Here is a 56,592-nt window from a genome sequence, read left to right on the forward strand (position 1 = left end):
TGCCGCCAGCTGGTTGGCCTGGCGAGCGTTGTCCGCGTTCTGCTTCACCGTGCTCGTGAGTTCCTCCATCGACGCCGCCGTCTGCTCCAGCGAACTGGCCTGCTCCTCGGTACGCGACGACAGGTCCTGGTTGCCGGCGGCGATCTCCTTCGACGCCACCACGATCGAATGGGTGGCGGTCCTGATGCGGCTCACGAGGTCGGTGAGCGTGTCTTCCATTTCGCCCATGCCGCGCAGCAGCCGGCCGAAGTCGCCGCCGCGTTGGGTCTCGAACTCCTGGCTGAGGTCGCCCGAGGCGACGGTCTCGGCGATCAGCAGTGCCTCGTCGATCGGCTCGACGATGCTGCGCGTCAGCCGCCATGCGAGCAGCGCGCCGAGTGCGATCGCCAGCAGGGACAGGACAACCACGTTGGTACGGCCCGAGCGATAGAGCGCGTCGATCGCCGTGGCCGATTTGTCGATCTGCGCCTGCTGGTGGCTCAGCATGGCGCGGATGCTCGCGTCGTAGTTCTCGAGCGTGGACAGGAGCTTCTCGCCGCTGAGCCGTGTGGCCTCCGCGAGATTGCCTTCGGCCTTGAGCTTGAGGATCGCGCTGCGAAGGTCGACGTACTCGGCGCGCTTCTTCTTGATGTCGGCGCTCAGCGCGAGTTCTTCGGGCGATGCCAGTACATCCTCGAGCTTCTTCTGCGTCTCCGAGATGATGGCGCTGGTCTTGCTCATGTTCTTCTGCAGGAACTCCTGCACCTCGGGGTCATTGCTCTTGAGCAAGGCGAAGGTGCGCACGCTGTTTGTGCTGGTGGCAAGCAGCCAGCTCGCGGCCAGGCGTTCCTTCTCCAGCGAACCCCTCGCCAGCTCGTGCGTGGCTTCGCCCACGCTCTGCAGCCGCATCACGCCGACGCCCGCGATGACGGCCACCAGGGCGAGCACCAACGCAAAACCGCCACCCAGGCGGGTACCAATCTTCCAATCCTTCATCGCTTCTCCAAATACGTCTGTTGTGTCCGTTATTTCGTCTGCCTGCCGGCGAAGCCCCCTCAGGCCGCCATCTTCTCGATGAGGCCCATGTCCTCGCTGGACATGAGCCGGTCGATGTCCACCAGGATCAGCATCCGCTCGTCCAGCGTGCCCAGGCCGATCAGGTAGTCCGTGTCCAGCACCGAGCCCATCTCCGGCGCCGGCTTGATCTGTTCGGCCGACAGCGTGATCACGTCCGACACGCTGTCCACCACCATCCCCACCACCCGACCGCCGATGTTCAGCACGATCACCACCGTGAACTGGTCGTAGCTCGGCGTGCCCAGCGCAAACTTGATGCGCATGTCGATGATCGGAACGATGATCCCGCGCAGGTTCACCACCCCCTTGATGTAGTCCGGCGCATTCGCGATCCGCGTCACCGCGTCGTACCCCCGAAGCTCCTGCACCTTCTGGATGTCGATGCCGTATTCCTCCTCGCCCAGCGTGAAGGTGACCACCTCCAGCCGGTTTGCGTTCGCGAGGGCCGCGGAGGCAGCGCCGCCCGCGTGTTGATGAAGGCTCTTGATCTCTGCCATGGAAGTCCTTTGCGTGGGCTGGGAGGGTTGTTCAGGAAGCGGGGCGGCCGGCTGCGCGCCGATCAGCCGAATTTCTGCATGATGCGAACGAGCTTCTGCCCGTACTGCGGATCGGTCGCGTAGCCGGCACGCTGCAGTCCGTGCGCGGCTTCGGTGGGGTTGTCGGTGGCCAGCACGTTGGCGTAGCGCGGATTGCGCGTCATGAAGCGCGCGTAGTCGGTGAAGGCCTCGTCGTAGGAGGCATAGGCCCTGAACTTCGCGCGAATGCGCTGGGGCTCGCCGTCGACGTATTCGGTGGTGGTGGTCTCGACCACCGGGCCCTGCCAGCTCCGGTCGGCCTTGATGCCGAACAGGTTGAAGCTCTGCGTGCCGTCGTCCGCGCGGATCTCGCGCTTGCCCCAGCCGGATTCGAGCGCGGCCTGCGCCAGGATCAGCGGCGCTGGAACACCGCTCGCATTGCTTGCGGCCTGCGCCGATGCACCCATGCGGTTGACGAACTGGTCGACATGACTCTGAAGGTTCGCGGCGGCATTCGATCCGTTGCCCGAGCGGTCGTTGTTGACCTGGTAGAGGCTCAGGTCGACCCGCGCCGACGAGGGCTGGGCGACTTGCGTGGGTTGTGACGGCGAGGACCCGAGCGGAATGCCCGATTGCGCATGCAGCGGCAAGCCGCCGCGTGGCAGCAGCGACATGGCGGCCGGTTCCGCCCCGTCGTCGGAAACGCCCGTGGCGATGCTGCGCTGGAGCTGGGCGAGCATCGCCTCGGCCAGGCCCACGCCACGCCCCGACAGGCTCTGCGTGAGCTGCTGGTCGAGCATCGACGTGTAGATCTTCTCGCTCTGGCTGTCGAGCAGGCCGCTGGAGGGCGAGGCCTCCCGCATGCTCTTGAGCACCATGCTCATGAACAGTGCCTCGAACTGCCGCGAGACCTGCTTCAGGCCTTCCTCGGGCGAATTACGGACGGTGCGCCGCAGCGCATCGACCCCCTGCACGTCGAGGGCAAACCGCTGGTCGAGCGCGCCGGTGCGGCTCGCCGCATCGGCGCCGGTCCTTGGAGTGGCTGCGGAGATCGCCATGACGGCCTCAGATGATCTCGAGCTCGGCGCGCAGGGCGCCGGCCGACTTCATGGCTTGCAGGATGGACACCAGGTCCTGCGGATTGGCGCCCAGCGCGTTCAGCCCCTTGATCACGTCCGCGAGCGAAGCCCCGCCACGCACCATCTGCAGCGCGCCGCCGCCCTGATTGACCGAGACCTGCGAGGTTTGCGCGACGACCGTGCTGCCATTCGAGAACGGACCCGGCTGGCTGATCACCGGCTCGGTGTTGATGACCACCGACAGGTTGCCGTGCGCGACCGCGCAGTCGCCCACGCGCACGGCCTGGTTCATCACGACGGAACCGGTGCGCGCGTTGACGACCACCCTGGCCGCGGCCTGGGTCGGCGTGACTTCCAGGCTTTCGAGGCGCGCAAGGAAGCCGACGCGCGCCTGCGGCGATTCGGGCGCGCGCACGCGGATCACTCGGGCGTCCACTGCGTCGGCGATGCCTTCGCCGAACTGGCGGTTGATGGCCTCGACCGTCCTCTGGGCCGTGCCGAAGTCCGAGCGCATGAGTTCCAGCGTGAACATGCCTTCGCCACCGACGGAGGCCTCGACCGTGCGCTCGACGATGGCGCCGGCCGGAATCCGGCCCGAGCTGAGCTGGTTGATCTGCACCTTGGTGCCGTTGGCCGATGCGCCCGCACCGCCGACGACCATGTTCCCCTGCGCGATGGCATACACCGCGCCGTCCACGCCCTTGAGCGGCGTCATCAGCAGCGTGCCGCCGCGCAGGCTCTTGGCATTGCCCATGGACGACACCGTCACGTCGATGCTCTGCCCCGGCCTCGCGAACGAAGGCAGCGTGGCCGTGACCATCACCGCCGCCACGTTCTTGAGTTGCATGTTCACGCCCTGCGGGATCGTGATGCCGAGCTGCTGCAGCATGTTGTTCAGGCTCTGTGTCGTGAACGGCGTCTGCATCGTCTGGTCGCCGGTGCCGTCCAGTCCCACCATCAGCCCGTAGCCGATCAGCGGGTTGTCACGCATGCCCTGGATGCTGGCGAGTTCCTTGAGCCGCTCCGCATGCGCGGGCGACAACAAGGCAGCGGAGCAGGTGGCGACAAGTCCCCAACGAACCAGGACGTTGAAAGGCCGCTTCCAGAAATGCCGCGGAGCCGGCTTTGCCGGGCCGCCGGCATTGCCCTGTGCAAGGGGGTTGGCGCAGCGACACGAAGTGCGCGAAGACTGGGGGTGTTTCATATCTAGAACGGCATGACATTGAGGAAGAAGCGCTGCATCCAGCCCATGTGCTGTGCCTCGTCGATGTAGCCCTTGGCCGTGTATTCGATGCGTGCGTCGGCCACCTGCGTCGACAGCACCGTGTTGTTGCCGGTGACGGTGCGCGGGTTCACCACGCCGGAGAAGCGAATGAATTCGGTCCCCTGGTTGATGCCCATCTGCTTCTCGCCGCTCACCTGCAGGTTGCCGTTGGCGAGCACGTCGGTCACCGTGACGGTGATCACGCCGTTGAAGTTGTTGGCCGCGTTGGCGCCGCCCTTCGCGATGAGGGCGTTGGTGCCGGACATCTTGGCGTCCTGGTCCCGCAGCAGTCCGCCGAGCACCTTGGGCACGGACTCGAAGGTCGCGCCCATGCTGCCGTTGCGGCTCGCGTTGGCGCCGGAGTTCTTGCTGGCGTTGAGCTTCTCGCTGATGACGATGGTCAGGATGTCGCCGACGTTGCGCGGCCGGCGGTCCTCGAACAACGCGACGTCGCGCCCGGCGGCCTGGAAGATCGCGCCCGTCCCGGGCCGTAGCTGCAATGCATCCATCGAATCAGCGCGCGCCGTCATCGGCTGGTGCACCAGTGGATCGCGCGGAAGCTGCGCACAGCCCGTCGCCAGCACGACGATAAAAAGGAGCATCAAGTGCCGGATGCCACAAACGCCGCGGAACCGGCTCTGCCGGCCCGCTGGTGTTGCCCCCTGCAAGGGGGCTGGCGAAGCGACACGCAGTGCGCGAAGCCTGGGGGTCATCACAACTGGGTCAGACGTTGCAGCATCTGGTCGGACGTCTGGACCGCCTTGCTGTTGATCTCGTACGCGCGCTGCGTCGCGATCATGTTGACCAGCTCTTCCACCACGTTGACGTTCGAAGCCTCGGTGTAGCCCTGGCTCAGGATGCCGGCGCCGTCGACGCCGGGGTTCACCAGGTTCGGTGCGCCGGACGAATCGGTCTCGGTGTAGAGGTTCTCGCCCATGCTCTGGAGGCCGGTCGGATTGAGGAAGGTCGCGAGCTGGAGCTGACCGACCTGCACGGTGGCAGTGCTGCCCGCCTGCGTGACCGACACGATGCCGTCGCGACCCACCGTGAGGCTGGTGGCGTTCTGCGGGATGGTGATTGCCGGCTGGATGGGAAAGCCGCTCGCGGTGACGAGCTGGCCGTCGCGGTCGGTCTGGAAGGAACCGTCGCGCGAGTACGAGGTCGTGCCGTCCGGCATCAGCACCTGGAAGAAGCCGGCGCCGTTGATGGCGACGTCCTTCGGGTTGTCCGTCTTGGTCATGTTGCCCTGCGAATGCATGCGCTCGGTGGCGACCACACGCACGCCGGTGCCCACTTGCAGGCCCGAAGGCAGGCGCGTCTGGTCGGAGGTCTGGCCACCGACCTGACGCAGGTTCTGGTACATCAGGTCCTCGAACACGGCGCGGCTCTTCTTGAAGCCCGTGGTGCCGACGTTGGCGAGGTTGTTGGACACGACGTCGAGTTGCGTCTGCTGGGCCTCGAGGCCCGTCTTGGCGACGTAAAGGGAACGAATCATTGAATTACTCCTGCGGGGGATTGCGGGCGGGGTCCGGCTCAGCCGTAGGCCAGCAGCTTGTTGGCCGACTGCGCGTTGGTGTCGGCGGTCGAGATCGCCTTCATCTGCATTTCGAAGCTGCGTCCGTTGGCGATCATGGCGACCATGGTTTCGACCGGATTGACGTTGCTGCCTTCGACGACGCCGGGCGCGACGGTCACGGCCGGGTCGGCTTCCGCCGGCGGCAGGCCTTCGCGCATGCGGAAGAGGCCGTCATCACCGCGGACGAGATCGGCGGTCGGCGGATTGACGAGCTTCAGGCGGCCGACCTGGGCTACGCCGGTCGCCGGATCGCCGGCGCCGCGCGCGGCGATCGAGCCGTCGGATGCGATGGTCACGGTGGACCCGGGCGGGATCACCAGCGCGCCGGCATCGCCGACGACCGGACGGGAGCCCATGGTCATCACCTGCCCGTCCGCACCCACCTGGAGGTTGCCCACGCGGGTGTAGGCCTCGCCGCCGCCGGGCACCTGCACCACGAACCAGCCTTCGCCGCGCACCGCGACGTCGAGTTCGCGGCCCGTTTCGGTCAGCGGACCGTGAGTGAAGTCGGCGCCGGGCGTGGTCGCGGCGACGAAGGCGCGCGTCGGCGATTCCTCGCCTACCACGGGCACGGCGCGGAAGCTGTTGATCTGCGCACGGAAGCCCGGCGTCGAGACGTTCGCCATGTTGTGGGCGACCGAGGCCTGCTGCTCCATGGCCTGCTTGGCGCCGCTCAAGGCGACATACAACATTCGATCCACTGCTTGCTCCTGGAAATGGGGGACTGCGTGTGTTCAGCCGCGAAGGTCAGCGGATGTTCATCAGCGTCTGCATGACCTGGTCCTGCGTCTTCACGGTCTGCGCATTGGCCTGGTAGTTGCGCTGCGCGACGATGAGGTTCACCAGCTCGGAGGTCAGGTCGACGTTGGAGGATTCGAGCGCGCCGGATTCGAGCGAGCCCAGCTTGGTGCCCTCGCCCGGCGTGCCGGTGAGTGCCTGGCCGGAGGCCAGCGTCTCGGCCCACATGTTCTCGCCCTTGGGCTCCAGGCCATTGGGATTGGCGAAGGACGACAGCACGACCTGACCGAGCAACTGGGTCTGCTCGTTGGAGAACTTGCCGGTGATGGTGCCGTCGGGGTTGATCGAGTAGGAGGTCAGTTCGCCGGAGGTGTAGCCGTCCTGCGCGAGGGCCCGCATGCCATTGGTGGCGCCGCGCTGGGTCGTGCCCGAAAGGTCGACGGTCATGGTGGCCGGGGCCGCACCGGTCGTGTAGGTCTGCACCGGCAGCGTCAGCGTGCCGCCCGCCGGCGCCGTGAGGTTGCCGTTGGTGTCGAAGGTGGCCGTCGTCAGCGCGGCACCGCCGTTCATGGTGGCGCCGTCCATCGTGCCGTAGACGTTCCAGGTGTTGGCCGGGGTGGCGGACTTCACGAAGTACACCGCGAGGTCGTGCGGATTGCCCAGCGAGTCATAGACCGGGCCGATCGCGTTCGAGTAGTTGAAGGTGTCGGAGTCGTTGGCGTTGAAAGGTGTCTTGGTCGGCACGGCTTCACGCGAGTCGAGGTTGAACTCGGCCTGGACGCTGGTGGTCGCCTTCGGTGCCATGCCGCCCGTCGGGATCTGGATCGCCGTCGGCGTGCCGCCACTGATGCCGCCGCTGGCATTGACACCATAGCCCGTGAGGCGGAGGCCCGAGGCGTTGACGATGTAGCCGTCCTTGTCCTTGGTGAACTGGCCGTTGCGCGAGTACATGACTTCACCGCTGGCGCTGGCGAGTCGGTAGAAGCCATCGCCGTTGAGGATGGCGACGTCGAGCGGGCGGCTGCTGGTCTGCGTCACGCCCTGCGTGAAGTTCTGCACCACGCCCGACACCGATGCGCCGAGGCCGACGCGCGAGCCGGCGTACACGTCCTGGAAGGTTGCGGCGGCAGACTTGTAGCCCACGGTGCCCGAGTTGGCGATGTTGTTGCCGATGACGTCGAGGTTCGCGGCGGCCACGCCGAGCCCGCTGATGCCTTGGGAGAAACTCATGAGGGATTCCTTGTTTCAGTGCGATGAAAGAGCGGCCGCAGCACCTGGGCTGCCGCCGAGGGGGAAGAAGGATGGGATGTCAGAGGAACATGCGCACGTCGGAGAGGGCGATGCTCTTGCCCGATGCGAGTTCGAGCGTGACGCCGCTCGCGCCCTGCTTGACCGCGGCCACCTGCGCGAAGGTGAGCGAGGTCGCCGCCACGGTGGCGCCATCGTTGGTGGCGGCCACCTTGAACTGGTAGGCGCCGGCCGGCACCACGTTGCCGGAATCGTCCTTGCCGTCCCAGGTCACGGCGTTGACGCCTTCGGTCATGGCGCCTGCGTCGATGGTGCGCACGGTCTTGCCGGCGGCGTCGACGATCTTGATTTCGACGTCGCCGGCCGTCCCGGGCAACTGAACCGCGAAGGCCTGGACCGCCGGGTCCTTGCCGTCCTCCGGCGCGCTTGTCTGGAGCGTGTCGCCGGGCGACAGCACGTTGTAGCCGATGAGCGATGCCGCCTGCAGCACCTGGTTGGAGCCGGTCTGGCTCACCAGGCCCGACAGCGTGGCGTTGAGCTTCTCGATGCCGCTCACCGTGCTCATCTGCGCGAGCTGCGAGGTGAGCTCGGCGTTCTCCATCGGATTGAGCGGGTCCTGGTTGTTGAGCTGCGTCACCAGCAGCTTGAGGAAGCGCTGCTCGCTGTCCGAGTTCGAGACGCTGGCGGTGCTCGCCGCTGCGCTGGCCGCGTTGGAGCCGGTGATGGAGGAGGTGTCTGCGATGGCCATGAAGGGCTTTCTGTGAGGGTTTACTGGCCGACGGTGAGCGTCTTGAGCATCAGCGTCTTGGCGGTGTTGAGCACCTCGACGTTGGCCTGGTAGCTGCGCGAGGCGGAGATCATGTTGGTCATCTCTTCGACCACGTTGACGTTGGGCATCGCCACGTAGCCATCGGCATTGGCGTGCGGGCTCTTGGGGTCGAAGACCAGCTTGGCGGGCGAGGAGTCCTCGATCACGCTCGCGACCTTGACGCCGCCGATGTCCTGCTGGCCCGAGGCGGCCACTTCGAAGACGACCTGCTTGGCTCGGTAGGGCTGGCCATCGGGGCCGGCGACGCTCTCGGCGTTGGCGAGGTTGCTCGCGGTCACGTTCATGCGCTGCGATTGCGCCGCCATGGCGGAGCCCGCCACGCTGAAGATGTTCATGGAGGAGCTGGGGTACGGCATGCGGGTCTCCGGGCGCTTACTGCTGGACCGCCGACAACAGCGTCTTGATCTTGGCGCCGAGCACGGTGAGGTTCGACTCGTAGCGCAGCGCGTTGTCGGCGAAATTGATGCGCTCGGCATCCATCTCGACGGTGTTTCCGTCAATGCTGGATTGGCTCGGCACGCGATAGAGCAGGTCCTGGTCGGGCATCGCCTTGGCGACGCCTTCCAGGTGGCGCGACGAAGTGGTCGCCATCGCCACGGACTGCGACTGCCGGCCCTGCTCCACGGCCTGCGCGAGCCGGCTGTTGAAATCGAAGTCGCGCGCCTTGTAGTTCGGCGTGTCGGCGTGGGCGATGTTGGAGGCCAGCACTTCCTGGCGCTGCGCCCTGAGATTGAGTGCTTCGCGGTTGAAGCGAAGCGCTGCATCCAGCTTGTCGATCATGTGGTTCCATCAGTTGAGGCATCGCTTCCGCACGAGGGCATGGCGACTGATGGAAAGCGAGTCTATGCACGCCTCTCTTTTGCAATGGGCCGAACAAAGGGGGTTTTCTCCAGCACTTCGCACCTTCGGCGGGAGGGGTGTCTTCCTAGAATCGACCGCGATGGAACTACGCAAGCCCTGGAGCCGCCTTCTGCGCACCGCCCTGCCGACGGTCATGGCCGGCATGGGCGCGGCGAGCGCATTCGCCGCGGCGCCGCTGCCGGATGCGGCCCGTTCCGCGATCGACAAGTTCCTGCAGGTGCAGACGGCCGGCCTGCCAGGCAAGGTGACGTTCATCGTCAAGGCGTCCGCATCGACCGTCTTTCCGCCTTGCAATGACTTCGAGGCTTTCATGCCGGCCGGGGCCGCGCCGTGGGGACGCGTGTCGGTCGGCCTGCGTTGCCGCGGCGACAAGCCCTGGATGCGATTCGTGCCGGTCCACGTGGCCGTGGAAGGCCGCTACTACGTCGCCGCGCGCGCGATCGAGGCCGGCGAGGCGGTCGGCGCCGGGGATGTCGTCGAGCGCACGGGCGATCTCAGCGCCCTGCCGCGCTCCGTCATCACGGACGCCGCCGCGCTTCAAGGGGTCGTGACGGCCAATCGCGTCGCCGCCGGCGCACCGCTGCGCAAGGAGCTGATGCGCGGCGCGGTGGTGATCCAGCAAGGCCAGACCGTGCACCTGGTCGCGCAGGGGCAGGGATTTGTCGTCAGCACCGAAGGCAAGGCCATGACCCGGGCGGAGATCGGCGCCACCGTGCAGGCCAAGACGCGCGATGGCCGCCTGCTGACGGGCATTGCCGGCGAAGATGGGCAGATCCGGCTGTCGCAGTAGCCTGAACCCGCAATTTGTGACATAGAGAGCCTAAAGATCCCGCCCCGCCGGCCGATATACGGGTCAGCCCTTTGAGGAACCATCTTGAAAATTGATCAATCCGCCCCCTCGGCAACGCCTCTCCCCCGCACTTCCAAGGCGGTCACCGCCCCTGCGTCCGGCGCCGAAGCCGCGGAGCGCGCCAAGGAGGCAGCACAAGTGTCGGGTCAGATTCACGCCCTGCCTGCCGCCCCGGGCGGCAGCGATTTCGACGCGGCGCGCGTCGCGGCGATCCGCGAGGACATCCGCGCGGGTCGCTACCAGGTCAACCCCGAGCGCATCGCCAGCGGTCTGCTGGACAGCGTCCGCGATCTGCTCGATTCCAAGAAGAATCCATGAACACCATGCTGCTTTACCTCCACGCGGAGAAATCCTGCGTCGAGGAGTTCCTCACGGTCCTGGACGCTGAAGAGCAAGCCATGTCGAACGGCCGCTTCGGCGACCTGGAGGCGATCTCGGAACAGAAGACGCAGCTGCTGGATCGCATCGCCGAACTTGACCGCCAGCGCGAAACCGCACAGGCCGCGCTGGGATTCGAACCTGGTGCCGCCGGCGCCGACGCCGCGGCGGCTGCCGGAGGCGAAGCGACCCGCCAGGCCTGGACCGCCCTGCTCGAACTCGCCGAACGTGCCCGCGCCCACAACCTGCGCAACGGCTCGATCGTCTACACGCACCTCGACTTCACGCAGAAGGCGCTGCACTTCCTGCAGTCCAGCGTGCAGCTCTTCTATGGTCCGGACGGCGTGCGCAAGACCTCCAGCAACGGCACGCGGCTCGCCCTCGGCTGATCGGGTCGACCGGCGGGCGCCCCGAGGCGCGGCGCTCGCCTACTTGTTCGGATTGAGCAGGTACTTCTCGCCTGTCGCGTGCTTCGAGTACACCGCGATCTCGTCCAGCCCCAGCGCTTCGACCAGCGACACCTCCTTGGTGTAGCGGCTCGCAAAGGTCGTCTTGAGTTCCGCCGCCACGCGCGCCTTCAGCTTCTGCGCCCCTTCGACGCCGATTTTCTGGAGGAAGGGGAACAGCAGCCAGCCCCCCATGCCCCATGTCATGCCGAATCCGCGCGTGAACTCGGTGGGACCGCGATCCAGCCCGCCGTAGATGTAGACCTGCTTGTGGACCGTGGAGCCATAGCGGCTGTATTCCTTGGCCGTCCTGTTGATGGCCGCTTCCATGCACGTGAGGATCTGGCCGGCCAGCTTGCCGCCGCCGATGGCGTCGAACGCCAGCGTCGCGCCGGTGGCCGCCAGCGCGTCCGTCAGTTCCTGCATGAAGTCGGGCGAGGTGGCGTTGCACACGTACTTGGCGCCGATGCCGCGCAGGATGTCCTCCTGCTCCTTCTTGCGGACGATGTTGACCAGGCCGACGCCGTCCTGGATGCAGATGCGATTGAGCATCTGGCCGAGGTTGGAGGCCGCCGCGGTGTGGACCAGCGCCTTGTGGCCTTCGCGGCGCATCGTCTCGACCATGCCAAGCGCCGTGAGCGGGTTGACGAAGGAGGATGCGCCGTCGGCCGGCGTCGCACCCTCGGGCAGCCGCATGCACTGGGCGGCGTCGATGCAACGGTACTGGGTGTACATCGCGCCGCCGATCATCGCGACCGTCTTGCCCAGGAGCGCTTGTGCCTCGGGCGAGGCACCCGCAGCCACCACCACGCCGGCGCCTTCGTTGCCGACCGGCATGGACTGGTCCAAGCGCGCGGCCATGCTCTTCATGGCGAGTTCGGGGATGCTGGCGGTCACGACCGGCCGGGCTGCGGTGCCGGAGGCCTTGGCGGTCCGCAAGTCCGCGGCGCCGAAGAGCAGGCCGAGGTCCGACGGGTTCATCGGCGCTGCCTCGACGCGGACGACGACTTCGTTCGCGGCGGGTTGCGGGATCGCCTCCTCCTGCAGTGACAGTTCGAGTTCGCCGTTGTTGCGGACGAGGGTGCGGATCTGGAGCGTGGTGGCGGGCTGGGTCATGAGGGTCTCCGGGGCTGGGGGCGGCCAGTATAGGAGTGGGGGGTCAGACCTGCTCGGAGCGCTCCTGCAGCAGCCGGGCATTCGCGGCAGCGAGGGTCCTGAAGGCCTCGCTGATGCGCCTGTCGCTGGAAACACGGGTCCAGAAGAGGTGAGCGGCTTCGCACGCCGCAGCCCACACTTCGCGCTGGGAGGGCAATGGCAACGGTGGCTCGAAAATGCGCGGGGGAACCTCGCCACCGGGCAACGGCGCGTAGAACATCGGCACCATGTCATAGACGGGCGCCAACACCAGCACGTCCTGCGGCCTGAAGCTGAGGTTGCCCAGATGCATGTCCGTGTTGGCGATCAGCCGGCCGAACCACCAGAGATGCTGGATGCGGCTCTCGTCTTGTGCCGACAGCAGCGCTGCGCGGACGAGCCGGCCGGCAATCCGGGTCCAGTCCATCGAACCATCACCGATCAACGCGGCGTTGACCGTTTCGAGGCTGCAGAGACGACTCCTGCCGAACATGCCGAGGCGGTCGAAGCGCTCCACCTCGAGGAAAGTCCGGCCCGCATGCGTGACGACGCGGCTTCTTGCACTCGCAACGCCGGGCATTGTGGCGGCGCACTGCAGAGCCAGGTGTTCAGCTACCAGCAGGTCGGCCCAACGCCGGACCGCCGGCGAACCATCGGCACCGGAGAACTTCACCAGCACATGCGGTGTCGATTGCCCTTCCAGGGTGCGCAGCGCCGTGAATTTCGGAAACTCGCCGCCGGCACTCGATCCCGGCACGCCTGCCGCGATGGCGTGCTCAGCCAACTGCGCGTAGGCGGCGCCTGCCTTCGAACCGTCGAGCGGTTCGGGAGGTGCGACCTTGCCTTGAAGCCAGCGCTCGCAGGCCAAATCGCCGAGGATGAGATTGCCGCTGACGTCCCAGCCCCTTCGGCTGAGCACATAGAGGACGTCGTCGTCCGACCACTCGCCCGGATCGGCAGGAACCGCCAGTTGACGGTGCTCCGCACGCGCGAACTGGCGCCCCATGTAGCCCTGCGGACGCATGTCGTAGAGCGGGTACGGCAGGCCGTCCCACCAACCATCGCGCGATTCATCGTCAACAGGCCAGCCCGTATCCGCGATGTTCATCAGGGTGCCTCGCGGCGAGACGGACGTGAGGTGACTGACGAGTTCGGCTCGGCCGTCGGAATCCACCTCGTACAAGGGCAGATCGGCGATGTCGCCCCGCACCGGTCGTCGCAGTGCGTAGCGCGCACGACGTGCCTTGCCACTCCTCACGAGTTGGTCCCCCAACTCCGCCAGCAGGCGATGGAGCGTCGGAACACTGACGCCGATCGCTTCGGCAAGCTCGGCAGCACTCATCATCGACCGCCGGGCGAGCTGCGCGGCCAATTGGTCGCGCACAGCTTGATTGCGGGCTCGCATGCTCTTTATGAGAAGATTCTTGAGAAGATACTTCTCATTCTCTCATAGAGAAATGTATGATTTTTTCGCTTATTTTGAGATGATTTTGTGGACGATCAGACGACTCAGGGCGCCAGATCCTCCGCACCCGCATCCGGATAGGCCAGCACCCTGTCGATGCGCTTGCCGTCCAGCTCGGCCACCTCGAAGCACCAGCCCGCGCAGTCGATGCGCTCGCCGACCTCCGGCAGCTGGCCGGACACGAACATCAGCAGGCCCGCGACCGTGTTGTAGCGCCCGCGGTCCTCGTCCGGCAGCTCGCGGATGCCGAGCCGTGCGCGCAGTTCGGACACGGGCATCAGGCCATCGAGCTCCCACACGCCATCCGGACGCTCGCGCGCCCAGGCCTCGGCGTGGGTGGCGACTTGCAGCTCGCCAGTGATGGCTTCGAGCAAGTCGCGAGGTGTCATCAGGCCCTGAACCACGCCGTATTCGTCGACCACGAACACGAGCCGGCCGGCGCGCGAGCGGAACTGCTCGAGCAGTTCCATGCCGGTCAGCGTCTCGGGCACGAACACGGCCGGCTGGACGACCGGCTCGACCGTTCCCTCATGGTCGGGACCGAGCCGCAGCAGCTGCGCCACGCTCACCACGCCGACGACGTCGTCCAGCGAGTTGCGGCAGACGGGATACCACGAATGCACCAGGTTGAGCGCACCGGCCGCCGACACCTTCTGCAGGCACTGGGCAATGGTGAAGGAGGCCTCGAGCCACTCGATGTCAGCGCGCGGAACCATCAGCGATGTGAGCCTGCGATCGTCGAGGTGGAACACATTGCGCACCATCTGGTGCTCGTGCATCTCGATCACGCCCGCATCGACACCCTCTTCCAGGCTGGCGGAGATTTCTTCCTCGGTCACCACCCTCGCGGCGTTCGAGTCGATGCGCAGGAGCTTGAGCACGGCGGCCGTCGCCCCCGAAAGCAGCAGCACGAAGGGCTTGGCCGCAGTGGCGAGGCCACGCATCGGCCGTGCCACGTAGCGCGCAACGGGCTCGGGGTAGAGCTGGCCGATGCGCTTGGGCACCAGTTCGCCGAAGATGATCGTGAAGAAGGTGATGCAGGTCACCACCACCGCCGTGGAGGCAATGCTGGCGGTGCCGGTGCCCATGCCGACCGTGCGCATCCACGCAGCCAGGGGCTCCGCGAACGCGGCCTCACCCACGATGCCGCTCAGCATGCCGATGGAGGTGATCCCGATCTGAACGCTCGACAGGAACTGCGTCGGATCCTGCATGAGCTTGAGCGCCGCGGCAGCGCCCGCATCCCCCGTTTCGGCCAGGGCAGCGAGGCGCGCGCGGCGGCTGGTGGAAAGGGCCATTTCGGACATTGCGAACAACGCATTGAGCGTGGTCAGCAAAGCCAGGAGGAAAACATCCATGAACGCGGGAGAGAATGGGGAACATGGCACTTTACTTGATCGGTGACGTGCAGGGCTGCGACGAGCCCCTGCAGCGCCTCCTCGACGACATCGCCTTCTCCCCGAGCCGCGACACACTGGTCGTGCTGGGCGACCTGGTCAATCGCGGCCCCGCTTCGGCAGACGTGCTGCGCCGCATGCAACGCCTGGGCGCTTCGGCGCGCAGCCTGCTCGGCAACCACGACCTGCACCTGCTCGGCGTAGTCCACGGCGCGCGCAAGGCCGGCCGCAAGGACACGCTCGCCGGCGTGCTCGGGGCGCCCGACCGCGACGCGATGCTCGATTGGCTGCGCCATCAGCACATGGCTCTTCACCAGAAGGTCGGCGGCGGCGATCTGCTGATGGTGCACGCGGGCGTGCTGCCGCAGTGGAGCATCGACGATGTCCTGTCGCTCGCCGCCGAGGTCGAATCGGTGCTGCGCGGACCGGCGCTGCACGAGTTCCTGCAGACGATGTATGGCAACGAGCCGGCGCAATGGGACGACGCGCTGACCGGAAGCGCGCGGCTGCGGGTCATCGTCAACGCGCTGACGCGGCTGCGCTTCTGCACCGCCGAAGGCGTGATGGAGTTCGAGAGCAAGGATGGCGCGGGCGCGGCACCCGAGGGCTACATGCCCTGGTTCGACGTGCCCGGTCGTCGGACGGCCGACGCCACGGTGGCATGCGGCCACTGGTCGACGTTGGGGTGGGTGTCTCGCCCCGACCTGCTGTCGACCGACACCGGCTGTGTGTGGGGCGGCTGCCTGAGCGCCGTGCGCATCGGCAGAACGCCGCAGGAGCGAGAACTGATTCAGGTCAAGTGCCCGCAGGCACAGAAGCCGGGCTGAGGCGCCCCTTGATCAACCCGGTTCGACGCTCTTGAAAAGAGCGGGAACCTTGCGCTTGGTCTTGATGTTGCTGGAGATGCCCCGCGCAGGCGTGGTCTTCGCGGCGGCTTCCCAGGCGGGGGCGGCCTCGCGATCCGGCGTCTCATAGGGCTGTTCGAAGAAGGGATCGCGCGGCGCCGCAGGGGTGCGGTGCGGACGACCACCACGCACGGGACGAACTTCGCTGCGTTCGCGGGGGCGGTCCAGCGTGTCGAGCACGTCGCGCGCATCGCCGGCCTCGCCCTCTTCGCGCCAATGGCGGCGCCCGTCGTTGATGCGGCCGCGCGGGCGATCTTCCTCGAACTCGATCGCCTCGAGCTCGATCTTCTTCTTGATCAGCTTCTCGATGTCGGCGACCAGGCGCACGTCGTTGCCGCCGCTCGCAAAGCTCACGGCAAGACCCGAAGCGCCGGCACGACCGGTGCGCCCGATACGGTGCACGTAGTCCTCGGCGTTGAACGGAATGTCGAAGTTGAAGACGGCCGGCACGTCCTTGATGTCGAGGCCGCGCGCGGCGACGTCGGTCGCCACCAGCAGGTCGACTTCGCCAGCCTTGAAGGCTGCGAGCGCCTTGAGGCGCTCGTCCTGGCTCTTGTCGCCGTGCAGCGCGGTGGTCTTGAGGCCCTCGCGTTCGAGCGAACGCGCAAGGCGCGCGCAGCCCAGCTTGCTGTTGACGAAGACGAAGGCCTGGGTGATGCCGCGCTGGCGAATGATCTGCTTGAGCGCGCGGCGCTTGTCGTCGTCGCCCACGCTGTAGAAGCGCTGTTCCACCGTGGAGGCCGTTTCGTTCGGCCGGGCCACTTCGATCGTGACCGGGTTCTGCAGGTAGCTGCCGGCCAGTCGCTTGATTTCGGGCGAGAAGGTGGCCGAGAACAGCAGCGTGGTGCGCTGCTTGGGCAGGTAGGAAAGAATGCGCTGCAGGTCGGGCAGGAAGCCGATGTCGAGCATGCGGTCCGCCTCGTCGAGTACGACGTACTCGACCTGATTGAGCACCGCGTTCTTGGCCTCGATGTGATCGAGCAGCCGCCCGGGAGTGGCGACCAGCACTTCGACGCCCTTCTTGAGCTCCAGCGTCTGCGGCTTCATGTCGATGCCGCCGAACACCACCGCGCTACGCAGGTTGGTGTACTTGGCGTAGAGCTTCACCTGCTGGGCGACCTGATCGGCCAGCTCGCGCGTGGGCAGCAGCACCAGGGCGCGCACCGGATGGCGCGCGGGCGAGGTGGAGCTGTTCTCGTGCTTGAGCATGCGCTGCAGCAACGGCAGCGAGAACGCGGCGGTCTTGCCGGTGCCGGTTTGCGCCGCACCCATCACGTCCTGGCCCGCCAGAACCACCGGAATGGCCTGTTCCTGGATGGGCGTCATGGTCTCGTAGCCCATTTCGGCTACGGCACGCGCCAGCGGTTCGGCCAGGGAGAGATTGGAGAAAGAGCTTGTCATTAAGCCCTCTATTGTCGCATTTATGCTCGCCCCGAGCTTTTTTTGCTCGCCCCTGGCTTTCCGCACTGCGTGTCGCTTCGCCAACTCCCTGGCGGCTGCAACACCTGCGGCCCGGTAGCGCCGGTTCCGCGATGCTCCGGAAATGGGGCGCCCAGACCCCTTCTCGCTAGAGGTTTTTGGCGGCGAAGGTGTCGCAGTCCTGGAGATTTCCCGACTTGAAGCCGACGCCGAACCAGCGTTGGCGCTGGGCGCTGGTGCCGTGGGTGAAGCTGTCGGGCACGACGGCGCGTCCGGCGGAGCGCTGGAGGGCGTCGTCGCCGATTTTCTGGGCCGCATTCATGGCGGCTTCGATGTCGCCGGGGTCCAGCCATTGCTTGGACTGCTGGGAGTGGTGGGCCCACACGCCGGCCAGGCAATCGGCCTGCAACTCGACGCGGACGCTGATCGCGTTGTTCTGCGCCTGGCTCAAGCGGCCGCGCATCTGGTCGACCTTGTCCGTGATGCCAAGTTCGTCCTGCACGTGGTGGCCGATTTCATGCGCGATGACATAGGCCTGCGCGAAGACGCCAGGCGCGCCGAGCTGGTTCTTGAGGGTGTCGAAGAAGCCGAGGTCGATGTAGACCTTCTTGTCGCCAGGGCAATAGAACGGGCCCATGGCCGACTGGCCAGTGCCGCAGGCGGTCGGCGTCGCGCCGCGGAAGAGCACCAGCTTCGGGGTCGCGTACGAGCCGCCATGCTGGCGGAAGATGTCGCTCCAGACGACTTCGGTGTTTTTCAGAACCGTGGAGACGAAAGCAGCTTCGCGGTCGTTGGGCGGCGGCTTTTGTGCCGGCCCCTGTTGCACTTGCGGCGCGGGTTCGCCACCGCTCAACAGCCCCAGAACCGTGAGCGGGTTGATGCCAAAGATCCAGCCGGCGATGAGCGCCACGGCCACGGTGCCGATGCCGACGCTGCGCCCTCCGATCGGGAAACCGCCCCCTCCACCGCCACCGCTGCGCCGGTCCTCGACGTTGTCGGACTGCTCGTTGCCTTCCCATCTCATGTCGCTCTCCTTGCCGCTATTCCGGGCGGCGGTCGCAGGATGGTACGCGCTCAGCGGGAGACCACGTACCCAACATTCATGACGCCATCACGGGCGCTGGGGCGGGCCATGGCCGCAGTTTTCTCGGCGCTTCCTTCGGCGCTTTTTTCGGCTGCCGCCGCAGCGAAGGCGGCACGCTCCAGCGCATAGTGCGCTTCGGCCTTCTGAACCTGGGACCGCGTCACCACCACCATTGCCACGACCTGCACCAGTGCAATCGCGACCAAAGTCCCGAGCAGCAGAAGGCGATACGGGGGCATCTCACGCACGCTCTGGAAAATCGACATGTTCTCGCTCCTGTAGCCACGCCTCCTGCGTGGGATGGAACAAGATGCTGCCGATGCGCCGGGCGCCACACCCGACGCGCTGGCCCCGAGACGCTGTAGGACCGCGCCGGAGCCCCGCCTAGGGCTTTGGGAAGTGCCTCAGGCCTTCGGGAGGGTCACGCCGCGCTGACCCTGGTACTTGCCGCCACGGTCCTTGTAGCTGGTTTCGCAGACCTCGTCGCTCTCGAAGAACAGCACCTGGGCGCAACCCTCGCCCGCGTAGATCTTGGCGGGAAGCGGAGTCGTGTTGCTGAATTCCAGCGTGACGTAGCCTTCCCATTCGGGCTCGAAAGGCGTGACGTTGACGATGATGCCGCAGCGCGCATAGGTGCTCTTGCCGAGGCAAATGGTCAGCACGTTGCGCGGGATGCGGAAGTATTCGACCGTGCGCGCCAGCGCGAAGCTGTTGGGCGGGATGATGCAACTGTCGCCATGGAAGTCGACGAAGCTCTTCTCGTCGAAGTTCTTGGGGTCGACCACGGTGCTGTGGATGTTCGTGAAGACCTTGAACTCGGGCGCGCAGCGGATGTCGTAGCCATAGCTGGAGGTGCCGTAGCTGATGATCCGGTGGCCGTCCTGCTCGCGGATCTGGCCGGGCTCGAAGGGCTCGATCATCCCGTTCTTCTCGGCCATGCGCCGGATCCACTTGTCGCTCTTGATGCTCATATCAGGGTCCTTCCTCGGGGGCGCTATTCTAGGCAGCGCGCCGCCCTGCTCCCGGCGCTCAGTCGGCCAGGGCCTGCGAGATCACCGTGCGCTCGATCAACCGGTCGTCGCCCAGCACGATCATCGCGAAGAGCAGTTCTTCCAGATTGTTCGCCAGCGCGGTCTTGCGGGCCAGCAGCGGGGTGGCCTTCGGATCGATCACCACGAAGTCCGCCTCGCAGCCGGGCTGCAGGTTGCCGATGACCCCGTCGAGCCCCAGTGCGCGCGCCGCGCCGCCCGTGTGGCGCCACCAGAGCTGCGATGGCGGAATGCTCACGCCGGGCTTGGTCTGGCCTTCGCGGCCCGCGTAGTAGGCAGCCAGCATGGTCGCGAACGGGCTGAAGCTGGTGCCGCCGCCGACGTCGCTGGCCAGCCCGTAGCGGTAGCCGATGCGGTCCGCGCCCTCGAAGTCGAAGAATCCGCTGCCGAGGAAGAGGTTGCTGGTCGGGCTCACCGCGGTGGCGGTCTTCGTCTCGCGCATCAGGCGGCGATCGTCGTCGTCGAAGTGGATGCAGTGCGCGTAGACGGCGCGCTCGCGCATCAGGCCGAAACCGGCATAGACGTCGAGGTACGAGCGCGCCTGCGGGAACAGCTCGCGCGCCCACTTCACCTCGTCCTTGTTCTCGGCGACGTGCGAGTGAATCCAGGTGTCCGGGTACTTGGCGGCCAGTTCGCCTGCACCGCGCAGTTGCGCATCGGTGCTGGTGGGCGCAAAGCGAGGGGTGATGGCGTAGCCCAGGCGGTCCACGTTGTGCCACTGGCGGATGAGGGATTCGGTGTCGATCAGGCTTTGTTCAGTCTGGTCGCGTACACCGTCGGGCGAATGACGATCCTGCAACACCTTGCCCGTGATCATGCGGAGCTGCCGGCGCCGGGCGGCCTCGAAGAAGGCCTGTACCGATTGCGGATGCGAGGTCGCGAAAGTCAGCGAGGTCGTGACGCCGTTGCGCAGCAACTCGTCGAAGAACACTTCCGCCACTTCCGCCGAATGGGCGGGATCGGCGAACTGGCTCTCGGCGGGGAAGGTGTAGTTCTCCAGCCAGGGCAGGAGGCCATCGGCGGGCGCGCCGATGATGTCCGTCTGCGGGAAATGGATGTGCATGTCGACGAAGCCCGGCGACAGAATCCGCCCCGGCCAGTGCGTGACGGCAACCCCCGGATGGCGGGCCGCGACGGTCGCGAAGTCGCCGGCGTCCTGCACCCTTTGCCGCCCGTCGGCGTCGGGGCCAACGACCAGCAGGCCGTCTTCATCGAAAACCGGCTGGCCGGCGGCATCGAATCGCAAAAGGGAGGCACGGTACGCTTGCATGGGCATGGAGGGTACGGCAGCAACGCCGGTATGCAATGTGCTAGCTCATATGGACGCTATATGCCGGCAGCGCTGCCGGCACGTGCAACCGCACGATCGTACTTCCGGCCGCTGCCGGCCGCCCCCTCGCGGTCGAACATAATCCGGCCAACTCATTCCAGGAAAAGCAATGCCATCACGTGACGCCGCCAAGAGCGCCCAGTGCAGATGAAGGTGCTTCTGATCGCGAACTATGAGCCCGACGGCCAGACCAGCATGCTCGCCTTCAAACGCGTCCTGGAACGCGAGCTTCCCCGAATCGGCTGCGAACTGCGGGTGATCTCGCCGCCGAGCCGCGTGCTCAGGGGGGGCTATACCTCCCGCCGGAAGAAGTGGCTGGGCTACATCGACAAGTTCATCCTCTTTCTTCCATACCTCGCGCGGCATGTGCGCTGGGCCGACGTGGTGCATGTCGCCGACCACTCCAACGGCATGTACATCCCTCGAGTGAAAGCCAAGCCCAACGTCATCACTTGCCACGACGTGATCGCCGTGCAGGCTGCCAAGGGCCTGGTGGACGGCTGGAACGTCGGCTGGACCGGCAGGCTTTTCCAACGGCTGATCGTCAAGGGCATGGCCAGCGCCGACCTCATCGCCTGCGTTTCCGAACTGACCCGCCGCGAAGTGCTGGCCATGGGCTTCGCGGACGAGCGCAAGGTCACGACCGTGCTCAACGGCCTGAACGACGACTTCTCGCCGGTCCCGCCCGACGAGGCACAACGCCTGGTGGCTCACATGGGGATCTCGGTGCAGGACAAGTTCCTGCTCCACGTCGGCTGGGACATGGACCGCAAGAACCGGCGAGGCGTGCTCGAGGCATTCATAGCGCTGCAGGAGCGCGCGGCAGCGGCCGGCGTCGCGCCGGTGTTGAACCGGTTGCTCTTCGTGGGGCCGGAGCTGTCTGCCGAATCGGCCAGGCTGGCCCAGGAGCATGGCGTCGCGGACAAGATCCGGACAGTGCAGAACATCTCACACGAAGAGCTGCGCGCGATCTACTCCAGCGCGACGGCCCTCCTCTTCCCGTCGCTCCAGGAAGGCTTCGGCTGGCCGATCATCGAGGCGCAGGCCTGCGGTTGCCCGGTCTTCACGTCGAATTTCGCACCGATGAGCGAAATCGGCGGCGACGGCGCGGTGTACGTCGACCCCGCCGACGCGACAGCCATGGCCGCAGCCATCGAGCAGGCCGCGCCCCGGCTGGGCGAGATGCGCCGCCTTGGGCTCGAAAACGCCGCGCACTACACCTCGACGCAAATGGCAGCGAACTACGTGGCCGCCTACCAGCGCGCGATCGGGGAGCGAGCGACCCAGCCCCGGTCCAAGCCTCTGCCATGAAGAAGCTGCTGGCGCTGGGGGTGGTGTTCCTTCCGTGGAAGCTCAAGCGCTGGGTCCTGCGGCGCTTCTGGGGCTACCGGATCGCGGACGGGGCGCGCATCGGCCTGTCGTACGTCTTTCCTGGCGAGTTGGTGATGGGCGAGGGCGCCTACATCGGGCATTTCAATGTCGCGATCCACCTCGGCAGGCTGGAATGCGGCGCGCATTCGGTGATCGACCGCTCCAACTGGATCACCGGCCATCCGCCGAAGGGCGCGCATTTCACGCACCGGACACAGCGCGAGCCGGTACTCATCGTCGGCGAGCATGCGGCCATCACCAAGTCGCACATCATCGACTGCACGGACAAGATCGAAGTCGGACCCTTCGCGACCATCGCGGGCTATCACTCGCAGTTCATCACTCACGGCATCAACGTGGTCGAGGGTCGGCAGGACTGCAAACCGATCCGCATTGGCGCCTACTGCCTCGTCGGAACGCGCGTCACGGTGCTGGGCGGCGCGGTGCTGCCGGACCGGTCGGTGCTCGGCGCGGGCTCCGTGCTCAACAAGGCCCACACCGAGGAATGCGCGGTGTACGCGGGGCAGCCGGCCGTCAAGGTCAAGAGCCTCGATGCCGATGCCGCGTACTTCAACCGGACACGCGGCTTCGTTCACTGAAGCCGGGGCTGGCCCCGGTCATCCGCGGCGGGCGACCCTTCCCTGCACGCCTTCGACGAGCCAGTTCATGTTGAGGATCTGCTCGTCGCTGAGGTTCTGCCCCTTGGGGATGACGACGTGGCCCTCGTTGTCGCGCACCTCGGCCGCTGCCTGGAAGGGCTTCACCTTGCCTGCGGCGATGTCCTGCTGCCGGGCCAGCACTTCGTCCTGCACGGCCTTCGGCACCTTGGGGCCGAAATCGCCGACGCGGATCAAGCCTTCCTTGACGCCGCCCCAGACGTTGCCGCTCTTCCAGGTGCCGTCGATCACGGCGCGCGCGCGCTCCGTGTAGTAGCCGCCCCATTGATGGGTGACCGCGACGATCTGCGCGTCGGGCGCGACCTTGCGCATGTCCGAGTGATAGGCCACTGCCATCTTGCCGCGCTCCTGGGCCGCGGCCATCACGGCGGTCGAACCGGTGTGGAAGGCGATCACGTCGGCGTCCTGGTTGAACAGGGCCATGGCCGCGTCGCGCTCCTTCGGTGGGTCGAACCACACGTCGAGCCAAACCACCTTGACCTGCGCCTTGGGATTGACCGAGCGCATGCCCAGCGTGAAGGCGTTGATGCCTTGCAGCACTTCGGGAATCGGGAAGCCCGCGACGTAGCCCGCGACGTTCGTCTTCGTCATGCGGCCGGCCGCGACGCCGGCCAGGTAGCGCCCTTCGTAGTAGCGCGCGTTCGCGGTCGCGACATTGGGCGCCGTCTTGTAGCCGGTGATCGACTCGAACTTCACGTCCGGAAAGTCGCGCGCGACCTTCATCGTGGGTTCCATGTAGCCGAAGCTGGGGGTGAAGATGAGCTTGTTGCCCTGCTGCGCCAGATCGCGAATGACGCGCTCGGCGTCGGCGCCCTCGGCGACGTTCTCGACGTAGGTGGTCTTCACCTTGCCGGCCAGCGCGGCCTCGACGGCCTTGCGGCCACTTTCATGCTGGCGAACCCATCCGGCATCGGTGATGGGCGCGACGTAGACAAAGCCGATCTTCAGCGGATCGGCCTTCGGCGCGGTTTGGGAAAAAGCTGGAAGAAAAAAGCAGGCGGCCGCGAGCGCGGCTGCGAGGTTTTTATACATGGTAGTCCTCTACATGGCCCCGGAATGAAGAATGGCGCTGTGGGGCGGCAGCGCCGGGCGGGTATTTTACCCGGGCGGCAGCATGCCCACCGCATGTCACTTCCAGTTGCGCAACAACGCTCACCGCTTCACGGCGCTGTCACGTTGGCTGCCTAGCCTCGGCGGCTTCCGAAACGATCCCCTGACAACTGGAGGAGATACCCATGCATGAAGCGGTTGCACACCTGCGCGCGAGTTGCGCATTGACCCTGGTCCTGGCCCTCGCCGCATGCGGCGGCAGCGGCGGCGGGACGCCGACGAGCCTTTCCGCATCGTCGACGTCGCCTTCGGCTGCCGCCGGCAGCCCGAAAGCCGATGCCGCGGCGCCGGCCGACGCCAGCGCCTCGAGCGACAAGCCCGACGTCCGCTACGCCCCCTGAACGACCGACACGAGGACCGGAACCATGAACTCGCGCCGCAGATTCATCCAGGGCACCGCCACCACCGGCATCGCCGCCGCCACGCTCGCAGCGTTTCCACCCAGCATCCGCCGGGCGCTCGCCATCCCCGCGCACAACGAGACAGGCACCATCAAGGACGTCAAGCACGTGGTGATCCTGATGCAGGAGAACCGCTCCTTCGACCACTACTTCGGCACGCTGCGCGGCGTGCGCGGCTTCGGCGACCGCTTCACCATTCCACTGCCGCAAGGCCGCAACGTGTGGCAGCAGGCCGACGCCAACGGGCAGCCGGTGCTCCCCTTCCACCTCGACAGCAGCAAGGGCAACGCGCAGCGCTTCAGCGGCACGCCGCACAGTTGGTCCGATGGGCAGAGCGCATGGGACGGCGGGCGCATCGACCAGTGGGCCCGCTACAAGACCGTCGCGTCGATGGGCTACTTCAAGGAGCCCGAACTGCCCTTTCAGTTCGCACTGGCCAATGCCTTCACGCTCTGCGACGCGTACCACTGCTCGATGCACACCGGCACCAACTCCAACCGCATGTTCATGTGGACCGGCACCAACGGCCCGACCGGCGCGGGCGTGGCCTCGCTCAACAACGAGTGGGATTCGATCGACGCATCGACGCTCGGCTACGAATGGAAGACCTACCCCGAACGCCTGCAGGAAGCCAAGGTGAGCTGGATCGTCTATCAGAACATGCCCGACAACTTCGGCGACAACCCGCTGGCCGGCTTCAAGCAGTATCGGAAGGCAAATGAAGCCTCGGGCAAGCCGGTGAGCAACGACGCGCTGTCGCCGGCGTACGACCCCGCGAGCGACGACGTCGGCAATCCGCTCTACAAGGGCATCGCCAACACCATGCCGGGCGACTTCAACAACGCACAGACCTACTTCGAACGCTTCCGCCAGGACGTGAAGAACGGCAAGCTGCCGCAGGTGTCGTGGATCATCGCGCCGGCGACCTACTCGGAGCATCCCGGGCCGTCCAGCCCGGTGCAGGGCGCGTGGTACATCCAGGAGACGCTGGACGCACTCACCGCCGTGCCCGCGGTGTGGAGCAAGACCGTGCTGCTCGTCAACTTCGACGAGAACGACGGCTACTTCGACCACCACCCTTCGCCCTCCGCGCCCTCGCTCAACCCCGACGGAACGCCTGCCGGCAAGACGACGCTGCCCGAATCCGACGTCGCCTTCGAGCGGTTCACCCATCCGAACCCGCCCGGCACCACCGGCCAGCCGCAGCCCGACGGCCGTGTCTATGGGCCCGGCGTGCGCGTGCCGATGTATGTGATCTCCCCCTGGAGCCGCGGCGGCTGGGTCAATTCGGAGGTCTTCGACCACACCTCCGTCATTCGCTTCCTGGAAAAGCGATTCGGCGTGAAGGAGCCAAACATCGGCCGCTTCCGCCGTTCCGTATGCGGCGACCTGACCACGGCCTTCAACTTCGCGCGCCCCAACGACGAGGTGCTCCCCACGCTGGCCGGACGAAAGACCCGCGACCAGGCCGACCTGCTGCGTGCCGACCAGGAAAAGCTCGCGCCCATCACGCCACCGGCGAATCCGCTGCTGCCGCGACAGGCCACCGGCACGCGGCCATCGCGCGCCCTGCCATACGAACTGCACGTGAGCGCGCGCACCGATTCGCTGCACGGCAGGGTCCGCCTCGTGTTCGCGAACACCGGCGAGGCCGGCGCCGTCCTCCATGTCTACGACAAGCTGCATCTGGACCGTCTGCCGCGCCGCTACATGGTGGGACACGGAGAGAAACTGGAGGACAACTGGGCCGCGATGGCCGACAACGCCGGCCTCTACGACCTGTGGGTGCTCGGCCCCAACGGCTTCCACCGCCACTTCAAGGGCGACCTGAATCGGCTGCGCGCCGGCGATGCACCCCAGCCGGAAGTGCGCGTGGGTTACGACGCGCGGCGCGGCGACTTGTACCTGAAGCTGCGCAACGACGGCGACCGTGCGTGCCGGTTCACGATCCAGGCCAAGGCCTATCGCGACGACGGCCCATGGGCGGTCCGCGTCAAGGGCGGCGGCGACGAAGAGAAGCATTGGGACCTGGATGCGAGCGGCCAGTGGTACGACTTCGCAGTCACCTGCGACTCGGACCCGGCCTACTACCGGCGCTTTGCCGGACGCGTGGAGACCGGCAGGCACTCGGTGAGCGATCCGGCTTTCGGCAAGCCGGATCTCTGATCCCGACCGGAACGCAGGCGGCCAGTTCAGCGGCCGCGCATGCTCGCGCGGACCGCTTCTCGCAACAACTCGGCCAGTCGCACCACCGGCGCTTCGGGCGCCACCTGCGCCCTGTACATGGCCAGCGCCATGTGCGGTAGCGCCGGCAAGCCGGCGTCGATGCGATCCATCACGCGCACATGCGGCGGCAGGCCGAAAGGCGTGCGCGCCGACAGACCCAGTCCTGCAGACGTGGCCGACCACAGGGCTGCAAGGCTCGCGCTGGTGAAGCTATGCCGCCATGGAATCCCCGCGCGGTCGAGCACGGCCGTGACCATGTCGCGCAACGGGCACGGCGCATCGAGCAGGACCAGCGGCAAGGGCTCTCGTGACTTGCGAGCGCCGCGGCGCTCGGTCCACCACGGTGCATCGAGCGCATCCGGCGCGGCAGGACCGACCCACTCGATGGGAAGCCGAATGAGTCGTTCGCCATGGGCCGGCGAGGCGCCCTCGCCGGCTTCCCAGATCAGCGCGAGATCGAGTTGTCCCAGCTCGAGCCGCTCCCGCAACTCGGCGCTGCGCGCCACGCAAGCTTCGATGCGCACCTTGGGATGCGCCCGCGCAAAACGTCCGAGCACGCCCGGCAACAACGACTCGCCCACGTCCTCCTGCAAGCCCAGGCGCACCCATCCTTGCAAGTCGACGCCCCGCATCGCTGCCGCCGCCTCGTCGTTGATTTCCAGCAAGCGGTGCGCGTAGGCCAGCATGGTTTCGCCCGCGTCCGTCAATTCAAGGCCGCGGCCTGCCTTGCGGAACAACGAGGTGCCGGCTTGTGCTTCGAGTTTCTTGAGCTGGGCGCTCACGGCCGAGGTGGAGCGCCCGAGCCTGTCGGCCGCGCGGGCATAGCTGCCAAGTGCCACGCCGGTAGAAAAACTGCGGAGCACATCGAGATCGAACATCACCTGGCTCATATTCAATCGTCCTGTTTTTTTGAACTGTCAGCCGATTATTTTCTGATTTTCAAAACCATTGCAACGACGGAAACTTCGCCGCACGATGCAACACGATCACGCCTCCCGCCCGGCACACCGCTGGAAGGTCCTTGCCGCCGGCGTCGCCGCCAACGCCGCTTTCTCCGTCGCGTTCAGCGGCATTCCCATGACCGCCGTCCTTATGCGCTCCGGCTATGGGCTCGACAACGCCACGCTGGGTCTCGTGCTCGGGTTGATGGGATTGGGCATCGCGGTCAGCGAATTGCCATGGGGGCTGCTGACCGACCGCTGGGGCGACAGGCCGGTGCTGCTCACGGGGCTCGGCGCCACGGCGCTGGCGCTCATCGCGATGGCGCTGTTTGCGGCGCCCTCGCCCCGGCACGTCCCCGGCCTGGGCTGGCTGTGCGGGGGGCTTCTGCTGGTCGGCTTGCTGGGCGGCAGTGTCAACGGTGCGAGCGGACGCGCCGTGATGAGTTGGTTCGCGGAAGGTGAACGCGGGCTCGCCATGAGCATTCGCCAGACCGCCGTGCCACTCGGCGGCGGCATCGGCGCATTGGTCCTGCCTGCGGTCGCGCTGCACTTCGGCTTTGCGGCGATCTACGGTCTGCTGGCAGCGCTGTGCGCGATCAGCGCCCTTCTGGCGTGGGCCTGGATCTGCGAACCGCCTGCGGCGCCGTTGCCATCCGGGGCGAAGGGTGGCGCCGACGAGCAGCGAGATGAACCGTTGCGGGATGCGCGCATCTGGCGCATCGTCGCGGGAATCGGCATCCTGTGTGCGCCGCAGTTCGCGGTACTTTCCTTCGGAACCGTCTTCCTGCACGACTTCGGCCATGCAGGCCTTGCAGCCATCTCGACCACGATGGTCGCCGTGCAGATCGGTGCCATGGCGATGCGCGTATGGAGCGGCCGGTGGACGGATCGCCGCAGAAACCGCCCGACCTACCTTCGCGCATGCAGCGCCCTGAGCGTGCTGCTCTTTGCACTGCTCGGCGGCGTGGCACTGGCCAGCGAAGGGTCTGTCGGCGACTCAGCCGCGCTGCGCTTCGCGCTGATCCTGCTGCTGGCGGCCTGTGGCGTGTGCGTGTCGGCCTGGCACGGCGTGGCCTACACCGAACTCGCCACGCTTTCGGGCGCCGCGCGCGCCGGCACTGCGCTGGGCATGGCCAACACCAGCGTGTTCGCGGTGTGCTTCCTTACGCCACTCGCGATTCCCCATCTGCTCACGCTGCAGGGGTGGCCGCTGGTCTGGTTCGCGGCCGCCGCCTGCGCGTTGGTGGCCCTGCCGCTCCTCGTGCCTCCCGTGCCGCGACGCCAGGCTCAGGCAAAAGCGTCGAACGCCGCGTTGAGCCGATCGACGTAGGCCCGCTTCGCCGCAGCGTCGACGAAGCTGCCCTCGAAGCTGTTGGCCGCAAGCTGCCACGCGTGCTGCGCCGTCAACCCGGTGGCCGCGAAGGTCTCGATGAAGTTCTGGTTCATGTAGCCGCCGAAGTAGGCCGGGTCGTCCGAGTTGACGGTGGCGACCAGGCCCGCGTCGAGCAGTTCGCGCAGGTTGTGCTGCCCCAGGTCGGGGAACACGCAGAGCTTGAGGTTCGACAGCGGGCACACGGTCAGCGGAATGCGATCCTGCGCGAGGCGCTTCATCAGCGCGGGGTCCTTGGTGCTCTGCACGCCGTGGTCGACGCGCTCGACCTTGAGCACGTCGAGCGCGCTCCACACGTAGGCGGGCGGCCCCTCTTCGCCCGCATGCGCAACGAGATGAAATCCCAGTTCGCGGCAGCGTGCGAACACGCGCGCAAACTTCTCGGGCGGATGGCCGAGCTCGCTCGAATCGAGGCCCACGCCGATGAAGCGGTCGCGGTACGGCAGCGCCTGCTCCAGCGTGGCGAAGGCATCCTCCTCGCTCAGGTGGCGCAGGAAGCACAGGATGAGCGCGGCATCGACGCCGAGCTTGTCCCTGGCATCGACACAGGCACGATGAAGGCCATCGATCACGGTCTGCATGGACACGCCGCGCTCGGTGTGCGTCTGCGGGTCGAAGAACATCTCTGTGCGGATGACGTTGTCCGCCGCCGCACGTTCGAGGTAGGCCCAGGCCATGTCGTAAAAGTCCTGCTCCTTGAGCAGCACGCTGGCGCCGGCATAGTAGATGTCCAGGAAGCTCTGCAGGTTGGTGAATGCGTAGGCGCGGCGGAGGTCTTCGACGCTGGCATAGGGAATGGCGACTCCGTTGCGCTGCGCAAGCGCGAAGATCAGCTCGGGCTCGAGCGAGCCCTCGATGTGCATGTGCAGTTCGGCCTTGGGCATGGCGCGCAGCAGCGCCGGAAGGCGGTCCGCGGGAATGTCGCGAACGGTGTGGCGGGGCGTATTCATCAGCAGACTCCGAAGGTGATGCCACGCATTCTGAGGTGGCGGCGGTAGAGGGAGGAGGCCTTGTCGGCCACGGTGTGCAGTTCGGCGCGCAGGTCCAGCGGCAGGCACTTGGGGCGCTGCGATTCGAGCACCGGCTTGTCCTGCAGGAAGATCGTGTCCTGGAAGGCGCGCAGCGCCGCGTCGTCGCGCTCGAAGTCGGCGGTGGCGAGGCGGAACCAGACGCGGCTGCGTTCGGCGTCGATCGGACAGATGTAGAGCGCGATGGATTCGCGGTAGTCGTCGATTCCGACGCTCTCGGCCTCGGGGATCTTGGTCAGCACCGCGGTGTAGGGCGCGGTGACTTCATAGGTGTACTCGACCTGCGCGGGCGCGGTCGAGTTGATGGTGGATTGCGGCTGCCAGGCCTTGCAGCCCGTCGCGAGCAGCCCATGCGGCGTGGCTTCGACACGATAGTCGTCGATCGCGGTCATGTCGCGCGCACCCAGCCAGCCCTCGTGCACGAAGCCGAAATGCGACATGTCGAGGAAGTTCTCGACCAGGCGCGGCGCACTGGTCTCGACGTCGTAGGGCCCGCAGTTGAGCTTGCGCAGCCGGGTGTCTTCCTCGGGCGTGAAAGCGGGTATCGCGTCTTCCTCGTCCCCGGCCGGAGCGTCGAGCCGCACCCACACCAGTCCATGCGCCACGCGCGCACTGTGCGTCATGGCGCGGTGCGTGGCCGGGGGACAAACGTCGGCAATGCGGGAACCTCCACGCAGCGGCCACCGGCCTCGAAGCGCCAGCCGTGATACGGGCACTCGAGGCGCGCGCCGCCTTCGCAGTTCACGACCTTGCCGAGCGAGAGTTGCGCGCCGCGATGCGGGCAGCGATCCGTCCATGCATGCACGGCGGCTGCATCGTCGCGCCACAGCACGAGGCTCTCGCCGAGCAGGCGCACTGGAACGGGCGCTTCGGCCACATCCTCGATCAGTGCGACGGGATGCCAGAGTTGTCTTTCAATCATCGTGGGACCTGAAACGAAAAAGGGTTGCCCCGGGAGGCAACCCTTTGCACCGGATGGCCGGGCCTTGCTTACTTCTTCTCGCCGCCGGGCACCGAGCCTTCCACGCCCTTGACGTAGAAGTTGACGCCGCTCAGGAACTTGTCGTCCGCTGCAGCGCCGGCAGCCACCAGTTCCTTGCCGTCCTGGCCGACGATCGGGCCCTTCCAGATCACGAAGCTGCCGTCCTTCAGGCCCTTCTTGACTTCATCGATCTTGGCTTTGGTTTCGGCCGGCACGTCTTCGGCGATCGACACCATGTCGATCGCGCCTTCCTTCACGCCCCACCAGGTCTGGCCGGTCGTCCACTTGCCGTCCAGCACGTCCTGGGTAGCCTTGATGTAGTAAGGCGCCCAGTTGATGATGGCCGAGCCCAGATGGGCCTTCGGGCCGTAGGCGGTCATGTCGGAATCCCAGCCGAAGGCGCGCTTGCCTTTTTCCTGTGCGGTCTTGAGCACGGCGGGCGAATCGGTGTTCTGGAACAGCACGTCGGCGCCGCCGTTGATCAGCGCCGTGGCCGCCTCGGTTTCCTTCGGCGGGCTGAACCATTCGTTGACCCACACCACCTTGGTCGTGATCTTCGGATTGACCGACTGCGCGCCCAGCGTGAAGCTGTTGATGTTGCGCAGCACTTCGGGGATCGGCACCGAGCCGACCACGCCCAGCGTGTTGCTCTTGGTCATCGAGCCGGCAATGATGCCGGCCATGTACGCGCCTTCGTAGGTGCGGCTGTCGTAGGTGCGCATGTTCTCGGCGGTCTTGTAGCCGGTGGCATGCTCGAACTTGACGTCCTTGTGGTCGGCAGCGACCTTCAGCATCGGCTCCATGTAGCCGAAGGTGGTGCCGAAGATCAGCTTGTTGCCCTGGCTCACCATGTCGCGGAACACGCGCTCGGCGTCGGCGCTTTCGGGCACGCTTTCGACGAAGGTGGTCTTGATCTTGTCACCGAATTCCTTCTCGAGCGCCTTGCGGCCGTTGTCGTGCGCGAAGGACCAGCCGCCGTCGCCCACCGGGCCGACGTAGGCGAAAGCGATGTTCAGCGGAGCGGCGGGCGCAGGTGCCGATGCGGCCGGAGCCGGTGCCGGGGCGGCGGGTGCGGGAGCCGGCGCTTCTTCTTTCTTGCCGCAGCCGATGAGGGCGGCCGAAGCGACCGCCGTCAGGGCGGCCAGCTTGAGCAGGGAACGCTTGTTCAGATCATTCATTTGTTTGAAATCCTCAAAGGACAGGTTGGCGAAGAAACAAAACGAAACGCGATTATGAGCCGGGGTAGAACGGTTTTCCTATGGAAGCCGGCATGTTGACGCGGATGAAGGCCGGGTTTCGCGAGATCAGCGCCAGCACCACGATCGGGGCGATGTAGGTCAGCATGCTCAGGAACTGGCTCGGCACGTTGACGCCGGTGCTCTGCAGGTGGAAACCCAGCATCGAGACGCCGCCGAACAGGTAGGCGCCGAGCAGCACCCGAATCGGCCGCCACGTCGCGAAGGTGGTAAGTGCCAGGGCGATCCAGCCGCGGCCGGCGACCATGCCCTCGACCCACAGCGGGGTGTAGACGGTCGAGAGATAGGCGCCCGCCAGCCCGCACAGCGCGCCGCCCGCGATCACCGCCATGAAGCGGATGCGCCGCACCGGATAGCCCAGCGCATGCGAAGACTCCGGCGATTCGCCCACCGAGCGCAGCACCAGCCCGGCGCGCGTCCGGTAGAGAAACCAGATCAGCCCGATCGTGAGCACCACCGCGAAATACACCATCGGGTGATGCCTGAACAGCGCCGGGCCGACGAGCGGAATGTCGCCCAGCACCGGCAGGGCGTAGGACACGCTCTCGGGCAGCTTGGCCTGCACGAAATTGATGCCGGCAAAGGCCGAGAACCCCACGCCGAAGAGGCTCAGCGCCAGCCCGGTCGCGTACTGGTTGGTGTTGAGCCAGATCACGAGCACCCCGAAGAAGGCCGAGAGCAGCGCACCCGCCGCCATGCCGGCGAGGAAGCCAAGCCAGTTGTTGTGCGTGGTCACGACGGTCGCGAAGCCGGCGATGGCGGCGCACAGCATGATGCCCTCGGCGCCCAGGTTGACGATGCCGGCCTTCTCGTTGATCAGAAGACCCAGCGCTGCGATCGCGAGCACCGTGCCGGCGCTCAGGGTGGACCCCAGGAGGAGTGCGTAGCTTTCCATCATGCCTCCCGACGGGCCGCCCCGAGGGAGGCATGCGCCCCCTCCGGCGGCAGCGAACACACGAAATGATGAGCGTGGGAGTACATCTATGCGGCTCCTTCTGTGGGACGGGCAACGGGTGCGGTAAGCGGGGTGCTGGCCTGAAGAGACGAGGTCCCCGGAGCCGCCGCGATCGCCTTGGGCGCCGACTTGCGCCGGATGCGATAGGCGATCAGCGTGTCGCACGCCAGCAGCGTGAACAGGAGCAGACCCTGAAACACCCCGGTCAACGATTTGGGCAAGCCCAACCGCGACTGCGCCAATTCGCCCCCTATATAGAACATGCTCATCAGGATCGCCGAGAAGATCATCCCCACGGGATGCAGCCGCCCGACGAAGGCCACGATGATCGCGGCGAAGCCATAGCCGGCCGGCACGTAGGGCGTGAGCTGGCCGATCGGACCCGCCACTTCGAGCGCCCCGGCCAGGCCTGCCGCGCCGCCCGAGGTCAGCAGTGCGATCCACACCGCACGCCGCGCCGAGAAGCCCGCGTAGCGCGCGGCCGCCGGCGCCAGCCCACCGACCTGCTGCGCGAAGCCCGCACGCGTCCGGAAGAGAAACACCCACAGCGCCGCCGAGCCGAGCAGCGCAATGATGAGCCCGATGCTCACGCGCGAACCCTTCATCAGCCGCGGGATCTGCGTCACCGCCTCGAAGGTCTTGGTCTGCGGGAAGTTGTAGCCCATCGGATCCTTCCACGGCCCGTAGACCATGTAGCCCAGCAGCAGCGTCGAGACGTACACCAGCATCAGGCTCACGAGGATTTCGTTCGCGTTGAACTTGTCGCGCAGAAAGGCGACGATGCCGGCCCACACCATGCCGCCCGCGATGCCCGCGAACAGGATCGCCGCGACGATCCAAGTTCCGGTCGTCTTGTCGGCCAGCAGCGCGACGCCGCCGGCAGCAATGGCGCCGAAGACGAACTGCCCCTCGGCGCCGATATTCCACACGTTGGAGCGAAAGCACACCGCGAGCCCGAGCGCGATGATCAGCAGCGGCGTCGCCTTGACCATCAGTTCGCCCAGCGCGTAGCCGCTCTTGATCGGCTCCCAGAAGAACACCGAGAGCCCTTTGACCGGGTCCTTGCCCAGCATCGCGAAGAGCACCATGCCGATCACCACCGTGACCAGCAACGCCAGGATCGGCGAGCCGTAGCTCCAGAAACGCGAGAGCTGCGGGCGGGGTTCGAGCTTAAACATGGGCCACCTCCGCGGACGCCGTGGCGGCGCGATGCGATTTATCCCAGAGACCGCTCATCCACTCGCCGATCTGCGGCACGGTGGCCGCGGCACGGTCGATGGAAGGCGAAAGCCGGCCCTTGGCGATCACGTGCAGGCGGTCGCTGATCTCGAAGAGTTCGTCGAGTTCTTCGCTCACCACCAGCACCGCACAGCCGGCGTCGCGCAGCGCAAGGATCTCCCCGCGAATGAGCGCCGCCGCGCCCACGTCCACACCCCAGGTCGGCTGCGAGACGATGAAGATCTTCGGGTTGGCGTCGATCTCCCGCCCGACGATGAATTTCTGCAGATTGCCGCCCGACAGCGAGCGCGCCGCCGCGTTCGGCCCGCCTGCCTTGACGTTGAAGCGCTGGATGATGTCGCTCGCATGCTGCTGCAGCGCGCGGGTGCGAATCCAGCCGCCCTTGCCCACCGCGTTGCTGCGCGTGAGCAGCAGGTTGTGCGCCAGCCCGAGCGTAGGCACCGCACCGCGGCCCAATCTTTCCTCCGGCACGAAGTGCAGCCCCAGCCCGCGCCGCCGGCGCGGCCGGAAATGCGCGGCCGGCTGGCCGAACACCTGGATCATCGGCGCCTCGGCGCGCGTGTCCTCGCCCGAGAGCGCGTAGAGCAATTCCTTCTGGCCGTTGCCCGACACACCGGCAATGCCCACCACCTCGCCGGCGCGCACGTCGAGCGAGATGCCGTCGAGATCGACGCCGAACTGGTCCTCCCGCGCCAGCGTCAGCCCCTTGACCTGCAGCGCCACCGCGCCCGCGTGGATCGGCCGGTGCGTCAGCGGCGGCGGCTCCGCGCCGATCATCAGGCGCGACAGCGATTCGTTGGATTCGTTCTGCGGGTTGCACACCCCGGTGACCTTGCCGCCGCGCAGCACCGTGCACGCCGTGCAGAGCTCGCGGATCTCATGCAGCTTGTGGCTGATGTAGAGGATGCTGCAGCCTTCGGATGCGAGCTGCTTGAGCACGACAAAGAGCTTTTGCACCGCCTGCGGCGTCAGCACCGAGGTCGGCTCGTCGAGGATCAGCAGCTTGGGGTCGGTCAGCAGCGCGCGGATGATCTCGACGCGCTGCATCTCGCCGACCGACAGCGTGTGGACCGGGCGCGAAGGATCGATGTCCAGCCCGTACTCGCCGGCCTTGGCCTGCACGCGGCGCGCCACCTCGGCGAGCGCCAGGCTCTTGTCGAGTCCGAGCCAGACATTCTCGGCCACGGTCAGCGTGTCGAACAGGCTGAAATGCTGGAACACCATGCTGATGCCCAGCGCCCTCGCCTCCTGCGGATTGCGCACGTTGACCGGCTGGCCGTTGAACATCACGCTGCCTTCATCGGGCTTCACCGAGCCGTAGATGATCTTCATCAGCGTGGATTTGCCGGCGCCGTTTTCGCCGAGCACCGCGTGGGTTTCACCGGGGGCCACCGTCAGCGACACATCGCTGTTGGCGACCACTGCGGGATAGCGCTTGGTGATGTGCGCGAGTTGGAGTCTGTGGATTGTCATGCCTATGCCTGGCCTGTGGGTTGTCGTTCGAGCCCTGAACCGCCCCCTGGGCGGTCGCCGTATTGTCGTCAGTGTCCGCCGATGTAGATGAACTTGAAAAGGAACACGCCGCCGATCAGCCACACCATCCAGTGCACCTGCTTGGCCTGGCCGGTGAACAGCTTGAGCACCGCATAGGTGATGAAGCCGAACGCCAGCCCGTTGGCGATGGAATAGGTGAAGGGCATCGTCAGCGCCGTCACGGCGGCCGGGATGACCTCGGTCGTCTCGTCCCAATCGAGCTCGGTCAGTTCCCTAAGCATCAAACAGGCCACGAAGAACAAGGCGGGCGCGGTGGCATAGGCCGGCACCGCGCCGGCCAGCGGCGAAATGACCAGCGCCGCCAGGAACAGCACCGCCACCGTGAGGGCCGTGAGACCCGTCCGTCCGCCGGCCTGCACGCCCGCCGCGCTCTCGACATAGGCGGTGGTGCTGGAGGTGCCCAGCAGCGATCCCGCGAAGATCGCGCCGCTGTCGGCCAGGAGCGCCTTGTTGAGCCGGTCCATCTTGCCCGGCACCAGCAGGCCGGCGCGCCGGGCCACGCCCATCAGCGTGCCGGTGGCGTCGAACAGCTCGACCAGGAAGAAGACCAGGATCACGTTCAGGATGCCGCCCGACAGCGCCGCCTTGATGTCGAGTTGCAGGAAGGTCGGCGCGATCGACGGCGGCGCCGCGAAGATGCCGTGGAAGGTGTTGCCGCCGAAGAAGAAGGACAGCACGGTCACCGCGATGATGCCGATCAGGATCGCTCCGGGCACCTTGAGCCGGTCGAGCACCACGATCAGGAAGAAGCCCAGCGTCGCCAGCACCACCTCCGGCGTGTGCAGGTCGCCGAGCGTGACGTAGGTCGCCTTCGACGGCGCCACGATGCCTGCGCTCTTGAGCGCGATGATCGCCAGGAAGAGGCCAATGCCCACGGTGATCGCGATGCGGATCGAATGCGGTATGCCCCGGATGATCAGCTCGCGCAACTTGAACACCGTGACCAGCAGGAAGAGGCAACCCGAGACGAAGACCGCGCCCAGCGCCGCCTGCCAGGTAAAGCCCATCTGCAGCACCACCACGTAGGCGAAGTAAGCGTTGAGCCCCATGCCCGGCGCCAACGCGATCGGGTAGTTGGCGTAGAGGGCCATGATGCCCGTGCCCAGCGCGGCGATCAGGCAGGTGGCGACGAACACGGCGTCCTTCGGCATGCCCGCGTCGCCGAGGATCGACGGGTTGACGAAGATGATGTAGGCCATCGTCAGGAAAGTGGTGAGGCCCGCCACCAGTTCGGTGCGGATGGTGGTGTTGTGCTCCCTGAGCTTGAACACCCGTTCCGCCCAGCCCCTTGCGGCGGGCTGCGTCGGTGCGCCGTGCTCCTTGATGTCGAGCACTTGTTCTGTCCGGTTCATCGTCTTGTCTCCGAGTCTTTATGGATCGATGGCGTTGTCTGTCCTTGCTCGCGACGCCGGCGCGAGATCTATCTATTCAGGGCCGCCCGCCTGTGCAGTGGGTCGCAGCGACGCCGCCACGGCCTTGGCGCGCTCGCGCAGCCAGCGCGCCGAACTCGACGAGTGCGTGCGCTCGTGCCAGAGCTGGTAGTACATGAGGCGCGGCAGCGGCACCGGGCATTCGAGAATCGCGACCGGCAACCGGTCGAGAAAGCGCTCGCAATACTGGCGGCCGGTGGTCAGCACCAGCAGGCTCGAAGCCACCATGTCCGGAATGAGGCCGAAGTGCGCGCAGCGCGCCGTGATGTTTCGCTGCCGGCCCATTTCGTCGAGCATCTGGTCGATGATCCCGCGCGCACCCGGATGGGTGGGCGTGGGCGCGATGTGCTCGGCCGAGAGCCAGCTCTCCAGGTCCCAGCCGCGCCGCACGGCCGGATGGTCCTTGTTGACCAGCGACACGATCTCGTCGCCGAAGAGCCTCGCCATGTGCAGGTCTTCCGGCGGCTTCAGCCAGTTGCCGATCACCACGTCGACCTGACCCAGCGAAAGATGCGCGTGGTAGTCCGAGTCGGAGCTCAGCGGATGGATCTCGATGTGGCACAGCGGCGCCTGGCTCTTGATCTGCGCGACCAGATGCGGCAGGAAGAGCGGGTCCATGTAGTCGCTTGCCGCGATGCGGAAGGTGGTTGCCGCCGTCTGCGGATCGAAGCCGCGCGCGTCGCTGAACAGCACCTCGGCCGAGCGCAGGATGGCGGCGCTGGGCTCGATCATCCTCAGGCCCGCATCGGTCGGCACCATGCCCGAGCCGGAGCGCACCAGCAGCGGGTCGCCCGACAGTTCACGCAGCCGCTTGAGGGCTGCGGAAACGGCGGGCTGGTACATCCCCAATCGGATGGCGGCACGCGAGACGCTGCGGTCGGTCAACACGGTATGTAGAACCCTGATGAGATGAAGATCGATCTTGTCTAGAAGCGCTTGGTCTCTCATGGCTGCCCACCGTGGTCTGGAATGTGCGGGCAGTTATACAGCGCTGCATTCACATGGAAGTGCCCTCAGGCGGCCGCGTTCTGCACCGCGGTGATCGCTCGGAGAATGGCCTCGCTCGTCGCCGGGGCGCGCAATTGCGGATCGGTCCGATGCTCGCCCACGGCCGACACGGCGTCGCGGATCGCGAAGAACACCGAGAACGGCAGCAACAGCGGCGGCTCGCCGACGGCCTTGCTGCGATGGATCGAGTCCTCGAAGTTCTGGCCCTCGAACAGCCGCACGTTGAACACCGGCGGGCAGTCATTGGCCGTCGGGATCTTGTAGGTGCTCGGCGCGTGCGTGGTCAGCAGGCCCGTCTTCGGGTGCCACACCAGTTCCTCGGTCGTGAGCCAGCCCATGCCCTGGATGAAGGCGCCTTCGACCTGGCCGATGTCGACCGCCGGGTTCAGCGACTTGCCGGCGTCGTGCAGGATGTCGGCGCGCAGCAGCTTCCATTCGCCGGTGAGCGTGTCGACGATCACCTCGCTCACCGCCGCGCCGTAGGCGTAGTAGAAGAACGGGCGGCCGAACATCTTGTCCTTGTCCCAGCTCAGGCCCGGGGTGGCGTAGAAGCCGTCGGACCAGAGCTGCACACGGTCGAGGTAAGCCTCGCCCACCACGCTGCTGAACGAGAGCGTGCGGCCGTTGACCTCGACCTTGTCATTGGCGAAGCGCACGGCCGAAGCGTCGCCGCCATGGCGATTGGCGGCGCAGGCGGCAAGCCGCTCGCGAATCTGCCGCGCCGCGTCCTGCGCGGCCTTCCCGTTCAGGTCGGCGCCGGTCGAGGCGGCCGTGGCAGAGGTGTTGGCAACCTTCTGCGTGTCGGTGGCTGTCACCCTCACGCTCTCGAAGCTCACGCCCAGCTCGTGAGCCACCACTTGCGCCACCTTGGTGTTGAGGCCCTGCCCCATCTCGGTGCCGCCGTGGTTCACGAGGATCGAGCCGTCGGTGTAGACGTGAACCAGCGCCCCGGCCTGGTTGAAATGCTTGACGTTGAAGGAGATGCCGAACTTCAGCGGCGCCAGGGCAATGCCGCGCTTGAGAACCGGGCTCTTCGCATTGAAGGCCGCGATCTCTTCCCGGCGGCCGCGGTAGCCGCTGCTGGCTTCCAGCTCGGCCACGAGCTCGTGAATGATGTTGTCGCTCACGACCTGGCCGTAGGGAGTGACGTTGTTCTCCCCCTTGCCGTAGAAATTGACGCGCCGCACATCCAGCGGATCGCGCCCGAGTTCGCGCGCCACGCTGTCGAGAATGTTCTCGATCGCGATCGCGCCCTGCGGACCGCCGAAGCCGCGGAACGCCGTGTTGCTCTGGGTGTTGGTCTTGCCCGAGTAGCCGTGCATGGCCACGTCGGGCAGCCAGTAGGCGTTGTCGAAGTGGCACAGCGCACGCGTCATCACCGGGCCTGACAGGTCGGCCGAGTGGCCGGCGCGCGAAACCATCGTGATCTCGGCGCCGAGGATGCGGCCGTCGTCGTCGTAGCCGACTTCGTATTCGTACCAGAAGCAATGGCGCCGGCCGGTGATCATGAAGTCGTCGTCGCGGTCCAGCCGCAGCTTGACCGGGCGCTTGAGCTTGTTGGCCGCGATCGACGCCACGCAAGCGAAGAGCGCGGACTGGGATTCCTTGCCGCCGAAGCCGCCGCCCATGCGACGGCATTCGACGTGCACTTCGTTCGCGTGCAGGTGCAGCGCGTGGGCCACCAGATGCTGCATCTCGCTCGGATGCTGCGTCGAGCAGTACACGTGCATCGTGCCGCCTTCCTTCGGAATGGCATAGCTGATCTGGCCTTCGAGGTAGAACTGCTCCTGCCCGCCGACGTCGAGCTCGGCCTTGAGCCGGTGCGGCGCCTTCGCAATCGCGGCCTGTGCGCCGCCTTCGTTCGTGGCGCGCACCAGGTGCATCGGCGGAACCACGTACTGCTCCTTGGCGTGCGCATCCTGCGGCGTGAGCACGGGCGGCGCAGCCTCGATGTCGAGCACGTCCTTGGCACGGGCCGCGGCACGGCGCGCGGCGTCGCGCGTCTCGGCGATGACGGCAAACACCGGTTGTCCCATGTAGCGGATGTCGCCACTGCACAGGATGGGGTCGTCGTGAATGATCGATCCGCAATCGTTGCTGCCCGGAATGTCGGCCGCCGTGATCACGGCCACCACGCCCGGCATGGCCCGGATGGCGTCGAGCTTCATGTCCTTGAGCCGGCCATTGGCAATGGGCGACAAGCCCAGGGCGCAATGCAGTGTGCCGGCCAGTTCGGGAATGTCGTCGATGTAGGTCGCTTCCCCAGCGACGTGCAACTGGGCCGACTCGTGCGGCCGGCTGATGCCCACGCGCGCGCCGTCGCCATGCGCTTTCGCTTCGGCGCGTTCGTCGATGCGCGCCGCGGTGTTGGTCAGGTAGTCGGCAAAGGCTTCGGCGGACTTGAACAGGCTGGGATCGAGGGGTTTGTTCATCTCAGGCTCCTTCGACGCTCGTTTCGTGGGGCATCACGCTCCAGACGCTGGTCGCCTCCACCGGCAACGGATCGGTCGTGCGCGTCTCCAGCCACAGGCGTTGCAGCAGGTTCTGCGCCACCTGCAGGCGGTAATCCGCGCTGGCGCGCATGTCGGTCAGCGGCTTGAAATCCTGAGCCAGCGCCAGCTTGGCGGCGTTCACGCTGGCCTGCGTCCAGGCCTTGCCGACCAGCGCGGCTTCGGCTTGCGCGGCGCGCTTCACGGTCGCGGCCATGCCGCCGAAGGCAAGCCGCACTTCCTTTACCACATCGCCGTCCAGCTCGACGGCGAAGCCGCCGCACAGGGCCGAAATGTCGCAGTCGAAACGCTTGCTGATCTTGTAGGCCCGCACCTGGCGCCCGAGCGCCGCCAGCGGCACCGAGAGACCCTGCACGAACTCGCCGGGCTCCAGCCGGTTCTTCATGTAGTCGACGTAGAAATCCGGCAGCGGCATGCGGCGCACCTTGTCGCCGCGGCGCAGCTCGATCTGGGCGTCCAGCGCCATGAGAACCGGCGGCGAATCGCCGATCGGCGAACCATTGGCGACGTTGCCGCCCATCGTGCCGGCGTTGCGGATGGGCGGCGACGCGAAGCGCAGCCAGACGTCGGTGAGGCTCGGAACGCGCCGGGTCAGCGCGCGGAAGGCGTTCTCGAGCGAGGCGCCGGCGCCGATATAGAGCGCATCGCCGCGCTCCTCGACCGTCTTCATCTCGGCCACGTCGCCGACGAAGATGATGTCGCCGAGGTCGCGGAACTGCTTGTTGACCCAGAGGCCGACGTCGGTCGATCCGGCGAGCAACTGCGCCGTCGGCTTGGCTTCGCGCAGAGCGGCGAGTTCATCCAGCGTGGTCGGCGCGTGGAAGTGGTCCAGGCGCTGACCGAGCGGGGCGGCGTATTCGAAGGTCTGGTCGTGCTGCAGGCTGGTCAAGGCCTGCACCACGGGCTGCGTGTCGAGGCGCACGTCGGGCAGGTCGAACATGCGCTGGCCGGCGTCGAGGATCGGGCGGTAGCCGGTACAGCGGCACAGGTTGCCCGAGAGATCGTCGGCGAGTTGCTGTCGCGTGGGCCGCGTGCCGCCGGCCTGATGATGTTCGTAGGTCGACCACAGCGACATCACGAAACCGGGGGTGCAGAAACCGCACTGCGAGCCGTGGCAGTCGACCATCGCCTGCTGCACCGGATGCAGGCGCTGCACCGGGTGCTTGTCGTGCTGCTGGGCGTCGTGGCCGTGGCTGCATTGCGCCTTCAGGTCTTCGACCGTGAACAGCGCCTTGCCGTGCAGCGTCGGCAGGAACTGGATGCAGGCATTGACCGTCGACAGGCGCAGTCCGTCGACCGCACCGTGCTCGCCGGCATCGGCAAGCTCGCCGATCACCACGGTGCATGCACCGCAATCGCCCTCGTTGCATCCCTCCTTGGTGCCGGTACAGCGGGCGTCCTCGCGCAGCCAGTCGAGCACCGAACGGGTCGGATGCACGCCGCTGACGTCGACGATCCGGCCGCGGTGGAAGAAGCGGATGGGTTGGGTGCTCGGTGTCATGCTCATGCTCGTGGGGGCAACGGGGTTATCGCGATCAAAAATCGGGCCAACTGGAAGTTAGTCCTTTGGCGCACCAAATGCATACGGTCACGGCCATAGCGCCTATGTGGGGCTTGGTATGTGACGCTGGGGAAAACCCTTGAATCGGGTTCCATTGTGTTCCCGGGAAGGGTTCGGGAACAGGGATGTGCGCGCCGCCGACGCGGGGAATCGATTCGCCGCCCTAGGCAAACAGATCCCGGATGACCTGCCGCAACCACCGGTTCGCCGGATCCGCCTCGAAGCGCTTGCTCCAGTGCAGCGACACGGTGAAATCCCGCAGCGGAAAGGCCGGCTCGACGATCGCGTAGCCGCCCTCCTCCGCGAAGCCGCGCGCGATGTTGCGCGGCATCACGACCGCCAGGTCTGTCGCGCGGACGATGGCGGGCAGCACCATGAAATGCTCGGTCGTCAGGCGCACCCGGTCTTCCAGGTTCAGTAGTTGAAGAATGCGCAGCGTTTCCGCGTGCGTGCGCACTGCGACGTACTCCAACTTCTGCAGCGATGCCAGCAGCGCCTGGCCGTTGCGCCGCGAACGCGCGAAGGGATGGCCGTTGCGCAGCAGCACGATGTAGCGGTCCTTCAACAGCGTCACGCGCTGCGTATCCCCCACTTTTGGCAGGAAGCCGAAGGCGAAGTCGACTCGGCCGCCATCCAGCGCGGGCGCGATCTCGGTGGGTTGCAGCGGCAGGGTCTCCAGCCGCACGCCAGGCGCGAGTTCGCCGAGCCTGGCCATCAGCGCCGGCAGGAAGCGGCCCTCGCCGATGTCGCTCATGTGGATGCGGAAGGTCTTGCGCGAGGCGCCGGGCTCGAAGCGGTCGGGCTCGTTCAAGGCGACTTCCAGCGTGCCCAATGCCGACTGCACCGCCACCGCGAGCCGATCGGCGCGCGGCGTCGGCGATACGCCGCCCGGCTTGCGGACGAAGAGAGCGTCCTTCAGCAGCAGGCGCAGCCGGCCCAGCCCGTGGCTCGCCGCGGGCTGGGTGAGCCCGAGCGATTCGGCTGCCCGACTCACGTTGCGGGCGCGGTAGACGGCGTCGAACAGGCGCAGCAGGTTGAGGTCGATGGCATCGATATGCATGGGATTCATGTCGCTTAGCTGGATTATTTTATTGATGGTGACCGGTCGCAACCTCAAACTGCTGGACGGCGTCACGCCGACAACACGAGAAGGAGACACGACATGGCCATGATCCGTCCGTATGCGGCAATTGCCGCCTTGACCTGCGCGGCGACTGCCGCGTGGGCGCAGCAGCCACCGACCGAAGAACCCGGTTGGGCGAAGGGCCGTCCCAAGACCGAGGCCGCCACGCGCATGGCGCCGGTGCCGGCCTTTCCCATCCCCACGGCAGCGGACCAGCTTCCGACGAAGAAGTTCAAGCTGCCGCCGGGCTTCAAGGTCGAGACCTGGGCATCGGGCGTGCTCGATGCTCGAGAGCTTCGCCAAGGCGCCAAGGACAATGTGTTCGTGAGCACGCTCTTCGTGGGCAACAAGGTCTACGCCATTCCCGAGAAGGGCAAGCACGAGGCCAAGGTCATCATCGACAAGCTGCCGATGGCGGCCGGCATCGAGTACCACAATGGTTCTCTTTACGTGGCCACGAACACGCACATCTACCGCTACGACAACATCGAGGACAAGCTCGACAACCCCGGCACTCCGACGGTGCTCTACGACAAGCTGCCCGGAGGCAACGACCACAGCTGGAAGTTCCTGCGCATCCGCGACAACAAGCTCTACTTCCCGATCGGAGCGCCTTGCAACATCTGCGATCCGGGTGAATACGCCAAGATCTACCGGATGAATCTCGATGGCAGCAACATCGAGACGGTCGCCAGCGGCGTGCGCAACACGGTGGGCTTCGACTTCGAACCCAAGACCGGCTACCTCTGGTTCACCGACAACGGCCGCGACTGGTTCAGCGAAGAATTGCCGAACGACGAACTCAACGTGGTGACGAAGCCGAACCAGCACTTCGGCTATCCGTACTGCCACCAGGGCAACATTCCGGACCCGGAATTCGGCTGGGGCAAGAGCTGCAGCGACTACCAGAAGCCGGCCGCGCTGCTCGGCCCGCATGCAGGCTCGCTGGGCCTCAAGTTCTACAACGGCAAGATGTTCCCGGCCAAGTACCAGGGCGCGATGTTCATCGCGCGCCACGGCCCCTGGAATCGCACCGTCAAGTACGCGGACGTCTCCGTCGCATGGCCCGACGGAAAGGGTGGTGCGAAGGTCGAGCCCTTCATGACCGGCTTCGTGGAGAACAACAGCTACCTCGGCCGGCCAGTCGACTTTCTCGTGCTCAAGGACGGATCGATGCTGGTGAGCGACGACCACGCGGGTGCGATCTACCGCATCAGCTACGGCGGCAAATGAGAGGACGGGCAAGACTGGCGATTTCGGTAGCCGCTGCGCTGCTTGGACTGGCGGCGCTGCCGGCCGGCGCCCAGGGCAAACCCGCGCCCGAGAGCTACAAGCAGCGCTTCGCGTCGCTGTGCGCAGCCTGCCACGGCGCGAACGGGCGCAGCGACATGCCGGGAACGCCGGCCCTTGCCGGACAGCATTCCTTCTATGCGATCACGCAGCTCTTCCTGTTTCGTGAAGGGCGGCGCGCCAACGAAGCGATGACCGCGGTGGCCAAGACCATGTCCGACCAGGATCTGCGCGGCTTCTCCGAATACATCGGCACCTTGCCGCCCGTCCCAGCGCCGCCGCCTGCCACGCCGCCCGATGCGGCACGCATGGCACGCGGACAGGCCCTGGCCCAGGAGCATCGCTGCCTGATGTGCCATGGGGCCGACCTGAGCGGCGGACAACAGGTGGCGCGCATCGGGCAGCAGCGAGAGGACTACCTGCAGATGACGCTGCGTGAGTTCAAGTCGGGCAAGCGCCCAGGCTACACGCAGGCGATGGGCGAGGCGGTGAGCCGCATCCCCCCCGAGGATCTCGACACCATCGCCTACTACGTGGCGCGCTTCCCCGGCGAACCCGCCAAGCCGGCGGGCAAATAGGAACGGTTCCAGGAAAACGGCGTCGGCGAAAGCACGACGCCGGTTCCGCGCACCCGAACCACGACAACACACAGGCCAACGGAGTCGAGTCTCGTGGAAGTTTCATTCAGCAAGGAAATCGAGGCGCTGCGCCTGGGTGCGGGCGACACCTTTCATGGCGAAGGCATCCTCGCCATCACCAAGGGTCTGCTGCAATCGGGCGTTTCCTACGTCGGCGGTTACCAGGGCGCCCCGGTGTCGCACCTGCTCGACGTGATGGTTCAGGCCAAGCCGTACATGGACGAACTCGGCGTGCACGTGGAGGCCTGCTCCAACGAGGCCTCGGCAGCCGCGATGCTCGGCGCGTCGATCCACTATCCGTTGCGCGGCGCCGTCACGTGGAAGTCGATCGTCGGCACCAATGTCGCGGCCGACGCGCTATCCAATCTTTCATCACCCGGCGTCAAGGGCGGCGTCCTGATCGTGGTCGGCGAGGACTACGGCGAGGGTGCCTCCGTCATCCAGGAGCGCACGCACGCCTATGCGCTCAAGTCCAGCATGTGCCTGCTCGATCCTCGGCCCGACCTGGGCGTGATGGTGAACATGGTGGAGCATGGCTTCCGCCTCTCCGAATACTCGAACATGCCCTGCATGATGGAGTTGCGCATCCGCACCTGCCACGTGCGCGGCAGCTTCGAATGCAAGGACAACGTGCCGCCGCCCATCTCGACGCGGGCCCTGATCGAAGAGCCGGCCGGCTTCGACTACATGCGGCTCGCGCACCCGCCCGTCACCTTCCGCCACGAGAAGCTCAAGGGCGAGGAACGCCTGCCCGCCGCCCGGCGCTACATCGCCGAGCACCAGCTCAACGAGTTGATCGCCGGCACGCATGCGGACCTCGGCATCGTGGTGCAAGGCGGCCTCTACAACGCGCTGATCCGCAGCCTGCAGCAACTCGGGCTGGCAGATGCCTTCGGCGCGACCGACATCCCCCTCCTGGTGCTCAACGTCGCCTATCCGCTGGTGCCGGAGCAGGTCGCCGATTTCTGCCTGGGCAAGCGCGCGGTGCTGGTGGTCGAGGAAGGCCAGCCCGAATACATCGAGCAGGAAATCGCCACGATGCTGCGCCGCCGCGACATCCGGACGGCGCTGCACGGCTGCGACATGCTGCCGGCGGCAGGCGAATACGGCGTCGAGGTGCTGGCGACGGGCATGAGCCGGTTCGCCGCGCGCTACCTGCCCCAGCATTCGCAAGACTCTGCCGCGGGCTGGCTCATGGGCAACCGGGACCGCCGCGCCGCCGTCGCGACCCGGCTCCAGGCGCCGCTGCCCAACCGCCCGCCGAGTTTCTGCATCGGCTGCCCCGAGCGCCCGGTGTTCGCGGCCCTCAAGCTCGCGCAGCAGGACAGCGGGCCGGTGCATATCGCCGCAGACATCGGCTGCCATGCCTTCGGCACCTTCGAGCCTTTCTCGATGGGACACTCGATCCTCGGCTACGGCATGAGCCTCGCGAGCCGCGCGGGCGTGTCGCCAATGATGCAGCGCCGGGCGCTGTCGATCATGGGTGATGGCGGCTTCTGGCACAACGGGCTGCTGACCGGCGTGCAGAGCGCGCTCTTCAATGGCGACGACGCAGTGCTGCTGATCTTCAAGAACGGCTACACCTCGGCCACCGGCACGCAGGACATCATCTCCACGCCGGACGACGAGGCGAAGGAGCATGCCGTCGACAAGCAACAGAGCCTGGTCGACAAGAACCGGACCATCGAGTCGACGCTGAAAGGCCTCGGCGTGCAATGGCTGCGCACGGTCTACACCTACGACGTCGACAAGATGCGCAAGACGCTCAACGGTGCTTTCACCAGCGACTTCAACGGGCTGAAGGTGATCATTGCCGAAGGCGAATGCCAGCTCGAGCGACAGCGACGCATCAAGCCGTGGATCGCCAGCCTGCTTCAGCGCGGCGAACGCGTGGTGCGCGTGAAGTACGGCGTCGACGAGGACGTCTGCAACGGCGACCATGCCTGCATCCGCTTGTCGGGCTGCCCCACGCTCACGATCAAGGACAACCCGGACCCGCTGAAAGTCGACCCGGTGGCGGTGGTCATCGACGGCTGCGTCGGCTGCGGCCTGTGCGGCGCCAACGCGCACGCGGCCACCTTGTGCCCGAGCTTCTATCGGGCGGAAGTGGTGCAGAACCCGAAGTGGCACGAGCGGCTTCTGCACCACCTGCGCGGCGCCGTAGTCCGTGCGCTTCAACCCGCGTGACACGATGAACCGCACCCAACCCATCACCCTGCTGGTCTGTGCCCTCGGCGGAGAAGGCGGTGGCGTCTTGACCGAATGGCTGGTCGACATCGCGCGCCGTGCGGGCCATGCGGCGCAGAGCACCTCGATTCCAGGGGTCGCGCAGCGCACGGGCGCCACCACCTACTACGTCGAAGTCTTTCCGGTGCCCATGGCCGAGCTTGACGGACGCAAGCCGGTGTTCAGCCTGAGCCCCGTGCCCGGAGCGCTGGACGCCATCGTCTCGTCGGAGCTGCTGGAGACCACGCGCCAGGTCGGCAACGGCATGAGCTCGCCGGACCGGACCCTCGTCATCACCTCGTCCAGCCGCACGCTCACCACCGCCGAGCGCATGCAACCCGGCGACGGCCGCACCGATGCGCGGCGGCTGCTGGATGTCGTCAAGGCCTTCAGCCGCGAGCATCACGTGTTCGACATGGGCACCGCGGCGCGAGAAGCCGGCACGGTCGTCAGCGCCGTGATGCTTGGTGCGATCGCGGGCAGCGGGATCTTCCCGTTCCCGCGCGAAGCGTATGAACGGGTGGTGCGCGGCGGCGACACCGACGCTCCCGAGAAAGTCAGCAAGGCGGCGGAGGCGAGCCTGCGTGGCTTCGGCAAGGCCTTCGACATGGTGAACGCGCCGAGGCAGCAGGCCGCCCTGGTCACGAGCCTGCTCGCCACGAATGAGAACGACGTCCCTTCCCGGCAGGCATTGCCGCCAGCGTTGGCGTGCCTCTTTCCGCCATCGGTACATGACATGCTGGCGCTCGGACATGCCCGTGTCCTCGATTACCAGGACGCGGACTACGCCATGCTGTATGTCGAGCGGCTGCAGAAGGTGCTGGCCGCCGAACGCACAGTCGACCCGGCCGGTGCAGAAGGTTTCGCGATCACCCGCGAGATGGCCCGCTGGCTCGCCCTCTGGATGGCCTTCGACGACATCGTGCGGGTGGCCGAACTGAAAAGCCGCGCCAGCCGTGCACTGCGCGTGCGCAACGAGGTCAAGGCAGGCGACGACGACATCGTCAAGGTCTATGACCACTTCAAGCCGGGTACGCCCGAATTCGCGGCACTTCTGCCGGCGGCGCTCGCTCGTCGCTTGACCGCCTGGGACCGCCGCCGCAAGACGCCGTGGGCGCTACCGCTCAAGGTCGGCAGCCACTCGATGCTGGGCATGGCCTCACTGCGCGTGCTGGCCTCGCTGCGCTGGCTGCGCAAGCGCGGCCAGCGCTTCGCCGAGGAACAGGCGCTGATCGGCCGGTGGCTGGATGCCGTGGAGCACGGCACGCGCACCGACTGGCGCCTCGGCCACGAGATCGCGCTGTGCGGCCGGCTCATCAAGGGCTACGGCAGCACCAATGAGCGGGGCAAGCACAACCTGCTTCACGTCATCGAGCATCTCGCCATCGCGCCGCCGCCGGGCGCCTCACCTTCCACGAGAACGACCGCCATTGCGGCTGCACGCGAGGCCGCGCTCGCCGACGATGCCGGCACCGCGCTGGATGCCGCGCTGGTGCGTCATGGCGCGCCGCCACGCCCCGTGAAGGCGCAACCGATCCGCTGGATGAAGCGCCAGCCCGATTCGACGAGCCATGCGCGCTGACTCAAGGTAAACGCCCATTTACGGCACCCCCGACTCTTATAAAAAATAATCGATTGCGCACTGCACAAGGACGACGACAAGGCGCACCGACGGATCACCGATTCCATCCCACTGCAAGGAGACAACCCCATGCCGACCACCCGCTTCCCGACCTCGGCCGCCACACGCGCCGTGCTGGCCTTCTCGGCCGTGCTGGCGCTTGCCGCCGCGCCGGTGCAGGCCCAGGACAAGCCCGTCAATCTCAAGATGTCGAGCTGGGTGCCGGCGCAGCATCCGCTGAACCCGTCGCTGCAGGCATGGGCCGATGACATCAAGAAGGCATCGAACGGCACGATCACCGCGACGCTGTTCCCGTCGGAACAGCTCGGCAAGGCCTTCGACCACTACGACATGGCACGCGACGGCATTGCGGACTTTGCCTACGTCAACCCGGGATACCAGCCGGGCCGCTTCCCGATCATGGCCGGCGCGTCGCTTCCTTTCCTGTTCTCCAACGGAAAAGGAGGTTCGGCCGCCATCGACGAGTGGTATCGCCAGTACGCCGCCAAGGAAATGAAGGACGTGAAGTTCTGCTTTGCCTTCGTGCACGACCCGGGCACCTTTCATGCACGCAAGAAAATCACGTTGCCGACCGACATCAAGGGCATGAAGATCCGCCCCGCGACGAGCACCATCGGCCAGATGGTCACCTCGCTCGGCGGCACGAACGTGCAGGCATCGGCGCCCGAATCGCGCGACATGCTGGAGCGCGGCGTGGCCGATGCCATCACCTTCCCGTGGGGCTCCATCGGCCTGTTCGGCATCGACAAGGTGGTGAGCTTCCACATGGACGTGCCGCTCTACGTCACGCCTTTCGTCTGGGCCATGAACCAGAGCAAATACGACAGCATGTCGGCCGCGCAGAAGAAGGTGATCGACGACCACTGCACCAGCGAATGGGCCGAGAAGGTCGCCACGCCGTGGGCCGAGTTCGAATTCGCCGGCCGCGCCAAGATCGGATCCCAGCCGGGCCATGAGATCTACAAGCTCACGCCGGACCAGCTCGACGCATGGCGCAAGGCTACCGCGCCCGGCGAAGCGCAATGGGCAGAAGGCGTGAAGAAGGTCGGACAGGACCCGAAGGCGGTGATGGACTCGCTCAAGGCCAGCCTCGCGAAGAACAAGTCCGCCTTGTGATGGTCGCTCTCCCCCGGGCTGCGCGCACTTCGTGTCGCCTCGCCAGCCGCCCGCCGGGGGTGGGCCGGCCGCTTCGGGCGGCCGCGCGCGGCGACCCTCGGCACAAGCGTTTGGAGCATTCATGACCCGGCGAACCGAGAACCTGATGGACCGGATGATCAACACGATCGAGTGGCTGGCGGCCATGTTCGTGGGGATCGTGGCTTTGAACATCTTCATCGCGGTGGTGCTGCGCAAGTTCTTCAACACGTCAATTCCGGACTCGTACGACTTCGGCCGCATGCTGCTGGGCATCCTGATCTTCTGGGGCATTGCGGCCACCAGCTACCGCGGCGGCCACATCACCGTCGATCTGGTCTGGACCGCAGCCGGCCCGCGAATGAAGCGCTGGATCGACGTGTTCGCCACGCTCGTTCTGCTCTTCGTCGTCGCGGTGCAGACCGCCACGCTGTTCGACAAGGTGCGCGCCACTTACGTCGACCACGTGCTGACCTACGACATGAACATCCCGACCTGGCCCTTCTATGCCGTGGCCTGGCTCGGCGATGTGTCGGCGGTCGTCCTGATCGCCATTCGCACCTATCGATTGATCTTCCACCCCGAGCTGCTTCACGACGAGAAGCCCGAATTGAAGGCGGATGAATGAGCACTGATGCGATTGCCGTTCTGGGCTTTGTGGTTCTGTTTGCGTTGATGCTCTTGCGCGTGCCGGTCGGCATGGCGATGGGCCTGGTGGGTGTCACGGGGTACGCATGGATCGTCGGCCCCGGCCCGGCGCTCAAGCTGGTCGGGCAAACCTCCATGCGCACCGTGACCGACTACACCTTCGGCGTGATCCCGATGTTCATGCTGATGGGCGCGCTGGTGTCCGTCTCGGGCGTGAGCCGCGAGCTCTTCAAGGCAGCCAACTCGATGATCGGCCACCTGCGCGGCGGCCTGGGCGTCGCCACCGTGCTGGCCTGCGGCGGCTTCGCAGCCATCTGCGGTTCGTCGGTCGCGACGGCGGCGACCTTTTCGGCGGTGGCCTATCCGGAGATGCGGCGCTTCAACTATCCGCAGTCCTTCTCCACCGGCGTGATCGCGGCGGGCGGCACCCTGGGCGCGATCCTGCCACCCTCCACGGTGCTCGCCGTCTACGCCATCCTCACGCAGCAGGACATCGGCAAGCTTTTCATGGCGGGCATCGTCCCCGGCATCCTGGCAATGGCGATGTACGTGCTGACCATCGTGCTCATCGTCAAGATCCGACCCGACTGGCTGCCGGGCGGCGAAGTCAGGCCCTGGAAGGATCGCGTCGTCGACCTGAAGAACGTGTGGGCGCCGCTGGTGCTGTTCGTCTTCGTGATCGGGGGGCTCTACGGCGGCTTTTTCACGCCGACCGAGGCCGGTGGCGTGGGTGCGAGCGGCGCATTCATCCTCGGCTTGCTGCGCCGCAAGCTCGACGGCCCGAAGATCCGCGAGGCGCTGCTCTCGGCCACGCGCACGGCGGCGGCGGTGTTCACGGTGCTGATCGGCGCGCTGCTGTTCGGCTACTTCCTGACGATCACGCAGAGCCCGCAGAAGCTCACCGAGTTCCTCACCAGCCTGGGCATCGGCCGGTACGGCGTGCTCGCGCTCATCATGCTGATGTACCTCGTGCTCGGCTGCCTGATGGACGCGATGGCGATGATCATCCTGACCGTTCCCATCATCTTCCCGGTGATCGTGCACCTCGGCTTCGACCCGATCTGGTTCGGCGTGATCATCGTGATGACGGTCGAGCTGGGCCTGATCCATCCGCCGGTGGGAATGAACGTCTTCGTCATCAAGAGCGTGGTGAAGGATGTGAGCTTCACCACCATCTTCAAGGGCGTTCTGCCCTTCATCCTGACGGACATCATCCGGCTCGTGATCCTGATCGCGTTCCCCATCATTGCGCTCTGGCTACCGACGAGAATGGGCTGACATGAGTTCGCGCCCAGCCTGCGCGCACTTCGTGTCGCTTCGTCAACGCCCTGCCGGGGGCCATGACAGCGGCCCGGCAGAGCCGGTTCCGCGGCACTCCCCCGAAAGCCAATCCTGACAGCCATGAACATTCAGGTCATCCATTCCGTCCGCGTCGAGTTCGGCGATTGCGACCCTGCCGGCATCGTCTGGTTTCCCAACTTCTTTCGCTGGATCGACGCGGCTTCGCGCCATTTCTTCGCGGAGCGTGGCGTGCCGCGCTGGGAAGAAACCGCAGAGAGTCTCGGCGTGATCGGCACGCCGCTGGTCGACACCCACACGCGCTTCGTGAAGAGCGCCAGCTACGGCGACATGCTCAGCATCGCCGTCACCATCCCGGAATGGCGCGAGAAGAGTTTCGTGCAGCGTTACCGCGTGACGCGCGGCGAAGACCTGATCCTCGAATGCGAAGAGGTGCGGATCTTCGCAGCCAGGCGCGAGGGCGGCGGCATCCGGGCGGTGCCGATCCCGGCACAGATCAGACGGCTGTGCGAGTAGCAACTCGCCTGCTCCATTGGAGTCTCGACGGCGGTGCCGGGGGCTCGCCGCCGCCTAGACGAAGCACTTGAGTCCCGGTTCGACCGCGACTATCCTGTCCCGGACACAATTCCAGCCCCACGCCACGGCGTGGCCGCACAACGGGAAGAGGACGCCGCGCCATGATGGATTTCATGATCGCCTACTGCGGCCCTGCCGCGGTACCGGAGGACCTCTGGTCGCGTTGGAATATTGACCCGCTGCTGCTGGCAGTACTCGCCATGCTGGCATTCGCGGTCGCCAGCGGACGTTCGTCCAATGTCCGCGCCGGCTGGGGTGCGATCGCGCTGATGGGGGTCGTCTTCGTCTCGCCGCTCTGCGCGCTCTCGTCGGCGCTGTTCTCGGCGCGCGTGTTGCACCACATCATCCTCATCTCCGCAGTGGCGCCTCTGCTCGCGCGAGCCTTCCCGCAGCGTCGGCCGAGCCGCGTGCCGCTGCCCGCCCTGGTCACCGCGCATGCCCTCATCCTGTGGCTCTGGCACGCACCCGGCGCCTATGCCTGGGGCCTCGCCAGCGTGCCGGGCTATTGGCTGATGCAGGTCTCGCTGCTCGGAAGCGCCTGGCTGATGTGGCGTGCGATCCTCGCGCCAGCGGCGCACTATGGCCCGGCGCTGGTGGCGCTCGCGGCGACGATCGGACAGATGGGGCTCCTGGGCGCCGTGATCGTCTTCGCGTCCGTGCCGCTGTATGCAGTCCACATCGCAAGCACCGGCCCGTGGGGACTCACGCCGCTCACCGACCAACAATTGGCCGGGCTCCTGATGTGGGTTCCGGCGATGCTGCCCTATCTTGCCGCGGGCCTGTGGATCGCTTATTCCAGCCTGCGCCCCGGAGAGCCGGCGGTGTGACAACCTTCCTCAAGTTCGCCCATCTCGCCGCCATCGCGATCTGGTCGGGCGGCCTGCTCGCCTTGCCCTTCCTGTTCTGGCAACGCAGGGGCCTCACCGCCGGCGCCGATCTCGACCGCCTGCACCGCATCACGCGGCTGGTCTTCGTCGAACTCACTTCGCCTGCGGCCTTCATCGCCATCGGCACCGGGACGGCGCTGATCTTCCTGCAGGCCACCTTCGTGGAATGGTTTTCAGTGAAGATGGTGCTGGTCGGGGTCATGGCCATGCTGCACGTCCTGGCCGGACTCGTGCTGCTGCAGCTCTTCTCACCCGCGGGCCGGTTCGGGCGGTTTTCGTACGTGGCGCTGACGAGCGCCTATGTGGTGGTGATCGCCGGGATTCTCTGGGTGGTGCTGGCCAAGCCACACTTCGACTCGAACGCGGTCGCCGCGCATCTGTTCGAGCCCGGCGCACTCGGCCGATGGATGCATCAATCCTTCGGCGTGACCAAGATGCCGACGCCATGATCGAACACGAGCTTGCCCCCGTGCCAGCCGGCGAAGCCCACCATCACCGACGACAGGGCCGACAACGCCAGCCCGTGCGGCAGGACGGACACGGGGTCGACCAGTCGCAAGCCCCAGTTGGCCCCTGCGATCGCGACCAGCGTCATCGCCGCTACGGCATGGGACCAGCTCGCTTCCAGCATCCTGATGCCGCGCACGAGCAGCAGTTCGCCCGTTCCGACGATGCTGGCGGCCACGCCGGTCCAGAAAGCCGCGCCCGCCGACCACAGACCCGTCCGCAGCCAGAACGCGTCGCCCGTCCACCAGTAGAAGACATCCACACCCAGCGTCGCGACGACGAAGGCGACCGGGAAGTGCACCATCATCACGTGGATCGGATGCCCGACGAGGGCCACCGCCGAGCCGACATCGAGCCGGTTCAGTTCCAGAAGAACCTCGCTGGGAGGTGCGGTGCTGTCGCCTTTCGCCATGGTTCTCCTCCTTCGCGCCGGGTACGGCCGATGCGGAGCCATCGTAGTCGCTTGCATGCGGTGCTCCAAGCCGGGCCGATAGTTGTGCTCGCGGGTTGCAAGGGGCCGCTGTCGGCGCTCGACCCCTCGGGTCCGGCCGCTGCGTCGATCGCCACCATGTGGTGGGTGATGCTGATCGGCGCCGGCGTTCTCTTCCTGATGCTCATGACGTTGTTCGTCCTGGTCGTCCGGCGTCCGGGCTGGGGGTCCAGCGTGTCGCCCACGCGCTGGATCGTGATGGGTGGCCTGGTGCTGCCCGCGGTGGTGCTGCTGCCCTTGCTCGCCTATGGCCTGGTGGTCGGCGAACGCTTGCTCCCGATGCCGGGCAGCGCGCCGCCGCAACGGATCGAGGCCGTGGCGCAGCAGTGGACGTGGACCTTCCGCTATCCCGAGCGCGGCGGCGTCGAGACGCGCAATGTCCTGCTCCTGCCCGCCGGGACACCCGTCGACATGGTGGTGACGAGCAAGGACGTGATCCATGCCTTCTGGGCCCCACGCTTCGCCGGCAAGATCGACGCGGTCCCCGGCAAGGTCAACCGGCTGCGCATCCAGGCCAACGAGCCGGGACGCTTCGAAGGGACCTGCGACGAGTTCTGCGGCACTGGCCATGCGCGCATGCGCTTCGTCATCATCGTCCATCGACCGGAGGACTTTTCCGCCGCCCTGGCGCAGGCAGCCACCGCACCGGAGGCGAAGCGATGAGCGACTCCACCCAGCCGCAGGCAGAGGGAAGCGCATTGCGCCTGCACCGGCAACTGAGCCGGATCTGGGCCACCGGGCCGGGATGGCAACGCTTCGCCGCCGTCAATCATTCGGTCATCGGCGTGCGCATGATGGTCACGTCCTTCGTCTTTTTCGCCATTGCCGGCGTGCTGGGCATGCTGACGCGGGTGCAGCTCTCCACGCCGCACTCGGGCTTCCTCGACCCGGAGACCTACAACCAGGTCTTCACGATGCACGGCTCGATGATGCTGTTCCTCTTCGCCATCCCGATGGTGGAGAGCTTCGCGGTCTACCTGACGCCGAAGATCCTCGGCACGCGCGACTTCGCCTTTCCGCGGCTGACCGCCTACGGCTACTGGTGCTACCTCTTCGGCGGGACGATCCTGACCGTGTCGCTGATCGCCGGCGTCGCGCCCAATGGCGGGTGGTTCATGTACACGCCGCTGAGTTCGAGCGCGTTCACGCCGGGACTCAACTCCGACGTCTGGCTGCTCGGCATCACCTTCGTCGAGATCTCGGCGCTGTCGCTCGCGATGGAGATCACCGTCTCGATCCTCAAGATGCGCGCACCGGGCATGTCGCTCGACCGCATGCCGATCTTCGGCTGGTACATCCTGGTGACGGCGATGATGATGATCGTGGCCTTTCCGCCGCTGATCCTGGGCTCGATCCTGCTGGAGATCGAGCGCGCCTTCGGCCTGCCCTTCTTCGACCCCACGCGGGGCGGCGACTCGCTGCTGTGGCAGCACCTGTTCTGGCTCTTCGGCCATCCGGACGTCTACATCATCTTCCTGCCGATGGCGGCGGTGCTGTCGACCATCATCCCTGTCTTCGCCAACCGCGCGCTGGTCGGCTACCGCGCCATCGTCGTCGCGATCATCGCGCTCGCCTTCCTGAGCTTCGGCATCTGGGTGCACCACATGTTCACCGTCGGCATCCCGCACCTGGCGCTCGCCTTTTTCTCTGCAGGCTCGGCGATCGTGGCGGTGCCGACTGCGGTGCAGATCTTCGCGTGGCTCGCGACGCTCTCGCACGGCAAGCCTCGCTGGGACGTGCCGATGCTCTACATCTTCGGCTTCTTCTTCGTCTTCGCGATGGGCGGACTGACCGGTGTGATGCTTGCGATGGTGCCCTTCGACTGGCAGGCGCACGACACCTACTTCGTCGTTGCGCACATGCACTACGT

At 66.5% G+C, this 56,592-nt stretch carries 53 protein-coding genes and 1 pseudogene (1 of these 54 only partly in view); 21 read left to right on the forward strand and 33 right to left on the reverse strand.

What is annotated here, in order from left to right; translation table 11 throughout:
* The 11 genes from QTH97_RS28360 to flgB form a co-directional block, all read right to left on the reverse strand.
* On the reverse strand, positions 1-975 hold a 975-nt coding region (locus QTH97_RS28360; protein ID WP_286571873.1), incomplete at its 3' end, for an MCP four helix bundle domain-containing protein.
* 59 nt (positions 976-1,034) lie between these two features.
* A complete protein-coding gene (locus tag QTH97_RS28365) occupies positions 1,035-1,553 on the reverse strand; it encodes a chemotaxis protein CheW (RefSeq protein ID WP_286571874.1) in 519 nt (172 codons plus the stop codon).
* 62 nt (positions 1,554-1,615) lie between these two features.
* Positions 1,616-2,629 carry a flagellar assembly peptidoglycan hydrolase FlgJ gene (gene flgJ, locus QTH97_RS28370; protein ID WP_286571875.1) on the reverse strand — a complete coding sequence of 338 codons (1,014 nt, stop codon included), beginning with the start codon at positions 2,627-2,629 and terminating at the stop codon, positions 1,616-1,618.
* A gap of 7 nt (positions 2,630-2,636) precedes the next feature.
* Positions 2,637-3,734 (reverse strand): flagellar basal body P-ring protein FlgI, encoded by a 1,098-nt coding sequence (locus QTH97_RS28375; RefSeq protein ID WP_286571986.1) that lies wholly within the window; start codon positions 3,732-3,734, stop codon positions 2,637-2,639.
* A 122-nt stretch (positions 3,735-3,856) separates the two neighbouring features.
* Positions 3,857-4,516, reverse strand: a complete 660-nt coding sequence (locus QTH97_RS28380; RefSeq protein WP_286571987.1) for a flagellar basal body L-ring protein FlgH — start codon at positions 4,514-4,516, stop codon at positions 3,857-3,859.
* A gap of 110 nt (positions 4,517-4,626) precedes the next feature.
* Entirely contained in the window at positions 4,627-5,409 is a 783-nt protein-coding gene (flgG, locus tag QTH97_RS28385; RefSeq protein WP_286571876.1) for a flagellar basal-body rod protein FlgG, read from the reverse strand.
* Between the two features lie 38 nt (positions 5,410-5,447).
* Positions 5,448-6,191, reverse strand: a complete 744-nt coding sequence (locus QTH97_RS28390; RefSeq protein WP_286571877.1) for a flagellar basal body rod protein FlgF — start codon at positions 6,189-6,191, stop codon at positions 5,448-5,450.
* 46 nt (positions 6,192-6,237) lie between these two features.
* On the reverse strand, positions 6,238-7,458 hold the full coding sequence (flgE, locus tag QTH97_RS28395; protein WP_286571878.1) for a flagellar hook protein FlgE: 1,221 nt from the start codon (positions 7,456-7,458) through the stop codon (positions 6,238-6,240).
* Between the two features lie 79 nt (positions 7,459-7,537).
* The gene (locus QTH97_RS28400) at positions 7,538-8,224 is read right to left on the reverse strand and encodes a flagellar hook assembly protein FlgD (RefSeq protein ID WP_286571879.1); all 687 of its coding nucleotides are present in this window, start codon (positions 8,222-8,224) and stop codon (positions 7,538-7,540) included.
* Between the two features lie 20 nt (positions 8,225-8,244).
* On the reverse strand, positions 8,245-8,640 hold the full coding sequence (gene flgC, locus QTH97_RS28405; protein WP_286571988.1) for a flagellar basal body rod protein FlgC: 396 nt from the start codon (positions 8,638-8,640) through the stop codon (positions 8,245-8,247).
* Positions 8,641-8,677: 37 nt separating this feature from the next.
* Complete coding sequence (gene flgB, locus QTH97_RS28410; protein ID WP_286571880.1) at positions 8,678-9,085, reverse strand: flagellar basal body rod protein FlgB; 408 nt, start codon at positions 9,083-9,085, stop codon at positions 8,678-8,680.
* A gap of 160 nt (positions 9,086-9,245) precedes the next feature.
* Between flgB and flgA the strand changes: the two genes are divergently transcribed.
* From flgA to QTH97_RS28425, 3 genes are all read left to right on the forward strand, one after another.
* The gene (gene flgA, locus QTH97_RS28415) at positions 9,246-9,956 is read left to right on the forward strand and encodes a flagellar basal body P-ring formation chaperone FlgA (RefSeq protein WP_286571881.1); all 711 of its coding nucleotides are present in this window, start codon (positions 9,246-9,248) and stop codon (positions 9,954-9,956) included.
* Positions 9,957-10,040: 84 nt separating this feature from the next.
* Positions 10,041-10,334 (forward strand): flagellar biosynthesis anti-sigma factor FlgM, encoded by a 294-nt coding sequence (gene flgM, locus QTH97_RS28420; protein WP_286571882.1) that lies wholly within the window; start codon positions 10,041-10,043, stop codon positions 10,332-10,334.
* Positions 10,331-10,783, forward strand: a complete 453-nt coding sequence (locus tag QTH97_RS28425; RefSeq protein WP_286571883.1) for a flagella synthesis protein FlgN — start codon at positions 10,331-10,333, stop codon at positions 10,781-10,783. Before flgM ends, QTH97_RS28425 begins: the two co-directional genes overlap by 4 nt.
* A 39-nt stretch (positions 10,784-10,822) precedes the next feature.
* On the opposite strand, the gene QTH97_RS28430 is transcribed toward QTH97_RS28425, so the two are convergent.
* From QTH97_RS28430 to QTH97_RS28440, 3 genes are all read right to left on the reverse strand, one after another.
* Positions 10,823-11,956: a zinc-binding dehydrogenase gene (locus tag QTH97_RS28430; protein WP_286571884.1), complete on the reverse strand. Its 1,134-nt coding sequence runs from the start codon at positions 11,954-11,956 to the stop codon at positions 10,823-10,825.
* A gap of 43 nt (positions 11,957-11,999) precedes the next feature.
* The gene (gene yjjJ, locus QTH97_RS28435; RefSeq protein ID WP_286571885.1) at positions 12,000-13,379 is read right to left on the reverse strand and encodes a type II toxin-antitoxin system HipA family toxin YjjJ; all 1,380 of its coding nucleotides are present in this window, start codon (positions 13,377-13,379) and stop codon (positions 12,000-12,002) included.
* 104 nt (positions 13,380-13,483) lie between these two features.
* The gene (locus QTH97_RS28440) at positions 13,484-14,797 is read right to left on the reverse strand and encodes a hemolysin family protein (protein ID WP_286571886.1); all 1,314 of its coding nucleotides are present in this window, start codon (positions 14,795-14,797) and stop codon (positions 13,484-13,486) included.
* Positions 14,798-14,820: 23 nt separating this feature from the next.
* On the opposite strand from QTH97_RS28440, the gene QTH97_RS28445 reads away from it, so the two are divergent.
* Positions 14,821-15,663: a symmetrical bis(5'-nucleosyl)-tetraphosphatase gene (locus tag QTH97_RS28445; protein WP_286571887.1), complete on the forward strand. Its 843-nt coding sequence runs from the start codon at positions 14,821-14,823 to the stop codon at positions 15,661-15,663.
* Between the two features lie 12 nt (positions 15,664-15,675).
* Here the strand turns inward: QTH97_RS28445 and QTH97_RS28450 are convergent, their stop codons facing one another.
* The 5 genes from QTH97_RS28450 to guaD all read right to left on the reverse strand — a co-directional run bounded on the left by QTH97_RS28450 (position 15,676) and on the right by guaD (position 20,563).
* Complete coding sequence (locus QTH97_RS28450) at positions 15,676-17,142, reverse strand: DEAD/DEAH box helicase (RefSeq protein ID WP_286571888.1); 1,467 nt, start codon at positions 17,140-17,142, stop codon at positions 15,676-15,678.
* A 166-nt stretch (positions 17,143-17,308) separates the two neighbouring features.
* Entirely contained in the window at positions 17,309-18,184 is an 876-nt protein-coding gene (gene ypfJ / locus QTH97_RS28455; protein ID WP_286571889.1) for a KPN_02809 family neutral zinc metallopeptidase, read from the reverse strand.
* Positions 18,185-18,234: 50 nt separating this feature from the next.
* Positions 18,235-18,510, reverse strand: a complete 276-nt coding sequence (locus QTH97_RS28460; RefSeq protein WP_286571890.1) for a hypothetical protein — start codon at positions 18,508-18,510, stop codon at positions 18,235-18,237.
* Positions 18,511-18,648: 138 nt separating this feature from the next.
* Positions 18,649-19,215: a dCTP deaminase gene (dcd, locus tag QTH97_RS28465; RefSeq protein ID WP_106555705.1), complete on the reverse strand. Its 567-nt coding sequence runs from the start codon at positions 19,213-19,215 to the stop codon at positions 18,649-18,651.
* 58 nt (positions 19,216-19,273) lie between these two features.
* Positions 19,274-20,563, reverse strand: a complete 1,290-nt coding sequence (gene guaD / locus QTH97_RS28470; RefSeq protein WP_286571990.1) for a guanine deaminase — start codon at positions 20,561-20,563, stop codon at positions 19,274-19,276.
* A 207-nt stretch (positions 20,564-20,770) separates the two neighbouring features.
* Between guaD and QTH97_RS28475 the strand changes: the two genes are divergently transcribed.
* Positions 20,771-21,934: a glycosyltransferase family 4 protein gene (locus QTH97_RS28475; RefSeq protein WP_286571891.1), complete on the forward strand. Its 1,164-nt coding sequence runs from the start codon at positions 20,771-20,773 to the stop codon at positions 21,932-21,934.
* On the forward strand, positions 21,931-22,593 hold the full coding sequence (locus QTH97_RS28480) for an acyltransferase (protein ID WP_286571892.1): 663 nt from the start codon (positions 21,931-21,933) through the stop codon (positions 22,591-22,593). The genes QTH97_RS28475 and QTH97_RS28480 overlap by 4 nt, the downstream gene beginning before the upstream one ends.
* An 18-nt stretch (positions 22,594-22,611) precedes the next feature.
* Here QTH97_RS28480 and QTH97_RS28485 read toward each other — a convergent pair whose 3' ends face one another.
* Positions 22,612-23,703, reverse strand: coding sequence for a BMP family ABC transporter substrate-binding protein (locus tag QTH97_RS28485; protein ID WP_286571893.1), 1,092 nt, complete (start codon positions 23,701-23,703; stop codon positions 22,612-22,614).
* A 203-nt stretch (positions 23,704-23,906) separates the two neighbouring features.
* On the opposite strand from QTH97_RS28485, the gene QTH97_RS28490 reads away from it, so the two are divergent.
* Positions 23,907-24,122 (forward strand): hypothetical protein, encoded by a 216-nt coding sequence (locus tag QTH97_RS28490; protein ID WP_286571894.1) that lies wholly within the window; start codon positions 23,907-23,909, stop codon positions 24,120-24,122.
* 24 nt (positions 24,123-24,146) lie between these two features.
* Positions 24,147-26,348, forward strand: coding sequence for a phosphocholine-specific phospholipase C (locus QTH97_RS28495; protein WP_286571895.1), 2,202 nt, complete (start codon positions 24,147-24,149; stop codon positions 26,346-26,348).
* A gap of 26 nt (positions 26,349-26,374) precedes the next feature.
* On the opposite strand, the gene QTH97_RS28500 is transcribed toward QTH97_RS28495, so the two are convergent.
* Positions 26,375-27,298 (reverse strand): LysR substrate-binding domain-containing protein, encoded by a 924-nt coding sequence (locus QTH97_RS28500; protein WP_286571896.1) that lies wholly within the window; start codon positions 27,296-27,298, stop codon positions 26,375-26,377.
* A gap of 85 nt (positions 27,299-27,383) precedes the next feature.
* Here QTH97_RS28500 and QTH97_RS28505 point away from each other — a divergent pair, with 85 nt between their 5' ends.
* On the forward strand, positions 27,384-28,679 hold the full coding sequence (locus QTH97_RS28505) for an MFS transporter (protein WP_286571897.1): 1,296 nt from the start codon (positions 27,384-27,386) through the stop codon (positions 28,677-28,679).
* On the opposite strand, the gene QTH97_RS28510 is transcribed toward QTH97_RS28505, so the two are convergent.
* The 11 genes and pseudogenes from QTH97_RS28510 to QTH97_RS28560 form a co-directional block, all read right to left on the reverse strand.
* On the reverse strand, positions 28,637-29,689 hold the full coding sequence (locus QTH97_RS28510; RefSeq protein WP_286571899.1) for an adenosine deaminase: 1,053 nt from the start codon (positions 29,687-29,689) through the stop codon (positions 28,637-28,639). The genes QTH97_RS28505 and QTH97_RS28510 overlap by 43 nt on opposite strands.
* A pseudogene (locus QTH97_RS28515) lies at positions 29,689-30,689 on the reverse strand (aromatic ring-hydroxylating dioxygenase subunit alpha). The gene QTH97_RS28510 and the pseudogene QTH97_RS28515 overlap by 1 nt, the downstream one beginning before the upstream one ends.
* Positions 30,690-30,757: 68 nt before the next feature.
* On the reverse strand, positions 30,758-31,927 hold the full coding sequence (locus QTH97_RS28520) for a BMP family ABC transporter substrate-binding protein (RefSeq protein WP_286571900.1): 1,170 nt from the start codon (positions 31,925-31,927) through the stop codon (positions 30,758-30,760).
* Positions 31,928-31,979: 52 nt separating this feature from the next.
* Entirely contained in the window at positions 31,980-32,900 is a 921-nt protein-coding gene (locus tag QTH97_RS28525) for an ABC transporter permease (protein ID WP_286571991.1), read from the reverse strand.
* Between the two features lie 86 nt (positions 32,901-32,986).
* On the reverse strand, positions 32,987-34,138 hold the full coding sequence (locus tag QTH97_RS28530) for an ABC transporter permease (RefSeq protein ID WP_286571901.1): 1,152 nt from the start codon (positions 34,136-34,138) through the stop codon (positions 32,987-32,989).
* On the reverse strand, positions 34,131-35,672 hold the full coding sequence (locus tag QTH97_RS28535) for an ABC transporter ATP-binding protein (protein WP_286571902.1): 1,542 nt from the start codon (positions 35,670-35,672) through the stop codon (positions 34,131-34,133). Before QTH97_RS28535 ends, QTH97_RS28530 begins: the two co-directional genes overlap by 8 nt.
* A gap of 68 nt (positions 35,673-35,740) precedes the next feature.
* Entirely contained in the window at positions 35,741-37,105 is a 1,365-nt protein-coding gene (locus QTH97_RS28540) for an NCS2 family permease (protein WP_286571903.1), read from the reverse strand.
* A gap of 72 nt (positions 37,106-37,177) precedes the next feature.
* Complete coding sequence (locus tag QTH97_RS28545; protein WP_286571904.1) at positions 37,178-38,131, reverse strand: LysR family transcriptional regulator; 954 nt, start codon at positions 38,129-38,131, stop codon at positions 37,178-37,180.
* A 65-nt stretch (positions 38,132-38,196) separates the two neighbouring features.
* Complete coding sequence (gene xdhB, locus QTH97_RS28550) at positions 38,197-40,623, reverse strand: xanthine dehydrogenase molybdopterin binding subunit (protein WP_286571905.1); 2,427 nt, start codon at positions 40,621-40,623, stop codon at positions 38,197-38,199.
* A 1-nt stretch (position 40,624) separates the two neighbouring features.
* Positions 40,625-42,208 (reverse strand): xanthine dehydrogenase small subunit, encoded by a 1,584-nt coding sequence (xdhA, locus tag QTH97_RS28555; RefSeq protein WP_286571906.1) that lies wholly within the window; start codon positions 42,206-42,208, stop codon positions 40,625-40,627.
* A gap of 217 nt (positions 42,209-42,425) precedes the next feature.
* The gene (locus QTH97_RS28560) at positions 42,426-43,331 is read right to left on the reverse strand and encodes a LysR family transcriptional regulator (protein WP_286571907.1); all 906 of its coding nucleotides are present in this window, start codon (positions 43,329-43,331) and stop codon (positions 42,426-42,428) included.
* Positions 43,332-43,424: 93 nt separating this feature from the next.
* On the opposite strand from QTH97_RS28560, the gene QTH97_RS28565 reads away from it, so the two are divergent.
* The 10 genes from QTH97_RS28565 (at position 43,425) to QTH97_RS28610 (ending at position 54,174) form a co-directional block, all read left to right on the forward strand.
* On the forward strand, positions 43,425-44,618 hold the full coding sequence (locus QTH97_RS28565) for a PQQ-dependent sugar dehydrogenase (protein ID WP_286571908.1): 1,194 nt from the start codon (positions 43,425-43,427) through the stop codon (positions 44,616-44,618).
* Positions 44,615-45,253, forward strand: a complete 639-nt coding sequence (locus QTH97_RS28570; RefSeq protein WP_286571909.1) for a c-type cytochrome — start codon at positions 44,615-44,617, stop codon at positions 45,251-45,253. The genes QTH97_RS28565 and QTH97_RS28570 overlap by 4 nt, the downstream gene beginning before the upstream one ends.
* A gap of 93 nt (positions 45,254-45,346) precedes the next feature.
* Positions 45,347-47,500: a thiamine pyrophosphate-dependent enzyme gene (locus QTH97_RS28575; RefSeq protein WP_286571910.1), complete on the forward strand. Its 2,154-nt coding sequence runs from the start codon at positions 45,347-45,349 to the stop codon at positions 47,498-47,500.
* Positions 47,501-47,504: 4 nt separating this feature from the next.
* Complete coding sequence (locus QTH97_RS28580) at positions 47,505-49,121, forward strand: indolepyruvate oxidoreductase subunit beta family protein (protein WP_286571911.1); 1,617 nt, start codon at positions 47,505-47,507, stop codon at positions 49,119-49,121.
* Between the two features lie 129 nt (positions 49,122-49,250).
* Complete coding sequence (locus QTH97_RS28585; protein WP_286571912.1) at positions 49,251-50,297, forward strand: TRAP transporter substrate-binding protein; 1,047 nt, start codon at positions 49,251-49,253, stop codon at positions 50,295-50,297.
* Positions 50,298-50,418: 121 nt separating this feature from the next.
* Entirely contained in the window at positions 50,419-50,943 is a 525-nt protein-coding gene (locus tag QTH97_RS28590) for a TRAP transporter small permease (RefSeq protein WP_286571913.1), read from the forward strand.
* Positions 50,940-52,241 carry a TRAP transporter large permease gene (locus tag QTH97_RS28595; protein ID WP_286571915.1) on the forward strand — a complete coding sequence of 434 codons (1,302 nt, stop codon included), beginning with the start codon at positions 50,940-50,942 and terminating at the stop codon, positions 52,239-52,241. Before QTH97_RS28590 ends, QTH97_RS28595 begins: the two co-directional genes overlap by 4 nt.
* A gap of 123 nt (positions 52,242-52,364) precedes the next feature.
* A complete protein-coding gene (locus tag QTH97_RS28600; RefSeq protein WP_286571916.1) occupies positions 52,365-52,778 on the forward strand; it encodes an acyl-CoA thioesterase in 414 nt (137 codons plus the stop codon).
* A 161-nt stretch (positions 52,779-52,939) separates the two neighbouring features.
* Positions 52,940-53,665: a cytochrome c oxidase assembly protein gene (locus QTH97_RS28605; RefSeq protein ID WP_286571917.1), complete on the forward strand. Its 726-nt coding sequence runs from the start codon at positions 52,940-52,942 to the stop codon at positions 53,663-53,665.
* Positions 53,662-54,174 (forward strand): HemJ family protein, encoded by a 513-nt coding sequence (locus QTH97_RS28610; RefSeq protein ID WP_286571918.1) that lies wholly within the window; start codon positions 53,662-53,664, stop codon positions 54,172-54,174. Before QTH97_RS28605 ends, QTH97_RS28610 begins: the two co-directional genes overlap by 4 nt.
* Here the strand turns inward: QTH97_RS28610 and QTH97_RS28615 are convergent.
* The gene (locus QTH97_RS28615) at positions 54,138-54,644 is read right to left on the reverse strand and encodes a DUF2231 domain-containing protein (RefSeq protein ID WP_286571919.1); all 507 of its coding nucleotides are present in this window, start codon (positions 54,642-54,644) and stop codon (positions 54,138-54,140) included. The genes QTH97_RS28610 and QTH97_RS28615 overlap by 37 nt on opposite strands.
* A gap of 60 nt (positions 54,645-54,704) precedes the next feature.
* On the opposite strand from QTH97_RS28615, the gene coxB reads away from it, so the two are divergent.
* Both coxB and ctaD read left to right on the forward strand, forming a co-directional pair.
* A complete protein-coding gene (coxB, locus tag QTH97_RS28620; protein WP_286571992.1) occupies positions 54,705-55,385 on the forward strand; it encodes a cytochrome c oxidase subunit II in 681 nt (226 codons plus the stop codon).
* On the forward strand, positions 55,382-56,592 hold the start of the coding sequence (ctaD, locus tag QTH97_RS28625) for a cytochrome c oxidase subunit I (RefSeq protein WP_286571920.1). Its footprint extends 1,324 nt past the window's final position; 1,211 of the gene's 2,535 nt are visible here — the first part of the coding sequence; it begins with the start codon at positions 55,382-55,384; the stop codon falls past the right edge of the window. Before coxB ends, ctaD begins: the two co-directional genes overlap by 4 nt.

Source organism: Variovorax gracilis (assembly GCF_030317115.1).
Lineage (GTDB): Bacteria > Pseudomonadota > Gammaproteobacteria > Burkholderiales > Burkholderiaceae_C > Variovorax > Variovorax gracilis.

Excerpts from the sequence above, each read along its gene's own strand:
- QTH97_RS28380 (WP_286571987.1), bottom strand. The coding sequence starts at position 4,516 with ATGCTCCTTTTTATCGTCGTGCTGGCGACGGGCTGTGCGCAGCTTCCG.
- QTH97_RS28495 (WP_286571895.1), top strand. The coding sequence starts at position 24,147 with ATGAACTCGCGCCGCAGATTCATCCAGGGCACCGCCACCACCGGCATC.
- QTH97_RS28485 (WP_286571893.1), bottom strand. The coding sequence starts at position 23,703 with ATGTATAAAAACCTCGCAGCCGCGCTCGCGGCCGCCTGCTTTTTTCTT.
- QTH97_RS28595 (WP_286571915.1), top strand. The coding sequence starts at position 50,940 with ATGAGCACTGATGCGATTGCCGTTCTGGGCTTTGTGGTTCTGTTTGCG.
- flgJ (WP_286571875.1), bottom strand. The coding sequence starts at position 2,629 with ATGGCGATCTCCGCAGCCACTCCAAGGACCGGCGCCGATGCGGCGAGC.
- QTH97_RS28505 (WP_286571897.1), top strand. The coding sequence starts at position 27,384 with ATGCAACACGATCACGCCTCCCGCCCGGCACACCGCTGGAAGGTCCTT.
- xdhB (WP_286571905.1), bottom strand. The coding sequence starts at position 40,623 with ATGAACAAACCCCTCGATCCCAGCCTGTTCAAGTCCGCCGAAGCCTTT.
- flgE (WP_286571878.1), bottom strand. The coding sequence starts at position 7,458 with ATGAGTTTCTCCCAAGGCATCAGCGGGCTCGGCGTGGCCGCCGCGAAC.
- QTH97_RS28475 (WP_286571891.1), top strand. The coding sequence starts at position 20,771 with ATGAAGGTGCTTCTGATCGCGAACTATGAGCCCGACGGCCAGACCAGC.
- QTH97_RS28520 (WP_286571900.1), bottom strand. The coding sequence starts at position 31,927 with ATGAATGATCTGAACAAGCGTTCCCTGCTCAAGCTGGCCGCCCTGACG.
- QTH97_RS28605 (WP_286571917.1), top strand. The coding sequence starts at position 52,940 with ATGATGGATTTCATGATCGCCTACTGCGGCCCTGCCGCGGTACCGGAG.
- QTH97_RS28540 (WP_286571903.1), bottom strand. The coding sequence starts at position 37,105 with ATGAACCGGACAGAACAAGTGCTCGACATCAAGGAGCACGGCGCACCG.
- QTH97_RS28545 (WP_286571904.1), bottom strand. The coding sequence starts at position 38,131 with ATGAGAGACCAAGCGCTTCTAGACAAGATCGATCTTCATCTCATCAGG.
- QTH97_RS28560 (WP_286571907.1), bottom strand. The coding sequence starts at position 43,331 with ATGAATCCCATGCATATCGATGCCATCGACCTCAACCTGCTGCGCCTG.
- QTH97_RS28365 (WP_286571874.1), bottom strand. The coding sequence starts at position 1,553 with ATGGCAGAGATCAAGAGCCTTCATCAACACGCGGGCGGCGCTGCCTCC.
- QTH97_RS28585 (WP_286571912.1), top strand. The coding sequence starts at position 49,251 with ATGCCGACCACCCGCTTCCCGACCTCGGCCGCCACACGCGCCGTGCTG.
- QTH97_RS28570 (WP_286571909.1), top strand. The coding sequence starts at position 44,615 with ATGAGAGGACGGGCAAGACTGGCGATTTCGGTAGCCGCTGCGCTGCTT.
- QTH97_RS28490 (WP_286571894.1), top strand. The coding sequence starts at position 23,907 with ATGCATGAAGCGGTTGCACACCTGCGCGCGAGTTGCGCATTGACCCTG.
- flgG (WP_286571876.1), bottom strand. The coding sequence starts at position 5,409 with ATGATTCGTTCCCTTTACGTCGCCAAGACGGGCCTCGAGGCCCAGCAG.
- flgB (WP_286571880.1), bottom strand. The coding sequence starts at position 9,085 with ATGATCGACAAGCTGGATGCAGCGCTTCGCTTCAACCGCGAAGCACTC.
- QTH97_RS28450 (WP_286571888.1), bottom strand. The coding sequence starts at position 17,142 with ATGACAAGCTCTTTCTCCAATCTCTCCCTGGCCGAACCGCTGGCGCGT.
- QTH97_RS28600 (WP_286571916.1), top strand. The coding sequence starts at position 52,365 with ATGAACATTCAGGTCATCCATTCCGTCCGCGTCGAGTTCGGCGATTGC.
- flgC (WP_286571988.1), bottom strand. The coding sequence starts at position 8,640 with ATGAACATCTTCAGCGTGGCGGGCTCCGCCATGGCGGCGCAATCGCAG.
- QTH97_RS28580 (WP_286571911.1), top strand. The coding sequence starts at position 47,505 with ATGAACCGCACCCAACCCATCACCCTGCTGGTCTGTGCCCTCGGCGGA.
- QTH97_RS28430 (WP_286571884.1), bottom strand. The coding sequence starts at position 11,956 with ATGACCCAGCCCGCCACCACGCTCCAGATCCGCACCCTCGTCCGCAAC.
- ypfJ (WP_286571889.1), bottom strand. The coding sequence starts at position 18,184 with ATGAGATGGGAAGGCAACGAGCAGTCCGACAACGTCGAGGACCGGCGC.
- QTH97_RS28425 (WP_286571883.1), top strand. The coding sequence starts at position 10,331 with ATGAACACCATGCTGCTTTACCTCCACGCGGAGAAATCCTGCGTCGAG.
- QTH97_RS28590 (WP_286571913.1), top strand. The coding sequence starts at position 50,419 with ATGACCCGGCGAACCGAGAACCTGATGGACCGGATGATCAACACGATC.
- QTH97_RS28460 (WP_286571890.1), bottom strand. The coding sequence starts at position 18,510 with ATGTCGATTTTCCAGAGCGTGCGTGAGATGCCCCCGTATCGCCTTCTG.
- flgA (WP_286571881.1), top strand. The coding sequence starts at position 9,246 with ATGGAACTACGCAAGCCCTGGAGCCGCCTTCTGCGCACCGCCCTGCCG.
- QTH97_RS28525 (WP_286571991.1), bottom strand. The coding sequence starts at position 32,900 with ATGGAAAGCTACGCACTCCTCCTGGGGTCCACCCTGAGCGCCGGCACG.
- xdhA (WP_286571906.1), bottom strand. The coding sequence starts at position 42,208 with ATGAGCATGACACCGAGCACCCAACCCATCCGCTTCTTCCACCGCGGC.
- QTH97_RS28615 (WP_286571919.1), bottom strand. The coding sequence starts at position 54,644 with ATGGCGAAAGGCGACAGCACCGCACCTCCCAGCGAGGTTCTTCTGGAA.
- QTH97_RS28400 (WP_286571879.1), bottom strand. The coding sequence starts at position 8,224 with ATGGCCATCGCAGACACCTCCTCCATCACCGGCTCCAACGCGGCCAGC.
- QTH97_RS28500 (WP_286571896.1), bottom strand. The coding sequence starts at position 27,298 with ATGAGCCAGGTGATGTTCGATCTCGATGTGCTCCGCAGTTTTTCTACC.
- QTH97_RS28480 (WP_286571892.1), top strand. The coding sequence starts at position 21,931 with ATGAAGAAGCTGCTGGCGCTGGGGGTGGTGTTCCTTCCGTGGAAGCTC.
- guaD (WP_286571990.1), bottom strand. The coding sequence starts at position 20,563 with ATGCAAGCGTACCGTGCCTCCCTTTTGCGATTCGATGCCGCCGGCCAG.
- QTH97_RS28440 (WP_286571886.1), bottom strand. The coding sequence starts at position 14,797 with ATGGATGTTTTCCTCCTGGCTTTGCTGACCACGCTCAATGCGTTGTTC.
- dcd (WP_106555705.1), bottom strand. The coding sequence starts at position 19,215 with ATGAGCATCAAGAGCGACAAGTGGATCCGGCGCATGGCCGAGAAGAAC.
- QTH97_RS28530 (WP_286571901.1), bottom strand. The coding sequence starts at position 34,138 with ATGTTTAAGCTCGAACCCCGCCCGCAGCTCTCGCGTTTCTGGAGCTAC.
- QTH97_RS28535 (WP_286571902.1), bottom strand. The coding sequence starts at position 35,672 with ATGACAATCCACAGACTCCAACTCGCGCACATCACCAAGCGCTATCCC.
- QTH97_RS28510 (WP_286571899.1), bottom strand. The coding sequence starts at position 29,689 with ATGAATACGCCCCGCCACACCGTTCGCGACATTCCCGCGGACCGCCTT.
- QTH97_RS28565 (WP_286571908.1), top strand. The coding sequence starts at position 43,425 with ATGGCCATGATCCGTCCGTATGCGGCAATTGCCGCCTTGACCTGCGCG.
- QTH97_RS28445 (WP_286571887.1), top strand. The coding sequence starts at position 14,821 with ATGGCACTTTACTTGATCGGTGACGTGCAGGGCTGCGACGAGCCCCTG.
- yjjJ (WP_286571885.1), bottom strand. The coding sequence starts at position 13,379 with ATGCGAGCCCGCAATCAAGCTGTGCGCGACCAATTGGCCGCGCAGCTC.